This window comes from Micromonospora sp. NPDC048839, assembly GCF_040649915.1.
Classification (GTDB): Bacteria; Actinomycetota; Actinomycetes; order Mycobacteriales; family Micromonosporaceae; genus Micromonospora.
In genome coordinates, this window is the sequence record NZ_JBEZGL010000017.1 from 1 (window position 1) to 56,648 (window position 56,648).

Annotated in this window: 50 protein-coding genes, 1 tRNA gene and 1 pseudogene (1 of these 52 running past the window's edge); 25 read left to right on the forward strand and 27 right to left on the reverse strand. The window is 71.8% G+C overall.

Translation table 11 applies throughout. The features are described from left to right. Nucleotides 1-66: 66 nt before the first annotated feature. Nucleotides 67-150, reverse strand: a tRNA-Leu gene (locus AB0C25_RS26950). A gap of 232 nt (nt 151-382) precedes the next feature. Here AB0C25_RS26950 and AB0C25_RS26955 point away from each other — a divergent pair. The 6 genes from AB0C25_RS26955 to AB0C25_RS26980 all read left to right on the forward strand — a co-directional run bounded on the left by AB0C25_RS26955 (nt 383) and on the right by AB0C25_RS26980 (nt 10,880). Continuing rightward, nucleotides 383-2,677, forward strand: a complete 2,295-nt coding sequence (locus AB0C25_RS26955) for a hypothetical protein (RefSeq protein WP_357376983.1) — start codon at nt 383-385, stop codon at nt 2,675-2,677. Between the two features lie 176 nt (nt 2,678-2,853). Next, nucleotides 2,854-5,484, forward strand: coding sequence for a fibronectin type III domain-containing protein (locus AB0C25_RS26960; RefSeq protein ID WP_357376984.1), 2,631 nt, complete (start codon nt 2,854-2,856; stop codon nt 5,482-5,484). A 27-nt stretch (nt 5,485-5,511) separates the two neighbouring features. After that, on the forward strand, nt 5,512-6,507 hold the full coding sequence (locus tag AB0C25_RS26965) for a MoxR family ATPase (protein WP_357376985.1): 996 nt from the start codon (nt 5,512-5,514) through the stop codon (nt 6,505-6,507). 14 nt (nt 6,508-6,521) lie between these two features. Beyond that, entirely contained in the window at nt 6,522-7,691 is a 1,170-nt protein-coding gene (locus AB0C25_RS26970) for a DUF58 domain-containing protein (protein WP_357376986.1), read from the forward strand. After that, nucleotides 7,685-10,021 carry a transglutaminaseTgpA domain-containing protein gene (locus AB0C25_RS26975; RefSeq protein WP_357376987.1) on the forward strand — a complete coding sequence of 779 codons (2,337 nt, stop codon included), beginning with the start codon at nt 7,685-7,687 and terminating at the stop codon, nt 10,019-10,021. Before AB0C25_RS26970 ends, AB0C25_RS26975 begins: the two co-directional genes overlap by 7 nt. Before the next feature lie 55 nt (nt 10,022-10,076). Then, nucleotides 10,077-10,880 (forward strand): class I SAM-dependent methyltransferase, encoded by an 804-nt coding sequence (locus AB0C25_RS26980; protein ID WP_357376988.1) that lies wholly within the window; start codon nt 10,077-10,079, stop codon nt 10,878-10,880. On the opposite strand, the gene AB0C25_RS26985 is transcribed toward AB0C25_RS26980, so the two are convergent. Beyond that, on the reverse strand, nt 10,877-11,668 hold the full coding sequence (locus AB0C25_RS26985) for an SDR family oxidoreductase (RefSeq protein ID WP_357376989.1): 792 nt from the start codon (nt 11,666-11,668) through the stop codon (nt 10,877-10,879). The two genes, AB0C25_RS26980 and AB0C25_RS26985, sit on opposite strands and share 4 nt — an antisense overlap. After that, nucleotides 11,665-12,648 carry an LLM class F420-dependent oxidoreductase gene (locus tag AB0C25_RS26990; protein WP_357377087.1) on the reverse strand — a complete coding sequence of 328 codons (984 nt, stop codon included), beginning with the start codon at nt 12,646-12,648 and terminating at the stop codon, nt 11,665-11,667. The genes AB0C25_RS26985 and AB0C25_RS26990 overlap by 4 nt, the downstream gene beginning before the upstream one ends. Before the next feature lie 153 nt (nt 12,649-12,801). Here AB0C25_RS26990 and AB0C25_RS26995 point away from each other — a divergent pair, with 153 nt between their 5' ends. Together AB0C25_RS26995 and AB0C25_RS27000 are read left to right on the forward strand one after the other, a co-directional pair. Further along, nucleotides 12,802-14,016 (forward strand): low temperature requirement protein A, encoded by a 1,215-nt coding sequence (locus tag AB0C25_RS26995; protein WP_357376990.1) that lies wholly within the window; start codon nt 12,802-12,804, stop codon nt 14,014-14,016. Nucleotides 14,017-14,281: 265 nt separating this feature from the next. Further along, nucleotides 14,282-15,145, forward strand: coding sequence for a DUF1028 domain-containing protein (locus tag AB0C25_RS27000; protein WP_357376991.1), 864 nt, complete (start codon nt 14,282-14,284; stop codon nt 15,143-15,145). Between the two features lie 96 nt (nt 15,146-15,241). On the opposite strand, the pseudogene AB0C25_RS27005 reads toward AB0C25_RS27000, so the two are convergent. Together AB0C25_RS27005 and AB0C25_RS27010 are read right to left on the reverse strand one after the other, a co-directional pair. Further along, nucleotides 15,242-15,454, reverse strand: a pseudogene (locus AB0C25_RS27005) (maleylpyruvate isomerase N-terminal domain-containing protein); the annotation flags it as partial. An 8-nt stretch (nt 15,455-15,462) separates the two neighbouring features. Continuing rightward, complete coding sequence (locus AB0C25_RS27010) at nt 15,463-16,350, reverse strand: phosphatase PAP2 family protein (RefSeq protein WP_357376992.1); 888 nt, start codon at nt 16,348-16,350, stop codon at nt 15,463-15,465. A gap of 82 nt (nt 16,351-16,432) precedes the next feature. On the opposite strand from AB0C25_RS27010, the gene AB0C25_RS27015 reads away from it, so the two are divergent. After that, nucleotides 16,433-17,170, forward strand: coding sequence for a DUF3159 domain-containing protein (locus AB0C25_RS27015; RefSeq protein ID WP_357376993.1), 738 nt, complete (start codon nt 16,433-16,435; stop codon nt 17,168-17,170). 292 nt (nt 17,171-17,462) lie between these two features. Here AB0C25_RS27015 and AB0C25_RS27020 read toward each other — a convergent pair whose 3' ends face one another. Further along, nucleotides 17,463-20,369 (reverse strand): glycoside hydrolase family 48 protein, encoded by a 2,907-nt coding sequence (locus tag AB0C25_RS27020; protein ID WP_357376994.1) that lies wholly within the window; start codon nt 20,367-20,369, stop codon nt 17,463-17,465. A gap of 843 nt (nt 20,370-21,212) precedes the next feature. On the opposite strand from AB0C25_RS27020, the gene AB0C25_RS27025 reads away from it, so the two are divergent. Next, complete coding sequence (locus tag AB0C25_RS27025) at nt 21,213-22,556, forward strand: GH1 family beta-glucosidase (RefSeq protein WP_357376995.1); 1,344 nt, start codon at nt 21,213-21,215, stop codon at nt 22,554-22,556. Nucleotides 22,557-22,636: 80 nt separating this feature from the next. Here AB0C25_RS27025 and AB0C25_RS27030 read toward each other — a convergent pair whose 3' ends face one another. The 3 genes from AB0C25_RS27030 to AB0C25_RS27040 all read right to left on the reverse strand — a co-directional run bounded on the left by AB0C25_RS27030 (nt 22,637) and on the right by AB0C25_RS27040 (nt 27,105). Then, entirely contained in the window at nt 22,637-23,050 is a 414-nt protein-coding gene (locus AB0C25_RS27030) for a roadblock/LC7 domain-containing protein (RefSeq protein ID WP_357248782.1), read from the reverse strand. A gap of 5 nt (nt 23,051-23,055) precedes the next feature. Further along, nucleotides 23,056-25,476, reverse strand: a complete 2,421-nt coding sequence (locus AB0C25_RS27035) for a nitrate- and nitrite sensing domain-containing protein (protein WP_357376996.1) — start codon at nt 25,474-25,476, stop codon at nt 23,056-23,058. 216 nt (nt 25,477-25,692) lie between these two features. Continuing rightward, nucleotides 25,693-27,105 carry an FGGY family carbohydrate kinase gene (locus AB0C25_RS27040; RefSeq protein WP_357376997.1) on the reverse strand — a complete coding sequence of 471 codons (1,413 nt, stop codon included), beginning with the start codon at nt 27,103-27,105 and terminating at the stop codon, nt 25,693-25,695. Between the two features lie 209 nt (nt 27,106-27,314). On the opposite strand from AB0C25_RS27040, the gene AB0C25_RS27045 reads away from it, so the two are divergent. After that, nucleotides 27,315-29,234: an anthranilate synthase family protein gene (locus tag AB0C25_RS27045; RefSeq protein WP_357376998.1), complete on the forward strand. Its 1,920-nt coding sequence runs from the start codon at nt 27,315-27,317 to the stop codon at nt 29,232-29,234. Nucleotides 29,235-29,321: 87 nt separating this feature from the next. Here AB0C25_RS27045 and wrbA read toward each other — a convergent pair whose 3' ends face one another. The 5 genes from wrbA to AB0C25_RS27070 form a co-directional block, all read right to left on the reverse strand. Next, a complete protein-coding gene (wrbA, locus tag AB0C25_RS27050; protein WP_357248453.1) occupies nt 29,322-29,939 on the reverse strand; it encodes an NAD(P)H:quinone oxidoreductase in 618 nt (205 codons plus the stop codon). Nucleotides 29,940-30,222: 283 nt separating this feature from the next. Then, nucleotides 30,223-30,591: a DUF3037 domain-containing protein gene (locus tag AB0C25_RS27055; RefSeq protein WP_357376999.1), complete on the reverse strand. Its 369-nt coding sequence runs from the start codon at nt 30,589-30,591 to the stop codon at nt 30,223-30,225. Then, entirely contained in the window at nt 30,588-31,346 is a 759-nt protein-coding gene (locus AB0C25_RS27060) for a HipA family kinase (protein WP_357377000.1), read from the reverse strand. Before AB0C25_RS27060 ends, AB0C25_RS27055 begins: the two co-directional genes overlap by 4 nt. Nucleotides 31,347-31,410: 64 nt before the next feature. Next, the gene (locus tag AB0C25_RS27065; protein WP_357377001.1) at nt 31,411-31,803 is read right to left on the reverse strand and encodes a hypothetical protein; all 393 of its coding nucleotides are present in this window, start codon (nt 31,801-31,803) and stop codon (nt 31,411-31,413) included. A gap of 93 nt (nt 31,804-31,896) precedes the next feature. Further along, the gene (locus AB0C25_RS27070) at nt 31,897-32,475 is read right to left on the reverse strand and encodes a hypothetical protein (RefSeq protein WP_357377002.1); all 579 of its coding nucleotides are present in this window, start codon (nt 32,473-32,475) and stop codon (nt 31,897-31,899) included. Nucleotides 32,476-32,632: 157 nt separating this feature from the next. On the opposite strand from AB0C25_RS27070, the gene AB0C25_RS27075 reads away from it, so the two are divergent. Then, the gene (locus AB0C25_RS27075; protein WP_357377003.1) at nt 32,633-33,742 is read left to right on the forward strand and encodes a winged helix DNA-binding domain-containing protein; all 1,110 of its coding nucleotides are present in this window, start codon (nt 32,633-32,635) and stop codon (nt 33,740-33,742) included. A 116-nt stretch (nt 33,743-33,858) separates the two neighbouring features. Here AB0C25_RS27075 and malQ read toward each other — a convergent pair whose 3' ends face one another. The 5 genes from malQ to AB0C25_RS27100 all read right to left on the reverse strand — a co-directional run bounded on the left by malQ (nt 33,859) and on the right by AB0C25_RS27100 (nt 40,370). Next, entirely contained in the window at nt 33,859-35,940 is a 2,082-nt protein-coding gene (gene malQ / locus AB0C25_RS27080; protein WP_357377004.1) for a 4-alpha-glucanotransferase, read from the reverse strand. 106 nt (nt 35,941-36,046) lie between these two features. Next, on the reverse strand, nt 36,047-37,255 hold the full coding sequence (gene ugpC / locus AB0C25_RS27085; RefSeq protein ID WP_357248469.1) for a sn-glycerol-3-phosphate ABC transporter ATP-binding protein UgpC: 1,209 nt from the start codon (nt 37,253-37,255) through the stop codon (nt 36,047-36,049). A gap of 10 nt (nt 37,256-37,265) precedes the next feature. After that, nucleotides 37,266-38,102, reverse strand: a complete 837-nt coding sequence (locus AB0C25_RS27090; protein WP_357248472.1) for a carbohydrate ABC transporter permease — start codon at nt 38,100-38,102, stop codon at nt 37,266-37,268. A 1-nt stretch (nt 38,103) separates the two neighbouring features. Continuing rightward, a complete protein-coding gene (locus AB0C25_RS27095) occupies nt 38,104-39,087 on the reverse strand; it encodes a sugar ABC transporter permease (protein ID WP_357377005.1) in 984 nt (327 codons plus the stop codon). Further along, nucleotides 39,084-40,370: an ABC transporter substrate-binding protein gene (locus AB0C25_RS27100; RefSeq protein WP_357377006.1), complete on the reverse strand. Its 1,287-nt coding sequence runs from the start codon at nt 40,368-40,370 to the stop codon at nt 39,084-39,086. Before AB0C25_RS27100 ends, AB0C25_RS27095 begins: the two co-directional genes overlap by 4 nt. A gap of 215 nt (nt 40,371-40,585) precedes the next feature. Between AB0C25_RS27100 and AB0C25_RS27105 the strand changes: the two genes are divergently transcribed. Both AB0C25_RS27105 and AB0C25_RS27110 read left to right on the forward strand, forming a co-directional pair. Further along, nucleotides 40,586-40,963 carry a PadR family transcriptional regulator gene (locus AB0C25_RS27105; protein ID WP_357377007.1) on the forward strand — a complete coding sequence of 126 codons (378 nt, stop codon included), beginning with the start codon at nt 40,586-40,588 and terminating at the stop codon, nt 40,961-40,963. 3 nt (nt 40,964-40,966) lie between these two features. After that, on the forward strand, nt 40,967-41,662 hold the full coding sequence (locus AB0C25_RS27110; protein ID WP_357377008.1) for a hypothetical protein: 696 nt from the start codon (nt 40,967-40,969) through the stop codon (nt 41,660-41,662). Between the two features lie 65 nt (nt 41,663-41,727). Here the strand turns inward: AB0C25_RS27110 and AB0C25_RS27115 are convergent, their stop codons facing one another. Next, on the reverse strand, nt 41,728-41,949 hold the full coding sequence (locus AB0C25_RS27115; protein WP_357377009.1) for a flavin reductase: 222 nt from the start codon (nt 41,947-41,949) through the stop codon (nt 41,728-41,730). A 311-nt stretch (nt 41,950-42,260) separates the two neighbouring features. On the opposite strand from AB0C25_RS27115, the gene AB0C25_RS27120 reads away from it, so the two are divergent. The 6 genes from AB0C25_RS27120 (at nt 42,261) to AB0C25_RS27145 (ending at nt 45,370) form a co-directional block, all read left to right on the forward strand. Next, nucleotides 42,261-43,061: a helix-turn-helix transcriptional regulator gene (locus AB0C25_RS27120; RefSeq protein ID WP_357377010.1), complete on the forward strand. Its 801-nt coding sequence runs from the start codon at nt 42,261-42,263 to the stop codon at nt 43,059-43,061. Beyond that, complete coding sequence (locus AB0C25_RS27125; RefSeq protein ID WP_357377088.1) at nt 43,055-43,237, forward strand: DUF397 domain-containing protein; 183 nt, start codon at nt 43,055-43,057, stop codon at nt 43,235-43,237. Before AB0C25_RS27120 ends, AB0C25_RS27125 begins: the two co-directional genes overlap by 7 nt. 183 nt (nt 43,238-43,420) lie before the next feature. Next, on the forward strand, nt 43,421-43,603 hold the full coding sequence (locus tag AB0C25_RS27130; protein ID WP_357377089.1) for a DUF397 domain-containing protein: 183 nt from the start codon (nt 43,421-43,423) through the stop codon (nt 43,601-43,603). A gap of 130 nt (nt 43,604-43,733) precedes the next feature. Continuing rightward, on the forward strand, nt 43,734-44,438 hold the full coding sequence (locus tag AB0C25_RS27135) for a VOC family protein (RefSeq protein WP_357377011.1): 705 nt from the start codon (nt 43,734-43,736) through the stop codon (nt 44,436-44,438). Nucleotides 44,439-44,615: 177 nt separating this feature from the next. After that, complete coding sequence (locus AB0C25_RS27140) at nt 44,616-45,047, forward strand: hypothetical protein (protein WP_357377012.1); 432 nt, start codon at nt 44,616-44,618, stop codon at nt 45,045-45,047. A 47-nt stretch (nt 45,048-45,094) separates the two neighbouring features. Then, a complete protein-coding gene (locus AB0C25_RS27145) occupies nt 45,095-45,370 on the forward strand; it encodes a hypothetical protein (RefSeq protein WP_357248494.1) in 276 nt (91 codons plus the stop codon). Between the two features lie 25 nt (nt 45,371-45,395). Here AB0C25_RS27145 and AB0C25_RS27150 read toward each other — a convergent pair whose 3' ends face one another. Continuing rightward, nucleotides 45,396-46,061, reverse strand: coding sequence for a L,D-transpeptidase family protein (locus AB0C25_RS27150; RefSeq protein WP_357377013.1), 666 nt, complete (start codon nt 46,059-46,061; stop codon nt 45,396-45,398). Between the two features lie 341 nt (nt 46,062-46,402). Further along, on the reverse strand, nt 46,403-47,113 hold the full coding sequence (locus tag AB0C25_RS27155; protein ID WP_357377014.1) for an HAD family hydrolase: 711 nt from the start codon (nt 47,111-47,113) through the stop codon (nt 46,403-46,405). 168 nt (nt 47,114-47,281) lie between these two features. On the opposite strand from AB0C25_RS27155, the gene AB0C25_RS27160 reads away from it, so the two are divergent. Next, the gene (locus tag AB0C25_RS27160; protein WP_357377015.1) at nt 47,282-47,908 is read left to right on the forward strand and encodes a hypothetical protein; all 627 of its coding nucleotides are present in this window, start codon (nt 47,282-47,284) and stop codon (nt 47,906-47,908) included. A 12-nt stretch (nt 47,909-47,920) separates the two neighbouring features. Here the strand turns inward: AB0C25_RS27160 and AB0C25_RS27165 are convergent, their stop codons facing one another. Next, nucleotides 47,921-48,499, reverse strand: coding sequence for a TetR/AcrR family transcriptional regulator (locus AB0C25_RS27165; RefSeq protein ID WP_357377016.1), 579 nt, complete (start codon nt 48,497-48,499; stop codon nt 47,921-47,923). A 68-nt stretch (nt 48,500-48,567) separates the two neighbouring features. Continuing rightward, nucleotides 48,568-49,185 (reverse strand): WHG domain-containing protein, encoded by a 618-nt coding sequence (locus AB0C25_RS27170; RefSeq protein ID WP_357377017.1) that lies wholly within the window; start codon nt 49,183-49,185, stop codon nt 48,568-48,570. Nucleotides 49,186-49,317: 132 nt separating this feature from the next. Here AB0C25_RS27170 and AB0C25_RS27175 point away from each other — a divergent pair, with 132 nt between their 5' ends. Continuing rightward, nucleotides 49,318-50,520, forward strand: coding sequence for a low temperature requirement protein A (locus AB0C25_RS27175; protein WP_357377018.1), 1,203 nt, complete (start codon nt 49,318-49,320; stop codon nt 50,518-50,520). 400 nt (nt 50,521-50,920) lie between these two features. After that, a complete protein-coding gene (locus AB0C25_RS27180) occupies nt 50,921-51,364 on the forward strand; it encodes a GNAT family N-acetyltransferase (protein ID WP_357377019.1) in 444 nt (147 codons plus the stop codon). Here AB0C25_RS27180 and AB0C25_RS27185 read toward each other — a convergent pair. Both AB0C25_RS27185 and AB0C25_RS27190 read right to left on the reverse strand, forming a co-directional pair. Beyond that, nucleotides 51,350-51,811 carry a hypothetical protein gene (locus AB0C25_RS27185; protein WP_357377020.1) on the reverse strand — a complete coding sequence of 154 codons (462 nt, stop codon included), beginning with the start codon at nt 51,809-51,811 and terminating at the stop codon, nt 51,350-51,352. The genes AB0C25_RS27180 and AB0C25_RS27185 overlap by 15 nt on opposite strands. Nucleotides 51,812-51,886: 75 nt before the next feature. Further along, the gene (locus tag AB0C25_RS27190) at nt 51,887-52,687 is read right to left on the reverse strand and encodes a hypothetical protein (protein WP_357377021.1); all 801 of its coding nucleotides are present in this window, start codon (nt 52,685-52,687) and stop codon (nt 51,887-51,889) included. 86 nt (nt 52,688-52,773) lie between these two features. Between AB0C25_RS27190 and AB0C25_RS27195 the strand changes: the two genes are divergently transcribed. Both AB0C25_RS27195 and AB0C25_RS27200 read left to right on the forward strand, forming a co-directional pair. Further along, nucleotides 52,774-53,430, forward strand: a complete 657-nt coding sequence (locus AB0C25_RS27195) for an HAD family hydrolase (RefSeq protein ID WP_357377022.1) — start codon at nt 52,774-52,776, stop codon at nt 53,428-53,430. Between the two features lie 191 nt (nt 53,431-53,621). Next, on the forward strand, nt 53,622-54,596 hold the full coding sequence (locus tag AB0C25_RS27200) for an NAD-dependent epimerase/dehydratase family protein (protein ID WP_357377023.1): 975 nt from the start codon (nt 53,622-53,624) through the stop codon (nt 54,594-54,596). A 212-nt stretch (nt 54,597-54,808) separates the two neighbouring features. On the opposite strand, the gene AB0C25_RS27205 is transcribed toward AB0C25_RS27200, so the two are convergent. After that, a protein-coding gene (locus AB0C25_RS27205; RefSeq protein ID WP_357377024.1) for a glucosidase crosses the window boundary here: on the reverse strand, nt 54,809-56,648 show its 3' portion. Its footprint extends 827 nt past the window's final position; the window shows 1,840 of its 2,667 coding nt (coding positions 828-2,667); its start codon lies off the right edge, out of view — the gene reads right to left on this strand; its stop codon occupies nt 54,809-54,811.

A 56,648-nucleotide genomic window follows, 5' to 3' on the forward strand; every position in this document is an offset into this window, starting at 1 on the left:
AACAACTAAGGCCGCTAACCTGGATAAAGCCAGGTCAACGGCCTTTTGCGTTCGTTCTCAAGATCGTGTCCGGAGGGGGACTTGAACCCCCACGCCCTATACGGGCACTAGCACCTCAAGCTAGCGCGTCTGCCATTCCGCCACCCGGACCTACACGTTCAGCCTACCTTGCCGACCAGATGATCTTGCCACCCGATGGTCGGTACGGCGGGCCGCACGGGGAGTTACTGTACACGCCGCCCGTGGATCATGCACATCGCCTTCCGACGCCTTTCTCCCGGCACCTCCGCCGCTGCTCACAGGGCCGCGTACCCGCCGTCGACTCGCCGCCCGGGGCGTGTCCGGGTGGCGTCCGGTGGCCCTCTGCCGGCAGCATTGCCACGTGTCCCATCCCTCCCCCCTGGCAGCCGCCCAGCACCGGGCCCTCGCCGTGCGCGCCACAGGTGACCTCAAGGCCGCCCGGCAGCTGCTCGCGGAGGCCGTCGGATCCGCTCCCCCGCCGTACGGTGTGGATCATCCTGAGATGCTGCACACCGCCCACCTGCTGGCGCGACTGCACCGCGAGGCGGACGATCTGCTCGCCTCCCGCCGCGTGCTGGAGGAGGCGTTCGCGGCGGGCGAGCGGCGTTGGGAGCATTCCAACCCGGTGATGCTCGCGCTCGCCTTCGAACTGGCCGAGGTCGCGGAGGAACTGGGCAACCGGCACGAGGCTCGCCGCAACTACACCCGCGTCGCCGCCGCCGGGCCGGCCACCCTCGGGGAGCACCACCCGTCGGTACGCGCCGCCCGCGCCTACCTCAGCCCGTCCGCGCCGACGCCGACCGAGCAGCATGAGCCGGTCTCCGATCCGGCCCCGGTCGACGCGGCGGCGGAGTCCGGCCTCCGGTCGGCACTGTCCGGCCCGACCCTGTCCATGGCGACCCTGGCCGCGATGCGGCCCTCCGCCGATGGCCTGGCGCCCGCCAACTCGCCCTGGCCACCGCCGGCCGCACCCCAGACAACCCCTCCTGGGGTACGCGGCACCGCCGCACCCCAGTCACCCGGCGACGCCGCCGCACCGGGGGTGGCGCCCCGCCAACGCGCCGACGAGCAACCACCCGGGTCCGCCCGGCCGGCGGTCAGCCAGCCATCCCAGCCAGTGTCGGAGAGCCAGCCGCTCCGACCGGGGGCGGAGGGCCAGCCGATCCAGCCGAGCGCCCAGGGCCAACCACCCCGGCAAAGGACTGAGAGCCAGCCACCACCGTCTGGTCAGCGGCTCCCACCGCGACCGACGGCCGGGCCGACCGCTCCTCCTCGTCAGCGGACGGGCGACCAGGCGACCCACCCAGCGGTCGACGTGCCGCACCCGTCGTCGACCCCACCCGCCCCGGCGCCGGCCGGCCCCGCGCCGACGTCGGGGCCGCCGGCACCTCGGTGGGACAACCCCACGATCCAGGTACGACAGATCGAACCGCTCCTCGCAGAAGAGGCTGCCCGAGCCGCGGCCGGACCCGCCGGGGCGACCGGACCGGTCGTCGCGTCCGCCGTCGACGCGACATTGTCGGGCCGACCGTCCGCCGCAGCTGGGCAGCCAGGGCCGGCGCATCCGGTCAGCGGACCACCAGCCGCTGCACCACCGGTCACGACGCCGCCCGGCCACCCCCACCCGGTCTCCGGGCCACCGGCACACCCGTCCCCGACGTCCGCACCACCAGCCCACCCCTACCCGGTCTCCGCACCACCCGGACACGCCTACCGGGTCTCCGCACCACCCGGACACGCCGAGCCCGTCTCCGCGAGGTTCGATCAGACCGAGGTGATCCCGGCCGTCCAGCCGGACACCGACCCGACCAGGGGTGACACCATGTCGGCCCCGTCCCCCACCGTCCAGCCAGCGCCGACCGCCGCATGGTCGAGTGTCGTCGTGCCGTCGGCCGAACCGTCTCCGGCGGCGTGGTCGACGGACACAGGCGCCGAGGCGGCGGGGTCGCGGCCGACCGCACCGCGAGCGGCACCGCCGCACCACCACGACCAGTACCCGACGCACGACCAGTACCCGACGCACGACCAGTACCCGACGCACGACCAGTACCCGATTCACGATCGGTACCCGACGCACGACCAGTACGCACCCCGGGAGTACCAGCCGGCGCAGGTGCCGTACCCGGGTCAGCAGTACCACCCGGTGCACGAAGGGCACCGGCCCTCGTACGTCGACAAAGGCGGGTCGGCGGGGCGCAACCGGGCGACGCTGATCGGCGCGGCGGTGGCGGCCGGGGTGGCCGTCGTGGCGGTGGCCGGCCTGGGTGTGGTGGTGTTGACCCGCGACGATCCGCCGCCCCCGGGGACCTCGCCGACCGCTGCGGGACAGGCGTCCGTCGGGCCACCTCCCGGCAATCTGCAGCTCCGCGACGACGCGACCACCATCACGCTGACCTGGACGGACCCGTCCGGTGGTGCGGTGCCGTTCATGGTCGCCGCCGGTCGGGCCGGGCAGCCGCTGGGGGTGATGGCCACCGTGGACCCGGGTGGGACGAGCTACACGGTCAACGGGTTGAACTCGCGGCTGGATCACTGCTTCACGGTGTTGGCGGTCTATTCCACCGACAGCTTCGCGACCTCCGGACAGGTCTGTACGACGCGGGAGCGCACCACCCCGTCGAGCGGCAGGCCGTCGGCCCGACCGTCGCCGAGCTGAGGTGTGCCGAGCTGAACCGAGCTGAGCTGGGCGTCCACTGCGCACACGCTCGGTATCCACAGGGGTGACGGTGCGGGTTCCCCCGTCACCAGCAGCGCCATATGATGGCACCCGGCTCAGGGGAGGGGTGGCCGCGATGCGCGTCACCTGCCATGACTTACGGGAGGCAGCCGGCTGTGGCCAGCATCGAGGACGCCGTTCAGACCAACACCCCCCGCTCCCGGTCCCGGCTGCGCGGCGGGCTGGTAACCGTCGGCACGGTGGCCGCGCTGCTGGCGGCCATGGGTCTGACCGTTCTCGGGCTCGGCGCTGCCGACAACGCGGTGGCCAACTACGACGCGAGTTCGTGGTTGTGGAGCGCGGCGCGCAGCGAGTTGGCCCGGGTCAACGGGGTCACCGCCAAGGTGGACACCCGCACCGAGATCCCCAACGCCGTTCGGCACCCGATGCAGATCACCCAGACCGACCGGCTGCTGGTCCTGCGTGACCTGCACACCGGGCAGGTCAGCTCACTGGACCTGGCCACCCTGCAGCTCACCGCGACCACCCGGACCACCCCCGGCCTGGGTGTGAGTGTCGCTCTGCACGAAGATTCGGCGTTCGTCGTCGACGCCGTGCAGGGCATCGTGCGGCAGCTCGACCCGCGGTCGCTGGTCCCGGTCGGCGAGCCGGTGCACTATCCCCCGGGCATCACCGGCGGGACGTTCGACGGCGAGGGCCGGCTCTGGATCGCGGTGCCGAGCCAGGGCACCGTCTCAGCCATCACCGCCGCCACGTTGCCGTCCGCGCCGGCCTCGGCCGCGCCCGCCGGCGCCGGGCTCAGCCCCAAGCAGGTCGAGTCGTACGACGTCGCCGAGGCAAGCCACGAGCTGGTGGTGTCCACCCTGGACGAGGGGGTGGCGGTGCTCGACCGCACGGCCGGGAAGCTGGTGCGGGTGCAGCAGGGCAAGGTTCACCCGACGCCGTTGACGCTGTCCGGTGCGGCGGCGATGCCCACGCGCACCAGCGGGCAGCGGATTCCGGTCACCGTGCCCGCCGAGCGGCGGGTGCTGGTGGTGGGGGACGGTGGGGAGGAGCAGGCGTTCACGGTGCCGGGCGAGGGCGACCGGCTCAGCCCGGCGGTGGCCTGGGCGGACCGGTTCTACTGCGCTGACGAGGCCACGGGCACGATCTACGCCTTCGACGCGGGTGGTCAGCTGGTCGAGACCATCAAGGGGCGGGCGAACGGGCCGCTGGAGCTTGAGGTGCGGGAGAACCGCCTGTTCATCAACTCTCCCGACGCGGCGACCGCCCGGGTGGTGGACGACAAGCACCAGGTGCGCGAGGTCGACAAGTACGCCAACGACGTCCTCGGCGGTGACCCGCCACCGGTCGCCCCGCCGCCACCACCGCCGCCGCCGAAGAAGCCCCGGGTGAACAAGCCGAGCGCCCCGCGCAGTGTCACCGCCGCCGCCGGCAACGCGCAGGCGCGGGTGACCTGGCGGCCGGCCGCCGCGAACGGCGCCGAGATCATCAAGTACGTGGTGGAGGGTGGCGGCCAGCGCCTGGAGGTGGGTGCCAACCAACGCGCGGTGGAGGTCACGGGTCTGACCAACGGCGAGACGTACCGGTTCGCGGTGTACGCCGTCAACGCCAAGGGCGACGGTCCGCCGCGCACCAGCAACCCGGTGATCCCGACGGCCGCGGTGCCCGACCCGCCGGCGAGCGCGACCGCCCAGGAGCGGCCGGACGGCACGGTGCTGGTGACGTGGCCGGCGGCGAACGGCCAGGGCAACACCATCGCGCGGTACGCGGTGACGGCCAGTTCGGCGGGGACGAACGCGCCGGTCGGTGAGTCGACGAAGACCGAGCTGGTGGTGCCCGCCGGTGAGTTGGAGTTCGGCACCCAGTACGCGTTCACGGTTGTGGCGGTCAACGACAAGGGCGCCGGTTCGGCGGCGTCACCGGTCAGCAACACGGTGGTGCCCTTCACGACGCCCGGCGCGCCGCTCGACCTGCGGGCCGGCACGGTCGCCGACCAGCCGGGCGCGGTCACCGTGCAGTGGGCGCCCGCCGAGGCCAACGGCCGACCGGTGTCGAAATACCTGGTGGACGTGGGTGGGCGGGCCAGCGAGGTGACCGACACCCGCACGACAGTCACCGGGCTGGGCAACGGCCAGAACGTGGTGGTGAAGGTGAAGGCGGTCAACGAGGCGGGTCCCGGCCCGGAGGCCACCGCCACCGCGCGTACGGTCGCCGAGCCACGGGTCACGGTGACCGGCTCGTCGTCGACGGCCACCGCGGCGACCGTGACGTTCACGGTGGACGCGGGCGGCGGTCAGGCCACCTGCGCGCTGAGCACGCCGGGTGAGCCGACGAAGGCCGGGGCGTGTTCCAGCATCACGATGACCGGACTGACGCCGGGCACGGCGTACGCGTTCACGGTGACGGCCACCAACGCCGCCGGTAAGGGCACGGCCACGAAGGACCAGGCCACCCAACCGCAGTACGGGATCGCTACCTGCCGCAACGGCGCTTCCGGGCCGGAGTCGACCTACTGCAACGAGGACCGGACTGGCCGCAACGGCAACGAGGTCTTCAAGGTCGCCGAGCAGGACAACGACAAGCAGGTCGGCTGGGCGGAGCCCGGCACCCGGCTGAAGGCGTACTGCAAGAAGTCGGGTGAAGAGGTCTACGCGTACATCTACAACAACGACAAGCGCAGCACCTGGTGGGTGCAGGTCGAGTACGAGGGGAAGAACTACATTCCCTGGGCCTGGCTCAACCTGGAGGGCGGCGACAACATCAACGTCCTGCCCACCTGCTGAAGCACCAGGCAAGGAGCACCGCCGACCGTGAACACCCACGAGCCGCTCACCCAGCCGGAGGTGCAGGGCTTCGCCGCCCTGGCCGCCCGGCTGGCCGAGAACGTCAACGCGGTGGTGCTCGGCAAACCGCAGGTGGTTCGGTTGGCGCTGACCGCGCTCTTCGCGCAGGGTCACGTGCTCCTGGAGGACGTACCGGGGGTCGGTAAGACGACGCTGGCGCGGGCCATCGCCGCCACGGTGAAGGGTCAGTGGCGGCGCATCCAGTTCACGCCCGACCTGCTCCCGTCGGACGTGTCCGGGGTGACCATCTTCAACCAGGCGAGCCGGGACTTCGAGTTCCATCCGGGGCCGGTCTTCGCCAACATCGTCATCGCCGACGAGATCAACCGGGCGTCGCCGAAGACCCAGTCGGCGCTGCTGGAGGTGATGGAGGAACGCACCGTCACCGTGGACGGGGTCCGGCACCCGGTGCCGTCGCCGTTCCTGGTGGTGGCCACGCAGAACCCGGTGGAGATGGACGGCACCTACCGGCTGCCCGAGGCGCAGCTGGACCGTTTCCTGGTGAAGCTGTCCGTCGGCTACCCGGACGAGGCGGTCGAGGTGGAGGTGCTGCGCGGCGCGACGGTGCGCTCCCCCGAGGCGCTCGCCCCGGTCACCGACACCGCCACCGTCGGGGAGATGGTCCGGATGGCCCGTCGGGTGCACATCGCCGAGCCGCTCTACGCGTACGCGGTCCGGTTGGCCGCCGCGACCCGCACCCACCCACAGGTGCGGGTCGGGGTCAGTCCCCGGGGCGTGATCGCGTTGACCCGCGCGGCGTGCTCGTACGCGCTCATCGACGGGCGAGGTTGGATCATGCCGGAGGATCTGAAGGCGCTCGTCGAGTCGGTGTTCGCACATCGGTTGCTGCTGACGCCGGACGCCCAGGTGCGCGGGATGACCGCCGCCGAGGTGCTGCGTCAGGCCGTCGCCTCGGTGCCGGTGCCGCTGCCGTCGGGGCAGCCCGCTCCGGTGCAGGGCTGACCGGCACCAGCGCGATGGGGATCACCGCCCGTGGGATCGGGCTGCTCGTCGCCGCCGTGGTGCTGCTGGGAGTGGGTTTCCGGTTCGCGTACCCCGAGTTGACGTTGCTGGGCGCGGCGGCCGGCGCGGCCGTCGGCTACGCCGCGCTGGTCGCGGCCTGGCGGCCCCGGCTGACGGTGACCCGCCACGCCGATCCGGACCGGGTGGCCCGCGGCGAGCCGGCGAGCATGACGTTGACGGTGCGCAACGCGGGCCGGTTGCGGTCGGCGAACCTGCTGGCCGAGGACCGGTGCGGGGAGCGCAGCGTGCCGGTGCCGGTGTTGCGCCTGCGGCCCGGTCGGGACACCGAGGTCCGCTACGACGTGCCGACCCATCGGCGTGGGGTGGTGCCGGTGGGTCCGCTGCGGGTGACCCGGCGCGATCCGCTGGGGTTGGTGGCGTTGGCCCGCCCGTACGGCGCGGCGGTGCCGGTCTGGGTCTACCCCCGGGTGCACCCCCTGACGGCGGTGCCGCGCGGTGCGGGCCGCAGCCTCGACGGCCGGGTGGACGGGGTGCCGCACGGCTCGATCACGTTCGACTCGCTGCGGGAGTACGTGGTCGGCGACGAGCTGCGCCGGGTGCACTGGCGGACCAGCGCCCGGGTGGGTGAGCTGATGGTGCGGGAGAACGTGGACACCAGCCTGCCGCACCTGATCGTGCTGCTGGACAATCGCGCCGTCGCGCACCCCCAGCGGGTGGGTGGGGTGGCGGAGTCGTTCGAGTCGGCGTGCGAGGCGGCGGCGTCGATCGTCACCGCCGCACACCGTGCCGACCTGCCGGTGGTGTTGTTGTTCGCCGACGCGGAGCCGGCCGCGCCGGGTGGGACGCCGGACGTCGGGTCGGCGCTCGGTCCGCTGGACCGGCTCGCCGCCGCCGCGCTCTCGGATGCCGACGAGGCGGTCCGCGCGGCCGCCACCCGGCTGCGCCAGGACCGGCTCGGTGACACGTTGATCTTCCTGACCGGGCCGGGTGGGCGGGACGACCTGGGGCACGTCGGGGCGCTGCGTGGCGCGTACCCGTCGGTGGTGGTCGGGGTGTTCGGCGCCGCCGAGCCGACGCCGCCGGGCGCGGCCGGCCTGGTGGTGGTCGACGCGGCGGACGGCGCGCAGTTCGCCGCCGAGTGGGACGGGGTACGCCGGTGGTGACGCGTGCCGGGCGGGTGCTGCGGGCGGCGGTCGTACCGCTGGCGCTGATCGGGTTGATCGCGCTGGCCGGGGTGGTGTTGGGCCGGGTGTACGCGGGAAACCTGCTGATCGGGCTGGTCGTCGGTGCGGCGGCCGGTTCGGTGCTGGTCAGCGTGGCCGCCCGGCGGCTGCCGTCCTGGTTGGTGGCGCCGGTGTCGGTGGCCGCGATGGCCGGCTGGACACTGTGGTCGCTGCGGCTGGCCGCCAGCCGGGCAGAGCTTCCGGGTGGCCTGCTGGAGATCACCGGCGACGCCGCGCGCAACGGTATTCCGCGGCTGCTGACCGCGATGATCCCGGTGGAGCCCACCCCGGACACGGTGCTGGTGCCCGTGGTGGCGGCCTGGCTGGCCGGGCTGGCCGGTGCGGAGGTCGCGTTGCGCACCGGCCGGGTGCTGCTGGGCTACCTGCCGGCGGCGGGGCTCTACGCCGCCGCCCTCTACGTGGTGGGTCCGAATGCCGCCCCGGCGGTCGGGGTGACGGTGGCGTTCGTTGCGGTCGCGGCGGCTGGTCTGGCGGCCCCCACCGGTGCCGCATCGGCCGCCGCCGACCCGACCGCCGAGCTGCCTCCCCGGGTCCGCGCGGCGATGCGGCTGCGGCTGGCCACCAGCGCGGCACTCGGGGTGGCGCTGGTGGTCGGGCTGGTCGCGCTACTCGGACCGGTCGTCGCCGACCAGGTCGAGGGGCGGCCGGTGGACCCGCGCCGATACGTGGAGCCGCCGCAGGTGCAGACGCTCGACGAGAACCCGTTGATTCGGATCTCCGGCTGGGCGCTGCGCCCGGAGCAGAAGCTCCTCGACGTGAGCACGGAGCGGACCGGTGTCGCACCTCCCGCGTCCGGTGACACCCCACCGGGGGACGAGCCGGCCGGTCGCGGTGTGCGGATGCGGTTGGCGGTGCTCAGCGACTACGACGGGGTGACCTGGCGGGTCGGTGCGACGTACCGCAACGCCGGGCGGATCCTGCCGGCCCCCGCCCCGTCCCGCGACAGCACGGTGGAGACGGTCCGCCAGCAGGTCACCGTCGCGGAGCTGAGCGGTCGGCTGCTGCCCGCCGTGGCGACACCCCGGGAGGTCAGCGGCGCACGGGTGGCGTACGACCCGGCAAGCGGGACGCTGATCCGCCCGGAGGGGTTGACGCCGGGGCTGCGGTACGCGGTGACCTCCGCCGAGGAACAGCCGGACTCGAACCTGTTGGCCACTGCGAACGTGCCCGCCGGCGAGGAGGTGGCCCGGGTGCTGCGGGTGGCCGACGGGGTGCCCGACCCGATGCGCCGGCTGGCCACGCAGCTCGCCGAGGACAACGGCGCCCCGTTCGCGCGGGCTCTGGCGATCGAGCAGTTCCTGGCCGAGCACTACCGGGTGGTGGCGGACGCGCCGAGCGGGCACGCGTACCCGAATCTGGGTTTCTTTCTCTTCGGGCCCCGCGCCGGCGGCGGGCAGGAGGGCACCTCGGAGCAGTTCGCGGCGGCGTTCGCGGTGCTCGGCCGGCTGTCCGGGCTGCCGACCCGGGTGGTGGTGGGTTTCCGGGCCGGCGGGCAGGGGCCGGTGCTCGCCGGTGACGCGTTCGCCTGGCCGGAGGTGCTGTTCGACGGGCTGGGTTGGGTCCCGTTCGATCCGCTGCCCCGCCCGAACGAGGAGCCGAGGCCGGTGGAGGAGGACTTCCGCCCGACGCCGGAGGATCCGCCACCGTCGGAGGCGCCGGCGCCCACCGTCGAGCCGACCGCGTCACCGGAGCCGGTCACCGCTGGTGACGGGCCGCCCGGCCGGGACGGCGTGTCCACTCCACTGCTGGTCGCCGGCGGCAGCGGCGGTCTGCTGCTGCTGGTCGGGACGCTGCTGCTCACCCTGCTGGCGATGCGCCGTTCACTCACCCGCGCCCGGCTGGTCCGGGGTGACCCCGGTCAGCGCATCGCCGGTGCCTGGCGGGAGGTCACCGACGCGCTCCGGCTGGCCGGCCGCCCGGTCGGTGACGACCTGGCCGCCACCGAGGTGGCCGGTCACGCCCGGCTGGCCCTCGCCGCCGCCCGAGCGGAGACGACCGCCGGCAGCACGACCGCCGGCAGCACGACCGCCGACGGTACGACCGACGGACCGGCCGTCGACGATCTGGCGGCCCTGCTCAACCAGGTGGGCTTCGCCCCGGGTGCCGCGACACCCGACCAGGCCGCCCGCGCGGCCGAGGTGGCGATGGCCTACGTGCACACCCTGCGCTCCGCGCGCCCCTGGTGGCGTCGCCTCCTCTGGTCGGTGCACCCCACTCCCCTGCGCCGCGCCCGCCGGTCCCCGCGGTGATCACGGGGGGCGAAACACGGTGGCGATCTGGTCCCACAGCGATGACCATCAGAGGGTGGATCAGCACACGAGCGACATCGTCGACTACTACACGGTGCGCTACCGCGAGGACCAGCGCTTGTCCGCCCGGCCGCAGGCTCGACTGGAGTGGATCCGCACGAATGAGCTGCTGCGCGATCTCCTGCCCGGTCCGGGCGCCCGGGTGCTGGACATCGGTGGGGGCACCGGCGAGTACGCGCGAACGCTTGTGGACGCCGGCTACGAGGTCCGCCTGGTCGACCTGGTGCCGAGTCACGTGGCGCAGGCCCGCGCCGGACAGCCTCCGGTCGAGGCGGAGGTCGGCGACGCTCGTGCGCTACCCGATGCCGACGGGATGTACGACGCCGCGCTGCTCCTGGGTCCCCTCTACCACCTGGTGCGCCGCGCTGATCGACTACAGGCGCTGCGGGAGGCCGTCCGGGTCACGCGTCCCGGCGGTCACGTCGTGGCCGCTGTCATCTCACGCTTCGCCGGCCCGCTGGACTTCGCGGCCACCGGGCGACTGGACGGGAGCGTGCTCGACGAGGCCAGGGTGCTGCTCACCGACGGCGTCAACGACGCACGGGTCGGTTTCACCCATGCCTACTTCCATCGGTTCGAGGAACTGACCGACGAGTGTTCGGCAGCCGGGCTGACCGATGTCGTCGTACACGGGGTGGAAGGGCCGGCCTGGACCGCGGCGGAGGCGGCGGCGAACGGGCCGACGCAGGGCGCGGTCTTCGCCGCGGCGTTGGACCTCGCCCGGCTCTACAGCAGCGAACCGGCGCTGATCAGTTCGAGTGCCCATCTCCTGGCCGCCGGACGCGTCCCGCTGCCCTAACGGGTCAGGCGGCGGACGAGTTTGCGCATGCCGGCCTGCCAACCGTCCGGGTCCTCGGCGCGGCGACGGGCGTAGTCGGCGACCTCCGGGTGCGGCAGGATCAGGAACCGTTCCTCGGCCAGCCCGGCGACGGCCGCGTCCGCGACCTGGTCCGGGGTGAGCACCGCACCGGACGCGGCGACCACCCGGGCGCCGAGGTGCCCCTCGGCGAGCCCTTCGGTGAGCATCGGGGTGTCGACTCCCTGCGGGCAGAGCGCGCTGACCCGGATGCCCTGGTCCCGGTAGGTGATGGCGAGCCACTCCGCGAAGCCCACCGAGGCGTGCTTCGTCGCGGTGTACGCGGCGTCGCCCACCGCGGTCAGCACGCCCGCCGCCGAGCAGGTGTGCAGCAGGTGCCCGCCACCTCGGGCGAGCATGCCGGGCAGCACCGCGCGGGACGAGTAGACGTGGGCGAGCACGTTGACCCGCCACGCCCGGTCCCAGTCGGCGTCGTCGACCTCCACTCCCCCGCCGGTGGTCACTCCCGCGTTGGCGCAGAACAGGTCGATCCGGCCGTAGCGCTCCTCGGTGTCGGCGACCAGGTCGCGTACCTGCTCCTCGTCGGTGACGTCGAGGGCGATGGCGTGCGCGACCGGGCCGATCCCCTCGGCCACCGCGTCCGCCGCTTCGGGGTCCAGGTCGGCGACCACCACGGCGGCGGCCCCCTCCGCGGCGAAGCGGCGGGACAGTGCCGCCCCGATGCCGCCGGCCCCGCCGGTGACCACCACGATCCGGTCGGTGAGGTTCACGCGGACGCTCCTAGGGGGTCGGCGCCCAACTGGGCGATGAGGCTGAGCCACGCGGCCGCGCCGCCGGCGGCGAGCTCCGGGGTGGGCAGCAGCGCCATGATCGGTACGTCGACACCGGCGTCGGCGTAGCGGCGCACCTCGGCGCGGCACCGCTGCGGTGCGCCGTGCAGCACCAACGAGTCGACCACGTCGTCGGGCACCGCCGCGCTGGCGCCGCGTCGGTCACCGGCGGCCCAGGCCGCCCACATGGGCGCGAGCGCCTCGTCCCGGCCGAGCCAGCGGTGGAACTCCGCGTACGCGGGAACGGTGAGGTAGCTGGTGATGAGCCGGCGGCCCAACGCTCGGGCGTACGCGGCGTCCTCGGTGGGGCAGACGAAGATCCGGGCGGCGACCTCGAAGCCGGTACGCCGTTCGCCCAGCTCGGCGAGGGCACGTGGCACGTCGTCGGCGCTGAGCCAGTTGAGGATGACACCGTCGGCCTCGGCACCGGCCAGCCGGAGCATCCCCGGGCGCAGCGCGGCCAGCAGGATCGGTGGCGGCACGGCCGGCGGTTGTTCCAGCGTGAACCGGCGGATGGTGAACGTGTCGTAGGCCTGGTCGACGGTCTGGCCGCCGAGCGCGGCGCGTAGGAAGCGCAGCATGTCGCGGGTGCGGCGGAACGGCTCGTCGAACGGCACGGCGTTCCAGTCCCGCACGAGCACGGGTGAGGACGCGCCGATGCCGAGGGTGAACCGGCCCGGCGCGGCCTCGGCCAACGCCGCCGCGCTCATCGCCAACAGGCCGGGACCCCGGGTGAAGACCGGCGCGATCGCGGTGCCCAGCCGCAGCCCCGGCTGCCAGGCCGCGGCGAGCGCCAACGGGGTGAACGCGTCGGTCCCGGCGACCTCGGACGACCAGACGTCGGTGAACCCGGCCTGCTCGAGGGCCGCGTAGGCCGCGTCGTGGTGCGCCAGGGCGATCCCGCCCAACGGCACAGTCATGCCCCATCGATTCGTCACCGATCGATCGTGCCCGTTGACGGGGGTACGGGCAAGATCCCCGGGTTGGGCAGAATCGCCGGTTTCCGGCCGAGCATGCCGGCGCGGATGCTACGACTTCGAGGTGAACCGGACCAACGGCGCAGGCCGCTGACCATGGGTTCCAGGGCAGCGGGGCACCTGGAGCCGGCCCAGCGCGACCCGGGCCGGGCGACCTTCCTGGAGCTTTTCTTCGACCTGGTGTTCGTCTTCGCGCTCACCCGGATCTCCGCGCGCGCTTTCGAGGACCTGACCGACGGGCCGGCGCGGGAGCACGCCGCGGCGGCGATCACCGGGAGCGGCAAGACGTTGCTGCTGCTGCTCGCACTCTGGTCGGTCTGGCAGGGCACCGCGTGGACGACCAGCCGCTACGACCCTTACCGGGTGCCGCTGCAGACCGTGGTGATCACCGCGTTGGTGTGCAGCATGCTGCTCGGGGTGGCGATCCCCCGGGCCTTCAGCGACACCGCGCTGATGTTCGCGGTGGCGTACGTGGTCGCGCAGGTGACCCGACCGGTGATCCTGTCGCTCGCGCTGGGCGCCCACCCGTACCGCCGGCTGAAGGTACGCATGGCCGTGGTGTTCTCGGTCAGCGGGGTGTTCTGGATAACCGGGGCGCTGCTGAGCACCAACGCGCAGGTCACGCTCTGGACGGCGGCGCTGGCCATCGAGTATGTGGCCGCCCGGTGTGGCTGGCCGGTGCCGTGGTTGGGCCGCTCGACGATCTCCAAGTGGGAGATCGCCGGGGAACACCTGGCGGAGCGGTACCAGCAGTTCTTCCTCGTCGCGCTGGGCGAGACGATTCTGGTGGCGGGCTTCGCGTACAGCGAGGGACCGTACGAGTCGGGGCACGTGTGGGCGTTCGCGCTCGCGTTGGCCACGTCGATCATGCTGTGGCGGATCTACGTCCAGCGGGCCGGGCGGATCCTGGGCGAGGCGGTGGTGAAGGCTCGGCACCCCGCCACCATCGGCCGCTCGGCGGCCGACACCCACCTGGTGATGGTGGTCGGTCTCGCGGCCACCGCGATCGGCTACGAGCTGATCATCCAGCATCCGCTGGAGCAGATCCCGGGGGCGTGGCTGGCCATGGTGCTCGGTGGTCCGGCCCTGTTCCTGGCCGGGCGGGCCCGCCTGGAGTACGAGGTGTTCGCGCGGGTGTCCCCGTCCCGGTGGATCGCCCTGCTGGTGTTGGCGGTGTCGGCGGTGCCTCTGCTGTTCCTGCCCGGTGTTGCCGCGAGCGCGGTCGGGGTGCTGGTGTTGGCCGCCGTCGCGGTCGTCGACGCCCGTCGGGCGCACGGCGCCCCACCGGAGGCCGCCGCGCCGCCCTTCTGAGCCGGCACGGTACGACGACGTCCGGTCGAGCGGGGTCCAAGGGCCGGCGGCCGGCGGCCGGCGGCCGGCGGCCGGCGGTGACCGTGGGTCACCTCCGTGGGGGCGGATGCGCTAGTGAGCGGTATACCTCAGCGTCATATTCATACCTCTGAGGTATACCGCTCGACAGCACACCGGCCTGGCGGGCAGTCGAAGCGATGGCCAGCGCCCTTCGCCGCGACCCAGCCCCGTCTTGAGTTACGACCTGCTCGTCTAGTCTCGGCGGGTGACCTTCTCGCTCGTCGCCCGCTCCGCCGACGGTCGCCGGCACGGCGTCGTCGTCGCCAGCAAGTTCCTCGCCGCCGGGGCGCTGGTGCCGGCCGCCGCCGCCGAGGTCGGCGCTCTGGCCACCCAGGCGCACGTCAACCTCGCCTACCGTCCGCAGGGCCTCACCCTGCTGCGCACGGGGGTCGCCCCCGCCGACGTGGTGGCCGGGCTGATCGCCGCGGACCCCGAGCGGGAGCACCGCCAGCTCGGCGTGGTGGGCGTCGACGGAACGGGTGCCACCTGGACCGGGCCGGCCTGCCACCCGTGGGCGGGCGGACGGACCGGCGATGGCTGGGCCGCGCAGGGCAACGTACTGAGCGGCCCGGAGGTCGTCGACGCGCTGGCCGACGCCTGGCTGGCCGGGTCGGCGCTGCCGTTCGCCGAGCGGCTGGTCGCCGCGTTGCGGGCCGGCGACGAGGCCGGCGGGGACCGGCGAGGTCGGCAGAGCGCCGGCCTGCTGGTGGTCGAGCGCGGCGGCGGGTACGGCGGCACCAGCGACGTGCTTGTCGACCTCCGGGTGGACGATCACCCGGACCCGGTCGCCGAGCTGGGTCGGCTGCTCGCCGTGCACACCATGCTGTTCAGCCGGCCCGACCCGGCCACCCTGCTGGACCTGAGCGGCGCGGTCGCCGACGAGGTGGCGGCGTTGCTCGCGGCGCTGGGGCATCCGGAGACCGACGGTGGCACGGAAGCGGCGTTGGTCTCCTGGGCGGGGCTGGAGAACCTGGAGGAGCGGCTGGTGCCGGGCCGGATCGACCCGGTGGTGCTGACGCACCTGCGCGGCGTTGCCCCGCACGTCCCCGCACCCCGCGCCGCGAGCTGACCTCAACCGTCCAGCACCGCCCGAAGCCGGCACGCGAAGCAGCCAGCACCGCCCGACGCCAGCGTGCGCAGCAGCCAGCAGCCAGCGGGGTCAGCGGAAGCCGGCGGCGTCGACCTCGGCGCGGGGCGGGGCGGGCGCGGCGAGCATCTCGGTCAGCCGGCCGACTCCGGTCCACACGTGCGCGATCAACTCCCGGACCGTCCACGGTGCGCAGTTGGTGGGCCGGTCCAGGTCGGCGTCGACCAGCTCGGCGAGGATCTCGGTGAGCTGCGCGCACTCCGCGGAGAACGCCGCGCGGACCGGGTCCATCGGTCCGCTCAGCCCTTGACCCTGGGCACCAGCCGGTGCACGACGGTGAGCACCAGCGCCATCACCACCGCCATCGTGCCGGCGATCCCGGCGGCGCTGCCCGCGTACCCGACGAACAGGGGCTGGCGGCTCAGCTCGTCCGGGCCGGTGTCGCGCAGGCCGACCAGCCAGGTGAGGGACAGCCCGCAGGCGACCAGGGCGAGCACCCCGGCCGCCCCGAGCACCAGCGCGGCCATGCGGTGCGCGTCGCCGGGAGCGACCTCGGCCTGCTCCCGCTGGGTGATCAGCAGGACCAGCCCGGCCAGCGCCGCCCAGACACCCACCACCAGGTACGCGGCGATCGCGTCGCTGGGCCGGTGCCAGCCGGCGGAGAGGGTGGCGACGCCCGCGATGGCGGCATAGGCCGCGGCGAGGAAGGCACCGACCGCCCGCACCTTGGCCGGCAACACGAGCACGAGCGCGACCGCGACCGCCGCGGCGACCGTGGTGTGCCCGCTGGGCAGGCTGTTGCCCACCGCGGAGCGCTCCGGGTCGACGCCGTACTCGGGCCGGTTCAGCCCGTACTTCAGCAGCTGGGTCGAGACGTTCGCCCCGGCGATCAGGAGGGTCGCGGTGATCGCCAGGGCGATCCGTCCCCGGATCAGCGCGATGAACCCGATCATCGCGGTGGCGGCCAACAGGGAGACCACCGACATCGCGTTGAGGATCCGGTCGACGGGACCCTCGATGGTGTCCTGCCCGATCCGGTTGCCGGTGAGGGCGACCGTGTCCACCCACTGGCCGATCTCGGTGTGCACGGCGACCCGCCACACGGCGAGGAAGGCGGCCGTCTGGACGAGGGCCAGTACGACCAACCAGACCGCGGTCCAACCCCGTGCCGTCGCGCGCATCCGCACACCGTAGCGGCAGGTGTCGGCCAGCCGACCGGTGGCCCGCCGCCCGACGGCGGTTAGGTTGTGCCAGAGCGAGGAGGCGGCGATGGGCGGACCAGCGGAGCACGGCAGTGGCCAGGCCGCACCCGACCCGGACCAGCGGTTGGGCGCCGGCGGGCGGGCGCGGGCCGAGTCGCTCGCGGACCTGTTGGGCGGGCGGGGCGGCGCCGTCGACGCCACCCTGCCACCGCTCGCGTTCGCGGCGGGTTGGTTGCTGGGCGGCGAGTCGCTGTGGGGTGGGATCGGCGCGGCGCTGGCGGTGGGCGCGGTGGTGGCCGGCGTACGGCTGCGCCGGGGTGACCGGCCGCGCTCGGTGCTGATCGGACTGCTGGCCGTCTGCGTCGCGGCGTTGATCGCGGTGCGCACCGGCCGGGCCGAGGACTTCTTTCTCATTCAGGTGCTGTCCAACGCCGCCAGTGCTCTCGCCTGGGCGGTCAGCATCGTGGTGCGCTGGCCGCTGCTCGGTGTGTTGGTCGGCGGTGTGCTGGGCCAGCGCACCCGGTGGCGGCGCGACCGGGCGCTGCTGCGCGGCTACGGCCGGGCGAGTTGGGTGTGGACGGCGACCTACCTGCTGCGGCTGGCGGTGTTCGTGCCGCTGTATCTGGGTGGGCAGGTGCTCGCGCTGGTGGTGGCCCGGGTGGCTCTGACCTGGCCGCTGGTCGCCGCGGCGCTGGCATTGAGCTGGGTGGTGCTGCGGCGGTCGTTGCCGGCCGGGCACCCCGGTCTGCGTCACCCGGTGGGCGGAGAGCCAGGGGCGAACCGGGGCCGATCCGGGCGGGCGTAGGGCAAAAAAGTGGAGAGGCCGCCACGGGGGGAGCGGCCTCTCCGGTGACGTACGTTACTCCGTTGCGGACCTCGGCGTGATCCCGTGACGGCCCGAATTTCTGGGCTTTTTCGCGGTTGGCTCCAGTCCGGGCGGTGGGGTGGGCCAGCCGATCCGCTGCGTCGGCCAGATGGCTGGCCCACCCCGGCCTGACCGTGGGTGTCAGGCCGTCCGCCGGCCGGGGTCCGTCGTTCCTCGGACCCCGGGCCGGATCCCGGGGTGGGCGGTCCACGCCACCCACCCCGGGTCGTCGTCAGCCGTTCGGGAACAGGCTGCCGTAGTCGGCGTATGCCATGGCGACGTCCGCCTGTGCCCAGAACCGGTGGTAGTTGAAGCTGGGCTCCGCGCCACCGTCCAGGTACGCCTGCACCTTCGGCCAGTCCGGGTCGTTCTTGTAGAAGGACCGGAGGTCCAGGAAGCTCTTGCCGGCGGCGATGGTGTCGCCGTTCGGCATCTCCCCGGTCCAGCCCGGCGGGACGTAGACGCCCTGCCCGGTGGAGGCGTTGTAGGTGTCGTCGAAGCGCCGGTAGTCGCCACGCTTCTCCGTGGTGGAGACACCCTTGGCGTCGGCGGCGGCGGACAGCCCGTCGAGCAGCCCCTTGGCGGTCGTCTTGGCCGCCGCGTCACCCGACTTGGCCGCGTACGCGATCAGGATCCGGGCGTAGGCGGCGGCGACGCCGACGTCCTGGCCCTTGCTGATCACCTCGACGTGCAGGTTGGTGTTGGGCTGCGGGCTGGACGGGTTCCAGGTGGTCGGCTGACCGGTCCACGCCATGTCCGACGGGATCGACCAGTTGGTGCCGAGGGTGGTGTTGGCGATCGCCCACGGCACCCACTTGTCCAGCAGTGCCTTGGCCTTCGCGTTGCCGGTCTGCAGGTACAGCTCGGCGATGCGCTGCATCGACCAGGCCTGCATGCCGAACCACTGGTTGGACGGCGGGTCGTTGTAGACCGGGTCGACGTCGTAGAACATGCCGTAGAAGGTGCTGGTGCCGGCCGGCGGCTGGGCGTAACTGCCGTCCCAGCTGTTGGTGGCGCCACCGGCGATGCCGCCCTCGGCGGACTGGAGCCAGGTGTAGAACTCCAGCTGCCGTTCGAAGCTCTTGGTCCAGTCGGCGACCGCGGTCGACGACTGCGGCTTGAGCTCCGGGGTGTTGGTCAGCGCCCAGGCCGCGAACGGGTTCTGGTAGCCGAAGTGGTTGTGGCTGGAGCCGATCCGCCAGGACCAGTTCTGGCTGGCGTCGTACGCGCCGCCCCAGGCGTAGTACCAGGACAGCAGGTAGTGCGCCGATTCCCTGCCGGTGCCGGCGGCGCAGGTGCTGGCCCCGACGCAGTTGCCGATCTTCTTGAAGTACTTGTCGAACATCGCGTACCGCAGGTAGTCGCCCATCTTGGCGGCCTTGGTGATGGTGGCGGCGACGTCAGCCTGCTTGTTCTGCGCCTTGGCCCAGGTCAGCGCCCAGTACGCGGCCTGCACGGCGCGGGCGTCGGCGTCCGGGGCGTTCGTGTACTTCCACTGCTTGGCGGGGGCGCCGGTGTCCTTGACGAACAGGTCGAGGTAGCCGTACTGACCGCCGTGCGCGAAGGTGTCGCAGGACGGCTGCGGGATGGTCTCCCACACCGACTCCTGGGTGCCCCGCTGGAAGGTGTTGATGTACGCCGGCTTGGTGGTGCCGTCACCGCAGCGACCGAAGCCGTAGGTGTTGTCGACGTCCATCAGCCAGTGCATGCCGTAGATGTCGCCGGTGCCGTAGGTGGACTGCAACTCCGAACGCAGCGGGTCCTGCCCGACCGGGATGTTCGCGTTCAACGCCGACGGGTACTGGCTGGGCAGGTTGTACTCCGCGGCGTACTGCGGGGTGCCGGCGGAGCCTGCGGTGGGCTGATCGGCGTGCGTCGGGATGATGTACTTTTCCATCACCGTCCAGGCGTTGTTGAACGGCGCCCAGTTCTGGGTGACGCGTCCGTAGTTCGCCTCCAGCCAGAGCCAGAAGCTGAACGCCTCCGAGGTCGTCTCGTGCCCGTGGTCGGGCGCCTCGACGATCAGCGTCTCCACCGAGTGGTACGGCACGCCCTCGGGGCTGAAGTAGCCCGAGTTCTTGATCTTGCCGTACTGCTCGAGGAACTTCGCGATGTAGGTGTTGTCGCCACCGGGGGTGTCGTTGTCGATCTCGGTGGCGCTGACCGCCAGCGAGGCGAGACCGGTGGCGGAGGCGGTGATGGTGGCGGCGCCACCGAGGGTGTCGGTGTCCTCCGCCGCGGCGACCGTGACGGTGACCCCGGTGTTCCAGTTGCTCGGGGTCAGCGTGGCGGTGCTCGGCGAGACCGTGACGTCGGTGTCGCCGGTGCGGGTGAGGGTGACCGGCACGTTGGCCGTCGGCGCGGCGCTGAGCTTCAGGTTGAAGGTGGAGGTGCCACCCTCGCTGACGCTCACCGCGGACGGCGTGGCGACGAGTGTCGGGCCGTTGGCGGCGCCGACGGTGAACGCCTTCTCGTCGACCCCGATGCCGTTGGCGTTGTCGTACGCCTTTGCCTGGACGGTGTAGCTGCCGGCCGGCAGGTCCTCCTGCGTGTAGGCGTACGGCGCGGAGGTGTCGGTGTTGATCAGCAGGCCGTTGCGGTAGAACTCGACCTTGCTGATCGTCCCGTCCGGGTCACTGGCGGTGGCGGTCAGCGGCACGTCGGCCGGCGCGGTGAACGGCCCGGTCGGCAGGCCGAGGGAGACCGTCGGCGGCAGGTTGGCCGGGGTGCCGTTGCACGGGGTGCCGTTGAGCGTGAACGAGGTGGGCTTCGGGTTGCTGCCCGAGTGGGAGCCGTTGAAGCCGATGGTGGTGGAGGCACCGGTGCCGAGGTTGCCGTTGTACGACTCGTTGGTCGCGGTGACCTCGCTGCCGGACTGGCTGAACCTGGCCGACCAGCCCTGGGTGACCCGCTGGCTGCTGTTCGGGAAGGTCCACTTGAGCGTCCAGTTGCTGACCGCGTCGCCCAGGTTCTTGATCGTCACGTTGGCGGTGAAGCCGGTGTTCCAGTCATTGGTCGCGTAGACCACGTCGCAGGCGGGCGCGGCCTGCGCGGCGCCGGCGGGCAGGGTCACCCCGCCGGCGGCGAGCGCGGCGGCAGCAATGATCGCCACTCGACGGCGTCTTGCCAGTTGTCTCATGTGCGCGGTGTCTCCTCGGACCAGGCCGGGACGGTCCCCGGCGAAGGCGCCTGCCCGCGAGGGTGGTGGTCCGCGGGAGATTCGAGGCGCCGGGAAGGTGGTCTCCCCCGGGCCCGGCCGGGGTAGGGCGGTGCGGCCCGCACGGGAGGGGGTCCCGCCGGCTGCGATCGGGTGACCGTGACCGGGATCGTGCTGCCGGCTGCCCTCGGTAGAACCCGCGCTCACGCGATGTGGCTCCTGTCGCGTTGAATCGACAGTCTGCCATGGAAGCGCTCCCACAACAAGCGCACACGCCACTCGTTCAGCCCGTTGTTTCGATCTCGTTTTGGGTCTTTCACAAAGCGGTGACGGGCGTTACAGTCGCAACATCGGTCGATGGGAGCGCTTCCATCGACAAGGTTCCAACAAGAAGATCGCTGGGGTCGTTTCTGACGGGCTCGGCGAACCAACCCGAGGGCCGACGACGGGCCAGCCCGGACGCCGTCGTCAGCCATCGTCCCGCCTTACGGAGGGAGGTGGAACCAGAGCCACTCGCGTGGCCCGGCTCCCGCGCGACACGCACGGCAGGACCCAAATTCCGCCCGTGTGTGTGCAGTTACGGTGGGGACGGGGGTTGCCCTCCCCCGTCCCCACACTAAACCCCCGTACACGATGGGAAAAGAGGCCGACGGGACAGGCGCGCCGCGCCGCCCGGCGGCCTCGTTCGCTGTCTGGGGCCCCCAACCGCCTCGACCCGCCATCGCCGGCCGCCATGACGGCCCGCTGACCGGGCCGGCCGCCCCTGGCCTATTCTGGGAGCGCTCCCGAATCTCGGCGGTGGCCCCGTATCCATGAGGAGAATCCATGTCGATACCTACCGGGCCCGCCGGCCCACTGCGCTTCCCCGACAACTTCGGCTGGGGCGCGGCCACCTCGGCGTACCAGATCGAGGGCGCCGCGAAGGAGGACGGGCGCGGAGAGTCCGTCTGGGACACCTTCAGCCGCGTCCCGGGCAGCACCCGTAACGGCGACACCGGCGACGTGGCCGCCGACCACTACCACCGGTACGCCGAGGACCTCGACCTCATGCGCGACCTCGGGCTGCGCAGCTACCGCTTCTCCATCTCCTGGCCACGGATCCAGCCCGACGGCAGCGGCCTGCCCAACCAGCGCGGGCTCGACTTCTACCGCCGGCTCATCGACGGCCTGCACGAGCGGGGCATCGCCCCGATGGCCACCCTGTTCCACTGGGACCTCCCGCAGGCACTGCAGGACGCCGGCGGCTGGGAGTCGCGCGACACCGCCCACCGCTTCGCCGACTACGCCGACGTGCTCTTCCGCGCCCTGGGCGACCGGGTGCCGTCGTGGCTCACCATCAACGAGCCCAAGACCGTGGTGCAGAACGGCTACCTCACCGGTCACCACGCCCCGGGCCGACAAGACCCGGACGCCGCCTACCTGGTCGCACACCACCTGCAACTCGCGCACGGTCTCGCCGTCGGCACGCTGCGGGCCAGCGGCAGCGACAGCCGGATCGGCCCCGCGCTCAACCTGCACCCCTGCTACCCCGCCGACGACTCCGCGCAGGCGGCCGCCGCCGCCCACCTCTACGACGGCTACGAGAACCGCCTCTACCTCGACTCCCTGCTCAAGGGCAGCTACCCGGAGGACCTGCTGGCCGACCTGGGTCCGCAGAGCCGGATGGTCCAGGGCATCCGCGACGGCGACCTGAAGATCATCTCGGCGCCGATCGACCTGCTGGCCGTGCAGTACTACACACCGATCTACGTCACCGGCGACGGCGGCACCGTACGACGCTGGGCGACCACCGAGGCCGAGTGGCAGCAGATCTACCCCGACGGGATGTACGACCTGCTGACCCGGGTCACCCGCGACTACGGCCCGATTCCCCTCACCATCACCGAGAACGGCCTGCCCACAGCGGACACGCTGGGGGCGGACGACACCGTCCAGGACACCGGCCGGATCAGCTTCCTGCGCGACCACCTCACCGCCGTGCACCGGGCCATCTCCGCCGGGGTGCCACTGGAGAGCTTCCACGTCTGGTCGCTGCTCGACAACTTCGAGTGGGACGCGGGATACGACCAGCGCTGGGGGCTCGTCTACGTGGACTACCCGACCCAGCGGCGGGTGCTCAAGAGCAGCGCCACCTGGTACCGCTCCGTCATCACCGACGGCGGCTTCTGAGCGGGCCGCCACCCGGAGTGCCGGGCCCGGACGGCTCGGCTCGGGTGAGCCGGTGACCGTCCGGGTCCCGGACCGGCCGCTCAGCGGGGCAGCGCCTGCTGCAACTCCGCTCGCAGCGCCGGGGTGAGCATCTCCCCCGCCTGCTTGGCCAGCCGGGCCATCTCGTAACCCACCACACCGATGTCCGCGTCCCCGGCGGCCAGCGTCGCCAGGATCGAACCGTCGCGGATCTGCATCACCAGGAAGTAGCCGCGGCCCATCTCGACCACCGTCTGCTTCACGATATCGCCGTCGAACATCTGCGCCGCGCCAGCCGTGATGCTCATCAACCCGGAGGTCACCGCCGCGAGCTTGTCCGCGTTGTCGCGCGGCAGATGATCGGAGATCGCCACCAGCAACCCGTCCGAGGAGACCACCACCGCGTGCGCCACACCCGGCACCCGGTCCGCGAACGCGCTCACCAGCCAGCTCAGGTCACGCGCCTCCTGGCTCAACGTCGTCACTGTCGTCGTCCCCCTTCGTCGTGCACCCCGGGCGGTGGCCCGGAAATCTCGGTGGTGTCCTCGGCCTCGGCGCGCCGCACCCCGCTGTAGAGCCGGGAGAGCATGCCACCGACCGCTTCCGGGTCCAGGTCGACGCGGTTCGGCGCCGAGGTCGGTTGTGCCGTACGGGTGACCGCGCTCAACTGCGCCATCGGCACCCGCACCGGAAGTCCGCGCTCGTTCGTGCCGGCGGTCACCGGGATGGCCGGCGGCACCGCCGCGGCGGGCACCGCCGGAGCGGACGGCCCCTGTCGCGACCACCAGCCCGCCCCTGCGCCGGGATCGCCGGCCGGGGTCAGCACGTCCTCGGAGCGCACCGGCACCGGACGGGCCTGACGGGGCACGGCCGCCCCCGGCCGCCGGCCGGCCACCGGTAGGTCCCGGGCACCGAAGCCCGCTGCCGGCGCGTCTGCCTCCCGGGAGCCCCCGGGCGGTGCCGCCATCTCCCGCGCGGCGCTCGTCGCCAGCATCCGGGCCGGCGCGGGTGGATCCAGCTCCACCGGACCCTCCGGCGCCAACAGCACCGCGGGCAGCACGAGTCGGGCGACCAGGCCGTCCTGTCCCCCGTCGAGGCGCACGCTGACGCCCAGCCGGGCGGCCAGGTGGCTGACCACGAACAGACCCATCCGCTCCACCGCCGCGACATCCGCGGCCGGAGGGCTGGTCAGTACCGCGTTCGCCTCGGCCAGCGCGGCCGGGCTCATGCCGAGACCACTGTCGACTATCTCGATCAGCGCGGTCGCGGCCTCGACCCTGGCGGTCACCACGACGAGGGTGTCCGGGCGGGAGAAGGCAGTGGCGTTCTCCAGCAACTCGGCCAACAGGTGCACCAGTTCGCCGACGGCGTGCCCGACCACATGCCCGTCGGACACCGACTCGATGCGGACCCGCTGGTACTGCTCGATCTCCGCGGCGGCGGCCAGCAACATCGAACCGATGCCGACCGGCCGGTTCCACCGCCGGGTCGAGTCGGTGCCGGCGAGCACCAGCAGACTCTCGTCGTTGCGGCGCATGCGGGCGGCCAGGTGATCGAGCTTGAACAGGTTCTCCAACTGGTCCGGGTCGCTCTCCTCACGCTCCAGGTCGTCCAGCAGCTCCAGTTGGCGTTCCACGAGCACCTGGCTACGGCGGGCCAGGTTGACGAACATCGCGTTGACGTTGCGCCGCATGAGCGCCTGCTCGACGGCGACGGTGACGGCGCTGCGGTGCACCGCCACGAACGCCTCCGCCAGCTCGCCGATCTCGTCGAGCGAGCGGACCACCGCGGGCGCGACGTCGATGGCGGGCACCCCACCGGTGACGGTCTTGAGGCGGTCCAGCGCGTCCGGCAGCTCGACCTGCGCGATCCGGAGCGCCTGACTCCGCAGCAACCGCATCGAACGGGCCACCGACCGTCCGATGAGCAACGAGATCAGCAGGGCGACCAGCAGGACCACGACGATGCCGCCGACGACCAGCAGGGTGGCCCGAAGCTGACCGCTGCTGGCGTCGTCGGCCTGCCGCACCGCGTCGTCCAGCACCCCCGCCTCGAGCTGGCGCAACAGGTCCTGGCGCTGCTGGCTGGCCGCCCACCACTGCTCCGACGGCAGCACCTTCGGCACCGCGTCGCTGGCCGGCAGGCTGCGTTCCTCCAGCCGCGTCGCGACCTGGAACTCCGGAGTCACCGTGGTCTCGTCGTAGCGGCGGATCTGGTCGTCGGTCGCGGCCACCCGGAACGCGCCGAGCGCGGTCAGCTGTTGGCCGCGCAGGTCCGCGAGGAGCACCCGGTCCTCGGTGCCGTACCCGCCGGCGCGGGAGGCGGCGTAGAGCTGGGCGCGCAGCCGGGAGGAGAGTTCCTTGACCCGGGCCAGCTGCACGTAGCGCAGGACCGCGTTGTTCAACGCGGGCTGGTCCTGACCAGGGGTCGGCTCGGCCAGCAGGTCGAGCATCGCGCTGACCGCCCGGTGGTAGTTGCTCAGGATCGTGTCGCTGCTGAGCACCGCCGGCGGGATCGCCGGCCGGATGTCGACAACCTGGTCGTACGCCTCCATCGCCTCGGAGTAGGCGACCCGCCAGGACGCGTCGGCGTCCGCGAGCGGCTCGGCGGCCCGACGCAGGTCCACGATCGCCCGGTCGGTCACCGTCTGCAACGGCTTCAGGTTGGACGCGGCGTTGTCCCGGTCGCCGCCCCCGCGCCGCTCACCCAGCTCCCCCGCCGAGCGGTCTCGTTCCTGCTGGAGCTGGTGCACCACGGTGGTGATCTGCCGGCCGATGCCGACCTGGCGGGAGAAGTCGTTCAACGCCGTCGTCCGCCCGACCAGTGCGCTGGTCTGCACCCCGGCGAGCACCAGGAACGCCATCGACGGCACCATCAGCACGGTCGCCAGCTTCGTGCTCATCCGCCAGTCCCGCAGCCGGAACGGTGACCGACGCCGATGTGGCACGACTCGGACGTCGAAGCGGCGTCGGCGGTGGCTCGACACCGTGCCGCTCGCCGGGTCGGAACCCACCGCCACCCTGCCTCCTCGGTCCTACCGCGTCCACCGCGGTCCGGGGAGCGCAGTCCATCCAACCAGGCTCGGGAGCGCTGTCAACGGCCCGGGCGACGCGGAGGTTCAGGAAGGATACTGCGGGTGGGAACGTCCTGCCGTGGTCGGCAAGACCAGCTCGTCCGTCCGGCCGATGTCGGCGAGCCCGATCGCGTCTCCGAACCGGCCCAGCGCCACAAGCGCCGCCCCGGTGGCACCGATCTCCGGGTTTCGCTGGTGCGACACCGGTCGCGGTGCCAGCGCGGCGGCGAAGGCCTGCCGCCACCACACCGAGGCGGCCACCGCACCGCCGCCCAGCACCACGCCCACCGGTTTGTCGATGGTGGATTCCAGCACCGCGAGATCCTCGGCGACCAGGTCACACAGGCCCTGCATCAGCCCGGCCAGGATGTCCACCGAGGTGGTGCTGAAGCTGAGGTCGCGGAGCTGCCCGCTGCCCGCCGGCAGCAGACCGGGCGGCCGGTCGCCACCGAAGCGCGGATCGGCCGGTCGGCCACCGCCCACCGGCACCAGCGCCAGCGCCGCGTCCAGCTCAGCGCCCTGGGGCAACCGCAGCTCCCGGTTCGCCCAGGCGAACAGGTTGCCGCCGCAGGCGTACGCCGCGCCGGTGACCACGTGGTCGTGGTCGACCCGGTAACGCCACAGACGCTCGGGGAGCCGGGGCATCGGCTCGCCGGCCGGGATGCGCTGCATCAGCCGTACGGCCGCCGAGGTGCCCACGGTGACCGCGGCCCGGCTCGGGTCGACGCAGCCCGAGCCGACGTTCGATGCCCCACCGTCGCCCACCGGCGGTGACCACCGGGCCTGCGCCAGCTGCGGCCACCGGCGGGCCCTCTCGGCCCGGAGCCGGCCGTGCCAGTCCAACCCGCCGAGAGCCGGCAGGTCCCCCGGCCGCGCCCCGGCCAGCGTCAGCGCCTCCTCGTCCCAGCGCAGGGTGCGCAGGTCGAGCAGACCGGTCCCGGAGGCCTGGGACACCGACATGGGCGCGTCGTCGAGCAGCTCGCCCAGCACGTACTCCGGCAGGCCGACGAACCGGGCGATCGGGCTGCCGGACTGCTCGCGCAGCCAGGGCAACCGCATCGACCAGTACGAGCGGTGCCACCAGCAGCCGGTGCGCTGGTGGAAGCCGTCCGGGTCGGAAGGCCCCGCCGTACCGCCGACCGGCGCGGGCCGGGTGTCCAGCCAGGTGACCACCGGACCCATCGGGGTGCCGTCGCGGTCGAGCGGCAGCACCGAGTGCCACTGGGCGGAGACCGCCACCAGGTCCACGTCGTGCAGGTGGCCCGCGTCGGCCAACTCGTCGAGGCACTCGATCAGGCAGGCGAGGTAGCCGGGGCCGGACAGCGTGCCGGTGCCGTCGTCGCCGATGGCGAGGTCGACCTTGCGCCGGGCCAGGGCACCGGGCAGCGGACGGCTGTCGGGGTCCAGCACGAGCCCGCGTACCGAGGAGGTACCCAGGTCGAGCGCGAGAATGTTCATCGCCGGTCAAGTTACCCGGTGCCAGGCGGGCGCCGGGCGCGTAGGGTGGATCACATGCTCGCGCATCCGACCTGCTGGTGGCCCGCCGACCCGGCGGGCACCCTTCGCGCGTAGCTTCATCCACGCGGCCGCCATCGAGGCGGCCGCCGGATCTCCCCGGCCCGGATGGCCGCCTCGACCGGCGGCGCCCGGCCCCACGGAGACACTCGATGACCCACCTGACCGACCTGCTCACCGCCGTGACCAGCGGCGCCGATCCGGGACCCTTCGCGTTGCTGCGCCGCGAGGGCGCGGACGAGCTGGAGTTGTTCACCGGCCCGGTCGACACCGTCGAGCGCCTGGCCGACATTCCGCTGCCATCGGGCACGCCCGGAGCACGGACGCTGGCCCTGGTGCCGTACCGCCAGATCACCGAACGCGGCTTCGCCTGCGTCGACGACGGCGCTCCGCTGGAGTGCCTCCAGGTCCGCGAGCATCGGCGGATCCCGCTGGCCGACGCCCTGGCCACGCTGCCCGACGAACCGGTCCGCACCAGCGACGCCGCCTTCGACGTCACCGACGAGGAGTACGCCCGGACCGTGCAGCGGGTGCTCGCCGAGGAGATCGGCCGCGGCGAGGGCGCGAACTTCGTCATCCACCGCACCCTGCACGCCACCGTGCAGGGCCGACCGCTGGTGGCCGCGCTGGCCGCGCTACGCCGGTTGCTGGTGGCCGAACGCGGCGCGTACTGGACGTTCGTCGTGCACACCGGCACCCGGACGCTTGTCGGTGCCAGCCCGGAGCGGCACGTGAGCGTCGACGACGGGCTGGTCATGATGAACCCGATCAGCGGCACCTTCCGCTCCGGCGGCGGCACCGCGGACCGGGCGGCGCTGCTGCGCTTCCTCGCCGACCCGAAGGAGGTCGAGGAGCTGTACATGGTGCTCGACGAGGAACTGAAGATGATGGCCACCGTCGCCGAGGACGGCGGCCAGGTGATCGGCCCGTACCTGAAGGAGATGTCGCACCTGGCGCACACCGAGTACCTGCTGGCCGGGCGGGGCACCCGCGACGTTCGGGAGGTGCTTCGCGAGACGATGTTCGCCCCGACCGTGACCGGCAGCCCGATGGAGAACGCCTGTCGGGTGATCGCCCGACACGAGGGCCGCGGCCGGAGCTACTACGCCGGGGTGCTGGCGCTGCTCGGTCACGACGAGGCCGGTCGGCAGACGCTGGACGCGCCGATCCTGATCCGTACCGCCGAGATCTCCCCCACCGGCCACCTGCGGGTGCCGGTGGGCGCCACCCTGGTCCGACACTCGACGGCGGCGGGTGAGGTGGCGGAGACGCACGCCAAGGCCGCCGGTGTGCTGGCCGCGCTCGGCCTCGGGCCGGCGGCGTCCGCCGGCGGCGGCCCGGTCGCCCGGCTGGCCGACGACCCGGAGGTACGCGACGCGCTGGCCGCGCGCAACGCGCCGCTGGCGCGGTTCTGGCTGGACCAGCGGGCGCCGGGGGCGTCCGGGTTGCCCGGACTGGTCGGCCGCCGAGTGTTGATCGTGGACGCCGAGGACACCTTCACCGGGATGCTGGCCCACCAACTGGGCGCGCTGGGCCTCGCGGTGAGCCTGCGGCCGTGGCACGCGGGTGGTCCCGTCGACGGCTACGACCTGGTGGTGGTCGGCCCCGGGCCGGGTGACCCGGGCAGCCTGGACGAGCCGAAGATGGTGGCGCTGCGGGAGTTGCTGGCCGAGTTGCTGGCGACCGGGCGGCCCACCCTCGCGGTCTGCCTCGGCCACCAGGTGCTGGCCGGGCTGCTGGGGCTGGCCCTGCACCGCCGCGAGGCGCCCTACCAGGGGACGCAGCGGGAGGTGTCGCTGTTCGGGCGGGAGCGCCGGGTGGGGTTCTACTCCACGTTCACGGCGCGCGCGGACGAGGACCGGGTGGCCAGCGCGTACGGGCCGGTGGAGCTGGCCCGGGACGCGGGCGACGGCGCGGTGCACGCCCTCCGGGGGCGCGGCTTCGCCGGTGTGCAGTTCCACCCGGAGTCGGTGCTCAGCCCGGACGGGCTCGCGGTGCTCAGCGAGCTGCTGACTGATCTGCTGCCGGCACCGAGCGCCGACGAGCTGTCCGCCACGGGCGGGCGCGCATAGCCGTCCCGTCGCCGGGTAGAGCGGGATGCGACCGGTGGCGTGGACGGGCCGAGAGCCCCCGCCCGCGCCACCGGTCGCCTCCCGTCGTCAGCCGGCCATGCCCGCCTTCAGCGCGGTGCCGAGCAGCACCGCACGTCGGGCGGTCAGCGCGCAGGCCCCGAGTGCCACGGCGTCCGGGGCGATCTCCCCGTTGTTGCTCGTGTGCGAGGCACCGTACGGGTTGCCGGCGATGAACTGGCTGGTGTCGGTGTAACCGGGGGCGACCACGACGCCACCCCAGTGGTAGAAGACGTTGAAGAGCGAGGTCAGCGTGGTCTCCTGCCCGCCGTGCGAGGTCGCCGTCGAGGTGAAGGCGGCGTAGACCTTGTTGGCAAGCGCACCCTGTGCCCACAGCGGACCGGTGGTGTCGATGAACTGCTTCAGCTGGGCCGCGATCATGCCGTAGCGGGTCGGAGCACCCATGATCACCACATCGGCCCAGGCCAGGTCGTCGACCATCGCCTCGGGAACGTCCTGGGTCTCCAGGTGATGCGCCTGCCAGCCGGAGTTGGAGCGGATCGCCTCGTCCGGCGCCAGCTCGCGGACCTTACGCAGGCGTACGTCGGCGCCGGCATCTCCGGCAGCCTCGCAGACAGCCTGCGCCATCTGGTACGTGATGCTGGTGGCGCTGTAGTAGATCACCGCTACCTTGGTCTGGGCAGCCATCAGATGTCCCCTTCTCGTCTCGGGTCAGCTCCCGCGACTACCCGCTGGGCGCGACCTCTAACGGCAGGGCAAGCGGACCCCTGTTCCGGTCCGCCGGCTCAAGTTTTCCGCAACTTCCCGACTGTTTCGACCCCGCGCCCCGTACGGACGGCGATCCTGATGTCACCGGTGCCGGCGGGAACCAATCGTCGCCCCGCACCGGGCACCTGAACGGGGGATCGCGCTTCGCCAGCAACGGAGCTGGCGCAGCGCGATCAGGGGGCCGAGCCCGGGCCGCCGCCGCTCAGCGGACCAGGGCCACCATCAACCGTTCCACCTCGGCCGCCGGATCGGCGGTGAGCCCGGTGTGCACCGGCCCGGTCTGGATCATCGTGCTGCGCGGAGCGGCCAGCCAGTGGAACCGCTCACCGAGCCGCATCCGGGTCGCCGGCCCGTCGCCGGAGCAGGTCCGGTCGAGGGACGAGAGCACGGCGGCCACCGCCGGCAGGTCGACGTCCGGCGCCAGCGCGCGGACCCGGTCGGCGTCCAGGTGCGTACGCGCGGCCAGGAAGTCGCGCTGTTGGCAGTAGAGCAGCACCCCGACGTTGATCTGTTCGCCGCGCTCGATGCGGGGCACCAGCCGGATCAGCGCGTACTCGAAGGGGTGCCTCATGCCGCGCTCCCCTGCGGCAGCCAGTCGGCGGTGCGGACGACCCGGCGGGACAGATGTTCCAGGTACGCGGCGCGAGCGGCGTCGGCCGTCTCGAAGTCGGCGGCGGTCAGCCACTCCCCCGGCACCAGCGCCAGCACCTCGGTGAGCAACTCCGGGGTGACCCGGGGCGCCAACTCGGCGTCGGCGTCGGCCAGCCGGGAGGCGTACGGCGCGAGCACGTGGTCGTCAGCCCGGTAGGCACGGTGCACGGCCGCCTCGGCTCGCGGCCAGTTGTGGTGGAAGTACAGCGAGGCCCCGTGGTCGATCAGCCACAACTCCCGGTGCCAGACCAGCAGGTTGGGGTTGCGCCAACTCCGGTCGACGTTCTCCACGTACGCGTCGAACCAGAGCACCCGGGAGGCCAGCACCGGGTCGACGGGGTGCGCCAGCGGGTCGAAGCCCAGTGCCCCGGGCAGGAAGTCCATCCCCAGGTTGGCCCCGCCGCTGTTGCGCAGCAACTCCTGCACCTCCTGGTCGGGCTCGGCTCGCCCGATGACCGGGTCGATGTCGAGCACGACCAGCGGGGGCACCCGCAGCTCCAGACGGCGGGCCAACTCGCCGCAGATCACCTCGGCGATCAGCGCCTTGGGTCCCTGGCCGGCGCCGCGGAACTTCGCCACGTACGTGCCCAGGTCGTCGGCCTCCACCACGCCCGGCAGCGACCCACCCTCGCGCAGCGGGGTGACGTAGCGGATGGCGGTGACCTGGCGGAGCACGCCGCCCACCCTACTGGGGCCGGCCGGGACGGGTGGCGGGCCGCCCCAGACCGGGACGCGCGGGTCAGTCGATCTTGTCGCGCAGCTTGTCGACCTGGGTCTGCAGGCGGTCCACCGCGTTCTCGTTGTTGACGAAGGTGGTGATGCCCGCGGCGAGGCCCAGGCCGATCAGCACCGCCAGGATGCTGAGCACCAGACCGCCGATCGACACGCCACGCCCGGTGACCCCGGGTCGGCGTGCCATCTTGAGGCCGACGATGCCGAGGATGATCCCGATGATCCCGAGCACCAGCCCCAGCCAGGCGAGGATCGCGGTCAACACACTGAACAGGCCGGCCACCCCGAAGACCAGTGCGAAGGTGGCGGCCGCGCTGGTCTTGGCATCGGTGGACGCCCGGTGTGCCCGGGACCCGGCCGATACGCCGGCACCCCGTGCCGGTTCGCTTGCGGCAGTCATGAGACTCCCCTTTCGTACGCGCGGCTCGCGTACTTCCGGTCGGCCGCCTACCCTCCGGACCTGCGGTTATGCCACCCGAGGTGGTGCTGCCGGTCAGGGGGCGTCGACACGGGGATACCGCCGGAGCAGCCGGGTCTTGGCCAGGACGGCGTCGACGGCGGCGTCGAGGGACTCCTGCGCCGCGGGCACGCGCAGCCGCTCGAACAGCTCGGCGGGCGGGTTCAACCGCTCGTCGGACAGGTAGCCGTACTCGTCGACGACCTCCCCGTCACCACACTCGGCCAGGGCGACCGTCGCGGTGATGGCCAGCGCGTGGGACACCGTCGTTCGATCGGACGTCACCCACGCGAACATGCCGGTCTCCGGGTCCTCCGTTCGCGGCTCGTACTGCGAGACGCCCACGAGAGCAGCCGCATCCCAGTCGGGGATCTCGAGGTACACGTCGACGCCGGCGAACCGGTCATGGAACGGATCGACCCGCTGCCCGAGCACCGACGGAGCAACCGGACCGCTTGTCCCACCCCTGAGCCTGGCCATGCTCGCCTCGCGTACCTCGACACGCCGTCGCGCGTCCGGCCAGCCGAGCAACTCGGCCAGCCGGACGCCCGTCAGATCGACCGCGTCGCGAAGGACGAACGCTCGGTTCACCCGGCTGTTCCACTCGATCGCCATCGCCCGACCGTAGCCGCACGTGCCGGATCCAGCCTGCCGCTTTTGCGGTGGATCCCCGTGCGGACAGCGGGGCTCGCGCCACCGCCTCGTCCCGCCGGGGGTCCGCTGTCGGTCGGGTGGCCTACCCTGACGCAGCAACCTCCGGGGAAGGAGCCCGATGACCGGGGAGCTCACCGCATCCGAGGCGCTCGGTCTGCGGATGACAAGCCTGCTGCTGCGCCCGCATCCGAGCACCCGACCCGCTGGTGTCGCCGACGTCGTCGAGTGGTTCGGCGCGATGCAGGCACAGGACCTGGCCAGTGGGCTGTGGTCACTGGGCGCGCGGCTGGCTGGCCGGACCGTCACGGACGTGCAGGCGGCCCTGGAGCGACGCGAGGCGCTGCGCACCTGGCCGATGCGGGGCACCGTGCACCTGGTCCCACCCGCCGACGCCCGCTGGATGCTGGAGCTGACCGGGGTTCGCTCACTGGCCGGCGCGGCGACCCGCCGGGCACAGCTCGGGCTCACCGAGGCCGACGCGGATCGGGCGGTCGACGTCCTCGGCACCGCGTTGACCGGCGGCGGCCGGCTCACCCGCGCACAGTGCCTGGCGACCCTGCGCGAAGCCGGCCTGGGCACCGACGGGCAACGCGGCTACCACCTGCTCTGGTACGCGAGTGTGCGCGGAGTGACCTGTGTGGCACCGAACGTCGGCACCGACCAGACCTTCGCCCTGCTCGACGAGTGGGCGCCGGAGCAACGTCGGCTGGAGCGGGACGAGGCGTTGGCCCTGCTCGCCCACCGCTACGTCCGGGGGCACGGGCCGGTCACCGACCGCGAGTTCGCCGGCTGGACCGGCCTCACCCTGACCGACGCCCGGCGCGGCCTGGCCGCGGCCGGCGACCTGCTGGGCACGGTACGGGTCGACGGCGCACCGATGCACGTCGACGCGGCGCTGGCCGGTGCGCCGCGCACTCCGCCCGATGACGTGCTGGCGCTGCCCGGCTTCGACGAGTACCTGCTCGGCTACCGGGATCGCACGCTGATGCTCGACCCGGCGCACCAGGCGGCCGTGGTGCCGGGCAACAACGGCATCTTCCAGGCGACCGTGGTCCGCTCCGGCCGCGTGGTGGGCGTGTGGAAGCGCAAGGTGGGCCGGGCCGCGGTCACCATCACGGTCCAGCCACTGACCCCGATGGCGGCCGACGAGCGGGCCCGCGTCGAGCAGGCACTACGTCGGTACGCCGACTACCTGGGGCTGCCGCCCCGCTTCGACTGGCCGACCTGAGCGCTGCTCACCCCGGCCCGGTCCGGCCTGGTCCGGTCCGGCCCGGCCTGGCCTGGCCTGGTCCGGCCTGGCCTGGTCCGGGCCGGTCAGCCTGGTCCGGCCTGGTCGGGCGGGCGTCAGTCCTCGGCCGGGCGCGCCGACCGCGCGTCACCCGATGGTGGGCGTGCCGACCGCGCGTCACCCGATCGTGGACGCGCCGCGTTGAGCAGGTCGACGACCCGGGCCACCCGGGGGTCCGCGCGGATCTGCGCCACGCCGGCGGGCAGCGGCAACCGCCAGTTCGGATATTCGTCGACCGTGCCCGGCAGGTTGGGCTGGCGTACCTCGCCCAGCACGTCGTAGAGGGAGACGCCGAGCAGGCGAGCCGGGCTTGCCGCGAGCGCGGCGTGCATCGCCACCACCACCTCGCCGTCGTGGGACGCCCCGGCCGGCCGGTCCAGCGCCGGATCGGAGGTCGCGGCCGAATCGGGTGCCGCGGCCGGATCGGGTGCCGCATCCGGGTCGGGCAGGAGGCGCTCGGTCCGCAGCATCGTGAGCAGGCGCTCCCGGTCGGCGACGGCGCGAGCCCGCTCCACCGCCACGTCGGTGTCGAGCAGCTTCAAGTCGTCGCGTACCCGCACGTGCTCGCCGGTGAGGAAGCCCGGCGCGGTCGGCAGGTCGTGGGTGGAGATCGTGGCGAGAGCGTTGCGCGGCCACCGGGCCGGCGGGACGAAGTCACCCTGGTCGTCGCGGGCGAACCACAGCACCGTCGAGCCGAGCATGTTGCGCCCGCGCAGACCACGGGTCACCGCCGGTTGGACCGTACCCAGATCCTCGCCGACCACCACGGCCTCGGCACGGTGCGCCTCCAGCGCGAGGATGCCGAGCATCGCCTCGGCGTCGTAGCGCACGTAGGTGCCCTCGGCGGCCCCGCCGCCCGGCGGCACCCACCACAGCCGCCACAGGCCGGCGACGTGGTCGACCCGCAGGCCGCCCCCGTGCCGCAGGGTCCGGCGCAACATGTCCCGGTACGCGGCGTACCCGGTCGCCGCGAGCCGGTCCGGGCGCCACGCCGCGAGCCCCCAGTCCTGGCCGAGCTGGTTGAAGTCGTCCGGCGGCGCGCCGACCCGGACGCCCTGGGCCAGCACGTCGGCGAGCTGCCAGCCGTCCGCGCCACCCGGGTCGATGCCGACCGCCAGGTCGTGCACCACGCCGACCGGCATCCCGGCGGTACGAGCCGCCGCCGTGACGGCGTCGAGCTGCTCGTCGCACAGGTGTTGCAGCCAGGCGTGGAAGGCCACCCGATCGGCGAGCTGGCGGCGCTGCTCGGCGACCGCCGGGGCGTCCGGGTGGTGCAGCTCCGCCGGCCAGGCCCGCCAGTCGTTGCCGTGCCGCTCGGCCAGGGCGCACCAGGTGGCGAAGCTCGCCAGCGCCGGGTCCGCGGCGAGGTCGACCGGCTGGGCGTACGGGTGCAGCAGCTCCAGGGCGTGCCGCTTGGCCGTCCACACCTGGTCGTAGTCGATCAGGTCCCCACGGTCGGGCCGCAGGGCGTCGACCACGGCCCGGGTCGCCGGGTCCGCCGCGGTGTACGCGGCGGTGTCGCTGACCCGCAGGTAGAGCGGATTGACGAAGCGGCGGCTGGCCGGCGAGTAGGGGGATGCGGCGACCGGGTGCGCCGACCCGACCGCGTGCAGCGGGTTGAGCAGCACCAGCCCGGCACCGGTGGCCCCGGCCCAGCCGGTGAAGTCGGCGAGGTCGCCGAGGTCGCCCATGCCCCAGGAGCGTTCCGAGCTGAGCGCGTAGAGCTGGAGCATCCAACCCCAGGTGCGCGGCGGCACCGGCAACCGACGGGGCACCACGACAAGCGTCACCTCCCGGCCGGCGCAGCTCAACCGGTGCCAGCCCAGCGGCAGGTCCCCCGGCAGCTCGCTGTCGACGGCACGCCGGCCGCCGTCCTCCAGGGTCACCACCCCCGGGCCGGGCAGCGCCCGCGTCGCGCCGTGGGTGAGCACCACGGTCGCCGGCAGCGCGCTCCGGTCGACCGCGCGGGCGGCGGCGAGCGCGTCGGCCACGGCGGTCGGGCTGGTGGCGTCCACGCCGAGCAGTCCGAGCACGCCCACCACGGTCTCCGGTGCGACCTCGACGCGACGGTGCCGCCAGTCCTCGTACCAGGTGGACACGCCGTGCGCCTTGGCCAGCGCGGTCAATCGTCGGTCCATCCCGCCCCCCGCCTCACAAAGCGACCCAAACACCTTCCCACGACCGGCGGCGCGGCGCAGGACACGCCCCGCGCCCCGCACGCCGCGCCCCGTCGATGTGGCACCGTCAGTCGGCGAGCGCGCCGGCCGCGCGGCCCTCGTGGAGGGTCAGGTTGCGGCCGGTGGCCGGGTCGAACAGGTGGATCTTCTCCAGGTTGAACCAGACCCGGCGGGACTGTCCCTCGGCCACCGGTGACTCCGCGGACAGCCGGGTCACCAGGTTGCCACCGGCACCGGCGAAGTCGGCGGCACCGGCGTCGGCGGCCAACTCCTCCAGTTCGGCGGCGCTGGCCTTCTCGCCCTCCACGGTGAAGTAGACGTACTTGTCCGAGCCCATCGACTCGACGATGTCGACAGGCGCCTCGAACTCCATGCCCCGGCGGCGGGTGTCGTCGTCGACAAGTTCGGCGTCCTCGAAGTGCTCGGGGCGGATGCCGAGGATCAGCTCCCGGGGTGCGTCGGCCGCCTCCAGCTCGCGGCGGACCCGGTCGCCGAGCGGCACGTCACCCAGGGCCGTGTGCAGGCTGCCGTCCTGTACGGCGGCGTGCAGAAAGTTCATCGACGGGGAGCCGATGAAGCCGGCCACAAAGAGGTTGCGCGGGTGGTCGTACAGCTCCTGGGGAGGGCCGACCTGCTGCACCGCGCCGCCGCGCATGATCACCACGCGGTCGCCGAGGGTCATCGCCTCGGTCTGGTCGTGGGTGACGTAGACGGTGGTCGTGCCGAGTTGCTTCTGCAACCGGGACACCACCGTGCGCATCTGCACCCGCAGCTTGGCGTCGAGGTTGGACAGCGGCTCGTCCATCAGGAACGCCTTCGGCTGGCGGACGATCGCCCGGCCCATCGCCACCCGCTGCCGCTGCCCGCCGGAGAGGTTGGCCGGCTTGCGGTCCAGCAGGGTGGTCAGCTCCAGCACCTTGGCCGCCTCGTCGACCTTCTGGTTGATGGTCTCCTTGTCCAGCTTCGCCAGCCGCAGCGGGAACGCCATGTTCTCCCGCACGGTCATGTTCGGGTACAGGGCGTACGACTGGAAGACCATGGCGATGTCCCGGTCCCGGGGAGCCTTGTCGTTGACCCGCTGGCCGCCGATGCGCAGCTCGCCGGAGCTGATGTCCTCCAGGCCGGCGATCATGTTGAGGGTGGTGGACTTGCCGCAGCCCGAGGGGCCGACCAGGATCACGAACTCGCCGTCGGCGATCTCCAGGTCGACGTCCTGCACGGCGACGGTCCCGTCCGGGAAACTCTTGCTCACCTTGTCGAGCACGATGTCAGCCATGACTACTCACCTATCCCTTGACTGCGCCGGAGGTCAGGCCGGACACGATGCGGCGCTGGAAGAAGAGGACGAACAGGATGATCGGAACGGTGATCACGACGGCGGCGGCGCAGATCGCCCCGGTGGGGTCCTCGAACTGCGACGCGCCGGTGAAGAACGACAGCGCGGCCGGCACCGTGCGGGACCGCTCGGTGGAGGTCAGCGAGATGGCGAACAGGAAGTCGTTCCAGCAGAAGATGAACACCAGGATCGCCGTGGTGAACAACCCGGGCGCGGCCAGCGGGGCGATCACCCGGCGGAATGCCTGGGCCTGCGTGGCGCCGTCCATCTTCGCCGCCTTCTCCAGGTCCCACGGGATCTGCTTGAAGAACGCCGACAGCGTGTAGATCGCCAGCGGCAGCGCGAAGGTGATGTACGGCGTGATCAGCCCGAGCCAGGTGTCGAAGATGCCGATCGTCCGCTCGATCTCGAACAGCGGTGACACCAGCGACACCTGCGGGAACATCGCGATCAGCAGGGAGACGCCGACCAGCACCTTCTTGCCGGGGAAGTCCAGCCGACTGATCGCGTACGCGGCCATCGCGCCGAGCACCACCGCGATCAGCGTGGCGATCAGGGCGATGCCGATCGAGTTGACGAGCGCCCGGACGAACTGGTCGGTGTCGAAGATCGTCTTGTAGTTGTCGAGCGTCCACTCTCGAGGAATGAAGTTCCCGTCGGTGAGGGTGGCCGGCGTCTTGAACGACAGCGACGCGATCCACAGCACCGGGACGAGCGCGAAGACGACCACGACGACGTCCAGCAGACCCCAGCGCAGCTTCGCTCGGGTGGTGGTTTCGACGGCCATGTCAGCGCCTCTCCCCGTCGTCGCTGCCGGGGGCAGCGGTGCCGAACAGCTTCACGAAGACGAACGCGATGATCGCCACGGCGATGAAGATCAGCACCGACATCGTCGAGCCGATGCCGAGGTTCAGGCCCCGGATCAGGTTGTTGTAGGCGAGCATCGACACCGACGAGGTCTCGTTGCCCCCGGAGGTCAGCACGAAGATGTTGTCGAAGACGCGGAACGCGTCCAGGGTGCGGAACAGCAGCGCGACCAGGATCGCCGGCTTCATCACCGGCAGCATCACCTTCGTGAACTTCTGCCAGGCGGTGGCACCGTCGGTGGAGGCCGCCTTGAGCAGGTCCTCCGGCACCAGCGCCAGCCCGGCCATCAGCAGCAGCGCCATGAACGGGGTGGTCTTCCAGATCTCCGCGAGCATGATGATCGCCAGCGAGCTGGCCCGCTCGGTGAGGGGTGCGCCGTCACTGAACACGTCGGCCAGGTAGCCGGTGCCGGGCGTCCAGGCGTACCGCCAGGAGAACGCCGCGACCACCGTGACGATCCCGTACGGGATGAGCGCGGAGGTGCGGACGATGCCCCGCCCGACCAGCGTGCGGTGCATGATGATCGCCAGACCCATGCCGAGCACCAGCTCGACGGCCACGGTGACCACCGTGATCAGCGCGGTCACCCCGAACGCGGTCCACCAGAAGTCGTTGGTGAGCACCGTGACGTAGTTTTCCAGGCCGATGAACTCACGCTGGTCGGGAAAGCGCAGGTCGTAGCGCTGCAACGACAGCCAGACCGAGTAGAGGATCGGGTACGCGGTCACCAGGATCATGACCAGGGCGGCGGGGGCGCAGAGCAGCCAGCCCAGCCTGCGCTCGGATTTCTTGTTCGCGCTCAACGGCGGCTTACGGCCACCGCCGCGTTGGGTGGGCACGGCGGCGGGCGCACGGGTCTCTTCCGCGGCGACGTCCGCGCCGGTCGGCGTGGCGTTGGTGCTCACGGCAGGACCCCCTTGGATTGGAGGGCGTCGGCGATGGCGCCGCGCAGCTCGTCGGCGGTCTGCTGTGGACGGATCGCCGACGGCGGCGACAGGATCGCCGACATCACGGTGGAGATGCTCTGGTAGGCCGGTGTCAGGGGACGGGTCGCCGGTTCCTTCAGCTCTTCCAGGATGGTGTCCTTCATCGGGTACGCCTCGGTCATCTCCGGGTCGTCGAAGACCGCCTCGATGGTGGGTGGCACGCCGTCGTTGATGGCGGAGAACTTCTGGTGCTCGGCGCTGCGGATGCACCGGGCCGCCTCGAAGGACAGCTCCGGGTGCTTGGAGTAGGAGCTGACGGCGAGGTTGACCCCGCCGATGGTGACCTTGCTGGGGGTGCCCTCGTCGACGCCGGGGATCCGGGCCCAGCCGACCTGCTTGGCCAGGTCCGGGTTGGCCTCCTGGAGGGCCGGGTAGACGAACGGCCAGTTCACCTGGAACGCGCCCGAGCCGGACTGGAACTCCAGCCGGACCGGGTCCTCGGTGGCGTTGCTGAACGACGGCGAGGTCACGCCCGACGTGGCGAACTTCTTCAGCTGCTCCAACGCCCGGACCGTGCCGTCGTCCATCACGGCCTGGGTGCCGTCGTCGTTGAGGATCTTTCCTCCGGCGCTCTCGGCCAGGGTGTTGTAGAGGACGACCAGCCCCTCGTACTGGGCGCCCATGGTGAGCACCTGGTACGGCTTGCCCTGATCCTTGAGCTGCTGGGCCGCGCTGATCATCTGGTCCCAGGTGGTCGGCGGCTGCGGCACCAGATCCTTGCGGTACCAGAGCAACTGCACGTTCGTGTTCTTCGGCGCCGCGTACAGCTTGTCCTCGTAGCGGGCGGTGGACAGCGGCCCGGCGAGGGTGCCCTGCTCGACCTCGGCCTTGTCCTGGCCGGTCCACTCGCGGATCCAGTCGGCGCTGGCGAATTCCTGGGTCCAGGTCACGTCCAGCCCGAGCAGGTCCATTCCGCTGTCCTGGGCGGCCAGCCGGCGCACCATCTGCACCCGCTGGTCGTCGGCCTGCCGGGGCAGCACCTGGTAGGCGATCTCGTATCGTCCCTGCGCCTGCGCGTTGCAGTCGTCGACGACCTTCTGCAGGTTCTGCTCGGGCGGGTAGTACAGGTTGATCGTCGGTGGGCCACCATCGTCGTCCGCGCCGCACGCGGCGAGCGGTGCGACAAGCGCCAACGCGGCCGCCGCCGCGCCCAGCCGAACAATCGGCCGGCGTCGGTGTCGAGCCGTTTCGGGGTCCGTCATCGCCCTCCCCCTCTCCTCGGCGAAAGACCGGGGAGGGCGTCCGTGCCCCGGCGCACGGCGAGTCGTGTCCAGGTCTGACGAGCTGCGAAAACGCCCGGCCCGGATGCTCTGTGCGGCTACTCTGCCCCACCCGCGAAGTCGCGAAACCTGGCTGTCGCAGCGGAAGTTTCGATTCGGTATATCGCGAGACCAACTAGCGGGGTAGTATGTGTCGCATGGTAGCGGCGGAGAGCCAGTCCATCGACGACAACGACCGGCAGACCCAACTCCTGCGGGGCGCGCTGGACATGTGCCTGCTGGCGCTGCTGGCACGCGAGCCGGCGCACGGCTACGAGCTGGTGCGGCGGATGGAGACGGCCGGCTTCGGCGCCATCAGTTACGGCACCATCTATCCCCTGCTGACTCGGATGCGCCGACTCGGCCTCGTCGCCGACGAACAGCAGGTCAGTCCAAGCGGGCCACCCCGAAAGGTCTACGCGCTGACCGGGTCCGGCCGGACCCACCTGGACGCCTGGCAGAAACAGTGGGACCGCTTCACCGACACCGTCGACGCCGTTCTCAGCCCGCTCGACCACCACCCCACGAGGAGTTGACCCATGGACACCATCGACCGCCTTCTGGGCGAAGCCGACCAGGCGTGGCGCGGTTACGGGGTCGGCACCGCCGATCGGGCGACACTCGCCGCTGACCTGCGCCTTGACCTGCGGGCCGCGGCCTCCGACGGGGGCGATCCCGCGCAGTTGATCGGCGGCGACGTGGCCGGCTTCGCGCGGCGGCTCGCCGACGAGGCCGGCGTCCGACGGGTGCGCGAAGACTACGGCCGGGTTGTCAACACCGCACTTGTCGGCGCGGTGCTCGGTGCCGTGGTCGGCTACGCCATCCTGATGGCGGTCTACCCGGTATTCGTCTACCTGATCGACATCCCCCGCTCCATCGACGTACCGATCCAGCTCGCCGTCGCCGTCGCCTACGGCGTACCGGCCGCGGTGGTCGCCGCGGGAGCGGTCATCGCGGTACGGACCCGGCTCCGCGACCTGCCCGAGATCCGGCGGACGGCTCGGCTGATGAGCGTCCTCGTGCCGGTGGCCGGCATCGTCATCACGCCGATCACCGTCGGCTTCGCCTGGGCCACCGACTACAGCACGGCACCGACGGTAGTGATCATGGAGATCGCCATGGTGCTGGCCGCGATCGCGGGTGCCACGATGCTGGCTCGTCGCTTGTCACTGCGCGAGAGCCGCCCCGCCTCCGACACCTCGCGCCCGGACGCCACCACGGTCAAACCCGCCTGACGGTACGAGCACACCCGCCCAAACACTCGCCCACTCGGGGGAGGCCGCCTCGCGGTATTAAGCGGTCAGCCCCGGGCTCTCGCCCAGGAGAGGAAGCGCTCGGTCATCCGAGCCGGCGGGTGGTCTGGGTGGAGCTGGGTGAGCTGGGCCGTCGCCTCGTTCATGAGGGTGCCGAGGTAAATGAGCAGCGCGATCCTGTTGGTCCGGTACTCCGACAGCAGGGCGAGCTTGGCCGGCTGGCAGGGCCATTCCCGGCCACAGTTGCGGCACCGCCACAAGGGACGCATGGCAACGTGCGGGACGGGCGGCCGGACCACCATCACCGCCACCGCGTCTCGTCGTGGTGGTCTGTCGGGCTCAGCACAGTGACCTCCTCGGAGACGGGGAAGGGGCCGCTCCCGCAAGGGGGGAGGCGGGAACGACCCCGGGGCAGAGCCTGCCGCCGCCGTCCCGGCCACCAGCGAGCCCGCCACTGGTGACAGTTTGCGAGGACCCGACTACGGTCGATACGTGCTCGCGCCATCCGTGCAGCTCAGCGGCCTGGTCGAGCAGCCGCGAAGGACACGCCGGTTCAGGTTGGGCAGGGATTGGGGATTCGATGGGCAACGTCACCGACTACGTGTTGGACGAGCTGCGCCTGTTCCGCACGGGACTCGGGCTCAGTCAGGACGACTTCGGCCGGGGCATCGGCTACTCCGGCTCACACGTCAGCTCGGTGGAGACCGGCGGACGGGCACCCACCAAGGAGTACATGCGGGCCATCGACACCCATCACCCGACCGCTGGACGCTTCCAGCGGATGTTGGAGAGGCTGGCCCGGCTCGACGCCGAGCCAGCCTGGCTGCGCGAATGGATCGAGTTCGAGCGGGAGGCGACCACGCTGCGCTGGTTCGAGTTGGCGTACGTGCCGGGTCTGCTCCAGACCGAGCGGTACGCGCGGGCCACACTGGCCGGTGGTCGGTTCGACGCCGAGGACGTGGACCGGATCGTCGCCTCCCGGCTGGAGCGGCAGACGATCCTGCAACGCCCGCGCCCGCCGCAGCTCATCGCCGTGCTGGACGAGGCGGTGCTGCGCCGGCCGGTGCTCGACCAGCCGGGGCTGATGGTCGAGCAGTGCGAGCACCTGGTGCAGTTGGCGACGGCGGAGCACATCCAGGTCCACATCGTGCCGGTGGATGCGGGGATGTATCTGGGGATGGGCGGGCAGTTCATCATCGCCGAGATGCCCGACGGTGAGCGGGTGGCCTATGCGGACAACCAGCTCACCGCGCAGATCGTCGACGCACCGACGCAGGTCGCTAAGCTGGCGAAGACGTGGGAGATCGTGCGGAACGAGGCGCTCCCCCGCCGGCAGTCAATCGAGCTGATCAAGGAAGTGGCGAAGTCATGGACATGCTGACCCCACAGTGGCGCAAGTCGACCAGGTCCGGCGGCAACGGCGGAGCCTGCGTGGAGATCGCCGACAACCTGCCCAGCGTGGTGCTGGTGCGCGACACCAAGGACCGCGACGGCGGAACCCTGCACGTCAATCCCACGGCCTGGAAGGCCTTCGTCGCGTACGCCAAGCAACACTGAACATCAGCTCGGACAGGTTCCCCGACCGGGCAGGTCTCGAACCACGGCCAGGTCACTCCGAGTGTGGAGATCTTGGACAGTTTCCGTTCGGGCAGAACGGAAAGTGTCCAAGATCTACCCGAGAAGGTCCCGCGACCGCCGGCAGTCAATCGAGCTGATCAAGGGAGTGGCGAAGTCATGGACATGCTGACCCCACAGTGGCGCAAGTCGACCAGGTCCGGCGGCAACGGCGGAGCCTGCGTGGAGGTCGCCGACAACCTGCCCAGCGTGGTGCTGGTGCGCGACACCAAGGACCGCGACGGCGGCACCCTGCACGTCAACCCCACGGCCTGGAAGGCCTTCGTCGCGTACGCCAAGCAACACTGAACCAGACCTCCTGGAGATCTTGGACAGTTTCCGTCCGGCCAGAACGAGAAGTATCCAAGATCTACCCGCACCCGCACCAACGCGGCGCTGTGCGCTGACAGGTCCCCCCCGAACAGGGCATGCTGGCACAGTGATCGCGCGCTTCAAGGATCTCTGTCTGGACGCCGCTGACCCGCTCGCCCTCGGTGCCTTCTGGGCCCGGATGCTGGACGGTGACGTGGCCGATGCCGGCGACGACGACACCCGGGTGGACCCCCGCTCCGCGCGCTCGAGCGCCGAGTCGATCTGGGTGAACAAGGTTCCCGAACCGCGGGTGGGCAAGACCCGCGTACACCTGGATCTGCGGTTGGCCGACGCGGACCCGGCGGCGCTGCTCGCGGCCGGCGCACGGCTGGTCCGCGAGCCGGCCGGCGAGGCCACCTGGTGGGTCCTCGTCGACCCGGAGGGCAACGAGTTCTGCGCTTTCCCGGCTCGCGAGGGCACCGGGCCGGGACCGTTCGAGCTGGTCGTCGACTCGACCGGCCCGCTCGCGCAGGCGACCTGGTGGGCCGGTGTGGTCGGCGGCACCGTCGAGGACGAGTCGACCCACGCGGGGGTCACCGGCGCGGCCGGGTTCCCCTGGGATCACTGGGTCTTCGCCGGGGTGCCCGAGCCCAAGACGGTCAAGAACCGGCTGCACTGGGACGTCGACCTGGTCGACCCGGAGCCGATGGCGCTGATCGCGGCGGGCGCGACGCTGCTGCAGGAGCCGCTCGACGCGGCGCACTGGTGGTGGGTGCTGGCCGACCCGGAGGGCAACGAGTTCTGCGCCTTTCCGCCGCGCCCCATCGGGTGACTGGCCGACTACCGGGGGCGGGCGGCGTCGGCTAGCGTTTTCCTAGCTGGCGCGTGCGCCGCCGCCGTCGACACGTCTCCGGCCGACCCCTGCCTGCCCGATCGGTTGGTAATCGCGGGAACGTCCCACCGCCGCTCCCCCGGTTCGGCAGGATCGTCCCAACGAGGAGGTGCCGTCGTGCAGGACACCCGCGCTCTCGCCCTGACGTTCGAGGTGAGCGGCCTGCCACCGGTCAAGACCGAAGCGTTGTCCATCTTCGCGGCCGGGCATCGGCAGGCGACGAGGGTGCGCACCCTGCTCCAGGCCGCCCTCGCGGCTGCTCAGCGCACCGGCTGGACGCCGTTGACCGGCCCCATCGAGGTGGAGCTGGTCCTGCGGTGTCCGCCCGGGCACCGCACGGGCGACGCCAGCACCCTGCTCGGCGGCGTCTGCGCCGTGTTGCAGGACAAGAAGCGGGTGTCATCCATCGGCCTCACCCACCTCGGTGTGCTTGTGGACGTCGCGCTCTACCACGACGACCGGCAGATCCGCCGATTGTCGTACCAGGAGAAGCCGGCCGAGGAATTCTCGTACGAGGTGCGGGTCGCAGCCGTACCGGACGGGGTTTGACGGACGACCGCGGTGGGGTATCGCGGACGCCGACGAAGGGAGCACCGATGTCGGAGCCACATGTCACGCTCGACCCACGCGGGCTCGACCCTGTGCAGCAGAAGCTGCGCGGCCCGCTGGAGGAGCAGCTGACCTCGGCGCTTCAGGCTGCCACCGACCGGGTCCGCTCCCACTACGGTGGCGAGCCGGTCGAGCAGGTCTGCCAGCGACTGTTGGAGGAGACCCGCTCCGGGTTGCATCCCGACATCGCGGCCGGGTTCAACCCGGACATGGACGAGTTCTGCCGGGTGGCGGTGTCGATCGTCCGGGGCGGGGCCTCCTGAGGTCACGACCCGCCCGCGGCGCCGGTCAGTACCTGTCGAGCTGGGCGTACGGGCTGAGCACGATGCGCGGTGAGAGCGCCGGGTCCAGCCAGTTGAGTACGCGGACCAGGTGGTCGTGGGCGAGCGAGACACAGCCGGCCGTGGCGTTGCCGCCACTGACCCTGAACTGGTGCAGGAAGATGCCGCTGCCCGCGTTGGGGATCGGGGTCACCACGTTCGGTGGCATGTTGTAGGTGATCACCGCGAAGTGCGTGTACGAGGGGATCTCCTGCCACAGCGCCTCGCTGGCCCCACCCGGGTTGGTCGCGCTCTGCTGGACGGTGTTGTAGCGCGGGGACGACGGATTCTCGTTCCACCAGTCGCCGCTGACCAACCGGTGGTAGGGGTATCGCACTCCCGGGTTGGCGGCGATGCCGTACATGGTGGGGCCGATCGAGTAGACACCGGTCGGTGTGGCCGGTACGCCCTCCACGTGGTTGTCGCTGAATCCGTTGGAGCCGAGGCGGGCGGGCAACGCCGCCGAGGCTGGCTGCCAGCGGCCCCTGATCCGCACGTACGCCTCAAGCGTGGCGTGGGTGGTGGTGTAGCTGGCGGCGCCGACGACGATCACCTGCCGAGTCTGCGTCGGCAGGGTGGTCAACCGGGCGGCCAGGTTGCGGCGCGTGGTGTTCGGGCCGGGGCGGCGGGTCATCCTGACAGTCCAACCGGCGCGCGGTCTGCCCCGCTCGCCGCTGCGATCGATCGATCCGTGGCCGGGTCAGGGCCGGGTCCGCAACTACCCGGCCCTGACCTTCGGCCGTCCGGATGGGAGCGGACAGCTCCGGCACTCAGCTCCACGGTGCCAGCCGCCGAACGCCGACGCGCTCCCGGCCGACACCCCGAAGGCCGTGAGCGCCGGGCCAGGTTAGGCCGGCCCGGACGGGGCGGACAAGCCGCGTCGGGCGACCGACGGCGGGACTGATCTCAGGGTGAAAATCCGACAATGCGGCGTAACGTGACCATGCTCGTGGACGCTGTTCGCTTTTGGCGCGCTCAGAAGTGCCGCAGCAGGTCGGGGAACGCGGCGAGCCGCAGTACCCCGGAGTCGGTGGGGTCCAGTTCGTCGTGTTCCAGCACCCACGTGTTCTCGTTCGGGATGAAGACCGCGTTCAGTCCGGCCGCGCGGGCCGGCAGGATGTCCGACTTCGGGGAGTTGCCGATCATCCAGGCGCGGGCCGGATCGAAGCGGTGTTCCCGGACCAACCACCGGTACGTCTCGACGTCCTTCTCGGCCACGATGTGCGCGGCCCCGAAGTGGTGCAGCAGCCCGCAGGCGTCCAACTTGCGCTGCTGATCCGCCTGGTCCCCCTTGGTGAGCAACAGCAGCTCGTGCCGGCCGGCCAGCTCGTCGAGCGCGTCGGCCACCCCGGGCATCAGCTCCACCTGGTGCTCGACGAGGGCGACCGCCAGCCGCTCGATCTCCTGGCGCTCGATGTCGGTGGCCGGCCGTTCGCGCAGCCGCTCCAGGCACTCCGCCAGGCTGCGCAGGAAGACCTTGCTGCCGTACCCGTGCGCCACCGTGTTGGCCCGCTCGATGTCGTCGAGGATGATCCGGATCTCGGTGCGATCCATCGTGGGATGGTCGAGCCACTCGAGAAAGTCGTCGATCACCTGCTCGAAGACGACGTTGTTCTCCCACAACGTGTCGTCCGCATCGAAGATCAGCACCTGCGCCTGCCGCCGCGCCGCCGCCCCTTCCGTCATACCGTCTCCTCCCCATGCCTTCGCCGCCGCCGTCGAAGGGACAGGATAGGCGGGAGATCCGCTCTGATTTTCGGACTTTCCCGTGAACCGCCTCGGCCTGGCGTTCGTCTGGGGGGTGGGAGAATTCCTGGCGGCCGAGAGGTCGGGACAGCTCATGAGGAGTACGACGTGATCACGATGAGATGGGTTGCCGGCGCGGCACTGCTGGCGTGCACCGGCACGCTTGTGGCGTGCGGGGGCGACGCCGACAAGGCGCCGGCGGCCAGGGCGGGCACGCCGACGCCGTCGGGTGCCGTGGCGGCCCCGGCGGGAACGCCGTCACCGGGACTCGCGGCCGACCCCCTGCTGTCCGGCAAGCGCGAGGTCACGATTGCGCGGGTGCAGGGACCAGGGGACGCACTGGAACTCAGCGGTCGTCTCGAGGAGGGCGGTGACACCGGCGGACGCGTCCTGTTCGTTCCGACTCCGATCGGCGGCGACCGGTACGTGATCAAGGCATTCGGCACGAAGGACGATCACCCCGCCAACGACGATCCGTCCTGCTGGCAGGTGAACGGTCTGGACATCGAGCCCGAGCTGACCGTCGAGGCCGCCGTCTGCGACCTGGACAACCCGATCCAGCGGTTCACCATCATCGCCAAGGGCGCCGGCACGTACGCCATCGGCAGCGAGACCCGGTTCCTCCAGCACGCCGCCGGCAACGGCCTGATCCTCAAGGAGTTGGGCAACGCACCGCTGGACAGCACGTTCCGGTTCGTCGACAAGGGGCCGTTCGACCGCGAGCCCCTCAACTGACCACGCCGCCTGTCACGGCCACCGGAGCAACCGCTGTGCGATCAACACTTCGCGTTCCTCCTGCCCCTCGGGTCGGAGTCGTCCGCCCCGGGTGAGCATCACGACGCCGTGCAGCAGGCTCCACCCCACCTCGGCGAGGGTGTCCGGGTCGCGCCCCTCGGCCAGCGGGGTCAGGGCCGCGCGCAGTTCGGCGAACACCGCGCGCGGCGCGGCCGGGACACCATCGACGCCGAGGGCCAGGTCGGGGGTCAGCGCGAGCATCGCGTCATAGACCTCCGGATTCGTGTACGCGAAGTCGAGGTACGCGCTGGCGACCGCCGGCCAGGCTCCCTCGGGGCTGCCGGTTGTCTCCGCGTGCGCCTCCGCCAGGTCGGCGGCCAGGTCGGCGAAGGCGCAGACGGCCACGGCGGCGAGGAGTGCGTCCAGGTCCGCGAAGTGCCGGTAGAGGTCACCGACGTCGATCTCGGTCCGCTCGGCGAGCCGTCGGGTGCTCACCCCCGCCCAGCCCTCCGCCTCGGCCAGTTCGCGGGCGACCGTGACGATGAGGTCACGCCGGTCCTGTTCGGTGGCCTTCTCGGCAGGTCCGGGCACGCAGTTGAGCGTACGGGCGGACACCGAACGCAGTCACCCGGTGACGGATTGGCGACTGTCTGGGCCGGTCAGACCAGCAGTGCCAGCCGGCCGATGAGGGCCTCCCGCAGGTTGGGCGGCCAGGGAAAGAGCGGCGTCGCCACCCGGAGCTGAGCCAATCCGTGCAGCCCGACCCAGAGCGCCGTCGCGTCGGCGAAGGGATCCGCGCTGGTCGAGAGTCCCTTCGCGGCACACTCGGCGACGGTGCGGTGGATGACCTCGAAGGCTCCCATGCCGAGCACGGCGAGGTCGTCCGCCAGCGCCGGCGTCCGATCGCGGGCCTGGCTGGCGTCCCAGACCGCCCCGAACATCAGCCGGTACCGGTGGGGCTGACGCTCGGCGAAGGTCAGGTAGGCCGCACTGATCGCCCGCAGCCGCTCGGCCGGGTCCGGGTCGTCCGGCCCAGCCAACTCCTGCTCCAGGGCGGCGAACGCGCGCTGGGCGACCACCAGCAGAATCGAGTCCAGGTCCGGGAAGTGCGCGTAGATCGACGGCGCCGAGATGCCGGCCTCCCGGGCCACCGCCCGCAGCGTCACGCTCTGCGGATCGCCACCGTCCAGCAGCGTGCCGGCGGCACTGACGATCTCCTCGCGCAACTGGGCGCCTTCGCCGCGCTTGTTGCGAGCCCGTGCTCTCGGTGTGGTCACCTCATGACCTTACAGCCGTAAGGCGAACGAGGCCTTTCTGCGTGCCACCGCCGACCGTCGGTCGTTAGGTGAGGGGATCACCACGACGGGAGGGCACGTGGTCGTTCGACGGCACCGGCCCGTGGCGGACGGATGAGCGAGCAGCGGCACGAAGGGCTGGTGCGCGACGCCGACAGTCGGCAACGAGCCACATTTCTGGAGCTCTTCCTCGACCTGGTCTTCGTCTTCGCCCTCACCCGGATCTCGGCACGGGTGATCAGTGACTTCACCGACGGTGGCCGCGGCGTGGTCGCGGGCCTCGGTCAGGCCCTCCTGCTGTTCCTGGCGCTCTGGGCGGTCTGGTCGTTGACCGTCTGGTCGACGAGTTGGCTGGACCCGGAGGCAACGATCGTCCAGGTCGTCATCGTGATGACGGCGGTCGGCGCGATGACCATGGCGGTCGCGGTGCCCGACGGCTTCGGCGCGCGGGCACCCCTGTTCGCCATCACGTACGTGAGCCTGCAGATCGGCCGGGTGGTCTACTTCCACGTCGCCGGGCACGGCCGGCCCGATCCCCGGCAGACCCTCCGGGTCCTGGTCTGGTTCGGTCTGAGCGCACCGCTCTGGGTCATCGGTGGTCTGGCCGACGACGGCACGATCCGCGGACCACTCTGGATCATCGCCGTGCTGATCGACTACGCCGGGCTCTACCTCGGGTGGCCGACCCCCCGCATCGGCGCGCAACGCATCGGCGGCCGGGCAATCGCGGCCGGGCACCTGGCCGAGCGGTACCAACAGTTCCTCCTCATCGCGATCGGTGAGGCGATCTTCGTCATCGGGTTGGCGTTCAGCGGCAGCGACTTCCACGCCGACCAGACGGCCGGCTTCGTCCTGGCACTGGCGACCACGGTCCTGCTCTGGCGGATCTACTTCCACCTGGCGGGCAAGGTGCTGGACGCCGCCGTCAGCCGCTCGCGCCACGCCGATCGGCTCGCGACCGAGATGGCGTTCGCCCACCTGGTCATGATCGCCGGGATCGTACTCACCGGCGTCGGTTTCGAACTGCTCATCACCGACCCGCTCGGGCACCTGCCAGCGGCGTGGCTCATCGCCATCCTCGGCGGCCCCGTCGTCTTCCTCGCCGGACGATCAGCCCTCGAATACCAGGTCTTCGCCCGGGTCTCCCGCTCCCGGCTGGCTGGCCTGCTGGCCCTCGGCCTGCTGGTGCCGGCGACGATGCGGCTCCATCCACTCACCGCCGGTGCCACCGCCGCCGTGGTGCTCCTCGCGGTGGCTGTCGCGGACTCCCGACGCTCACGTCGGCGCGGGCCCGAAAGGCCCACCCCGCCCTACTAGGTGCGGCGCGGCGATCGGCCGGTCCCCGTGGCGGACTGAGCACGAAGATCCACCTCGCGGTCGATGGCGGCACTATCTGGGCTGCGTCGATGACAGACGAGGATCTGACGCTGCCTGCGGTGCTCGTCGAGGCACGCACCGGGGGTAGCCCTGGAGTTTGACCTGTCGATGATGGCGGTCGGCGGTCGGCGGTCGGCGGTCGGCGGTCGGCGGTCGGCGGTCGGCGGTCGGCGGTCGGCGGTGACTGTCGGTCACCTCCGTGGGGGTGGATGCGGTAGCGAACGGTATACCTCAGAGTCATATTCATACCTCTGAGGTATACCGTTCACCAGCACATCTACCTGACGGGCAGCCAAAGCGGATGGCCAGCGTGAGTGACTACTCGGCTACGATCTGGCGAGTGATCACGGCACGCCGCGCGACCATCGACGATGCTCAGGAACTGGTGCGGCTGCGCGGAGTCCTGCTGACCACCCTGAACGGGCATGCACCGGAGCCCGGCCCGTGGCAGGACGAAGCGCTGCGGACGCTGTGCCGGCGCCTGACGGAGGGCGTCATCGAGCATCGACTCGGCGGCCCGATCAACCCCAGCGGAGTGATCGGGTACGTCTTCAACGTCGCCACCGACCCCAGCCATCGCCGGCGCGGCTACGCCCGAGCCTGCCTCGAAGCCCTGCTGGACTGGTACCACCACCGTGGGGTGACGGTGATCGAGTTGAAGGCCAGCGAGGACGGGGAGTCCATCTACCGGGCCGTGGGCTTCGAACCCACGGCCGCTCGGGCGCTGCGGCTGACAGTTGTCGATCGGGCCACGTCGATCACGCGCGAATCAGGGTTCGCCTAGCGTCCTGATGTCGTGCGTCTGGAGCAGCGCCGGCATCGGGTCGGCGAGGTGTGCGTGTCTCGGTCGCCAGATGCGTGCCACGGTGACTGGCGTATTGGGCCCCGGTACGTCGTAGGGGCCGCCGCGCGGATAGACCACCAGGGAACTCCCCCACATCCCGCCATCCTGCCAGCCCATCCGCTCGATCTCCGGCCACGCGTACGAGCGCCGCAAGCCGCCTCGGTCGCGGAGCAGCAGCCCGGTGTCGTCAGCCAACACCGCGTTTCGCCAGTGGACGAACGCGAGGACTATCGACGCGGCGCCGAGCACCATCCCGAACCAGCTGACCCAGTCGAGCAGCACCGCGGTGACGATCAGACCGACCACGATCGCGACCGGCACCGCGACGGCGGGCCAGACCCGCGACTGCCCGAGCACGAGCACCTCACCCACCGGCTCCGCCCCCATGGACGATCAGGATAGTGAAGGAGGGACATGTTCGCCGCCGCCGAGGAGCGCCGGGGACCTGGGGCAGCGCACGCGTCAGTCGGCTACCGGGGGCGAGGGCAGACAGAGGCCCGGTTCGCCCTGCGGGACGTAGGACGGCATCGACGGTTGCAGTGGCCGGCTACAGATCGTGCACCAGTCGTCCCGTTCGCCGATCTCACTGAGCTGGTCGAGCACGCCGGACAACCCGGCTCTGGTTCGGGCGAAGCACCGCAACACCCAGTAGTCGCTCCCGGCGGGCCAGCCATGAAGAGAGAGGTGTGCCGCCACCGCACCGTCGTACCACAGACGATCCGCTGGGCCGGTGGCCTCGCGCACCTCGGGGACACCGCTCAGGGTGATCGCCGGCGGCACCAGGGTCGCGGTCTCGTAGCTGAGTGTGACGTGCGGCCAGAGCTGCACCTCCGCCAGGAGCGCGTGCTTCTCGATCCGCTGCTCGATGCTGCGGTCGATCAACCGGTACGGCCAGTTGCCCGGGGCCATGGCGGTCCTCCCGTCGAGCAGGACATCGACGCCCCACGTCCAGGCCCCGTCGAGGGCTGCCGGGAACATCCACCCGAGGTCGGCGGTCCAGCGGAAGTACGCCGCGCCCTCCAGGCCGTACTCCATGTGGTTGCCGTCCGTCTTGAGCCGGTAGGCGAGCCCGCCATAGCGCTCCTCGAACGCGACGGCGACCGCGACCAACTCGTCGGGCACCACGGCCAGCGGGCCGTCCGGTCCGTCCGCACTCGCCGACCGCCGGAGCCGCTCGATCGGGGTGCTCGGCCACCGCTCCCCCTGCGTGCCGAGGAAACGGGCCACCCGGGCGGACACCGTCGGATCGTCGAGGACATGCACCCGCACACGGTACGTCGTCGCCCGCGTCCACAAGTGACACCAGCATCTATCCTCCACGGACAGCACGACCGTGACCGGGGGGCGCAGTGATCAACGCGGTTTTCTTCGATGTCGGTGGGACGATTCTCGACGAGTCCCGCGAGTTCAACACCTGGGCCGACTGGTTCGGCGTGCCACGGCACACGCTCTCGGCGGTCCTGGGCTCGGTGATCGCCAGAGGTCTGGACTACCAGGAGACGTTCCGGGCCTTCCGGCCCGACTTCGACCTCGACACCGAACTGAAGCGCCGGGCCGCCGCGGGCAAGGCCGAGTCGTTCGGCGAGGAGGATCTCTACCCCGACGCGCGGGCCTGCCTGACCTCCCTCAAGGAGCAGGGCCTGCTCCTGGGCCTGGCCGGCAACCAGCCAGCGCACGCCGAGGCGACCCTGCGCGCACTCGGCCTCCCCGTGGACGTGATCGGCACCTCGCACGGGTGGGGCGTGGCGAAGCCGTCACCGGCCTTCTTCGCGCGGGTCGTCGAGGCGGGTGGCGGCGACGCGTCGTCGATCCTGTACGTCGGCGATCGGCCCGACAACGACGTACGCCCGGCCCAGGAGGTAGGGATGCCGACGTGCCTGATCCGGCGCGGCCCGTGGGGTCACATCCTCGACCTGCCCGACGTGGCCGCGCAGTGCCTGTTCCGCATCGACTCGCTCGCCGAGCTTCCGGGCCTGGTCGCGAAGCACAACGCGACAGGCGGTTAGCTCCCCCGGCCGTTCGGCCCCGAACGCCGAGTACGGCATTCCACCTCGTCACGGACATTTCTGTCGCGTCGGTGACGGCAATCGGTCCTACCCGTGCCGCGGGTCACATCGTTTGACTTGAAGCGCTTGAGGTTGGGGACGCCGCGCTGGCCGATCGGGTCGATGCCCTGGCCTGCCTGCGATCGTCCGGGATGAGCGTCGCCCGGTTGCTGGACGAGGGCTACCGGGTGCGGGTGACCGTCCGCGAGCCGGGCCAGTGCAACGACGTGCTCGACCGCGTCCGGCAGACCGGCACGAACCCGGACGGTCGGGTCGAGTTCCGCACCGCCGCCCTGTCCGCCGACGAGGGCTGGGCCGAGGCCGTCGACGGGGCGCGGTACGTCCTGCACCATGCATCGCCGTTCCCATTCACCCCGCCCGAGAACGACGACGAGGTGATCCGGCCGGCCCGCGACGGAGCGCTGCGCATCCTACGGGCCGCCCGCGGAGCCGGGGTACGCAGGGTAGTGCTGACCTCGTCGTACGCGGCCGTGGGTTACACGGTCAAGCCCGACGGGCGGTACAGCGAGGCGGACTGGACGAACGTCGATGACGACATCCCGGCGTACCACCGCTCGAAGACGCTCGCCGAGCGTGCCGCCTGGAACTACGTCCGGGACAACGGCGGAGTCGAGTTGAGCGTCGTCAACCCGACGGGCATCTTCGGGCCGTTGCTGGGCGCACGGGTGTCCGCGTCGACCGGGCTGGTGCAGGCGTTCCTCCAAGGGGCGATGCCGGTCGTACCCCGGATGTACTTCGGGGTGGTCGACGTCCGGGACGTGGTCGACCTGCACCTACGCGCGATGCTGCACCCGGCCGCCGCCGGTGGGCGGTTCATCGGTGTCGGCGGCCCGTCGATCAGCTTCCTCGACATGGCAACGACGCTGGCTCGGCACCTGCCCAGCCTGGCCGACCGCGTGCCGGCTCGGGAGTTGACCGACGAGGAGGTCCGGGAGGCCGCGAAGACCGAGCCCGCCCTACGCGACGCTGCGGCCCTGCGCGGACAGGTCCCGGTGATCAGCAACGACAAGGCGCGCAGCGTCCTCGGCTGGCAACCCCGCCCGGTGCAGACGACCATCACCGACACCGCCGACAGCCTCATCAAGCTCGGCCTGGTCACCACCTGACCGCCCCGTCACCCCGTCGCCGGTCGCCGGTCGCCGGTCGCCGGTCGCCCCGCATGATCGCGCTCGATCCAGGATCGAGTGGTCTCCTACCCCAGGGACGCCACTACAACATGGATCGAGCGCGATCATGCCGAGGTGGGCGAGCGCGGGCAGGCGCGGCGGCGACGGGCAGGGCGTGGGGCAGCGGCGGTCAGCGGGCGGTCAGCGGGCGGTCAGCGGCGCAGGGTGAGGATCAGGTCGGCCACCAGGGCCGTCCAACCGGTCTGGTGCCAGGCGCCCAGGCCGGCGCCGTTGTCGCCGTGGAAGTACTCGGGGAACGCGATCAGGTCCCGCCAGTCCGGGTGGGTCTGGAACATCTGAGCGGCACCGTAGATCGGCCGCCGACCCCAGTCGTCCTGGGTGAACAGCGAGATCAGCCGAGCCGACAGGTCGTCGGCGATCTCGTCGAGGCTGCGTTTCACCCCGGAGCGGGTCGGATACTCCACCTGGAGGTCGTCGCCGAAGAACGCGGCGTAGTCGCGTAGGGCGCTGACCAGGAGGAAGTTCGTCGGCATCCAGATCGGTCCGCGCCAGTTCGAGTTGCCGCCGAACAGGCCACTCGTCGACTCGGCCGGCTCGTAGCCGACGGAGAACTCCTGCCCGCCGAGGGTGACCGAGAACGGCTTGTCCAGGTGCGCGCGGGACAGCGTCCGCAGGCCGAAGTCGGAGAGGAACTCGTCGGGGTCGAGCATCCGGGCGAGTAGCCGGACCACCTGCTCCGGGCCGACCATGGACAGCAGCCGCTGCTGCCGACCGTCCGGGCCGAGGCGGCGGGTGCCGATCACCTGCGCGTACTCCGGGCGGTTGGTGAGGAACCAGCGCAACCGCGCGCCCAGCTCCGGTAGGTGGTGCAGGGTCTTCGCGGTGAGCCGGGTGGTCGCGGCCAACGGCAGCAGCCCGACCACGGAACGGACCTTCAGCGGCACCTTCGTGCCGTCGGCGAGGCGCAGCACGTCGTAGAAGAACGCGTCCTCTTCGTCCCACAGCCCCTGCTCGTACGCGGCGGCGGCGATGTAGAGGAAGTGTTCGAAGAACTTGGTGGCGGTGTCCACCCAGGTCCGGTCGTGCTCGGCGAGCACGACCGCCATGTCCAGCAGGTTGAGGGCGTACATGGCCATCCAACCGGTGCCGTCGGACTGCTCCAGCACACCGGCCACCGGCAGCGCCGCCGACCTGTCGAACGGCCCGACGTTGTCCAGCCCGAGGAAGCCGCCCTCGAAGACGTTGTTGCCGCCGGTGTCCTTGCGGTTGACCCACCAGGTGAAGTTGAGCAGCAGCTTGTGCATCACCCGGGCCAGGAACTCGTAGTCCCGCCCTCCGTCGATCTCGAACACCTTCAGCGCCGCCCAGGCGTGCACCGGCGGGTTCACGTCACCGAACGCCCACTCGTACGCCGGGATCTGCCCGTTGGGGTGCAGGTACCACTCGCGGAGCAGGAGCAGGATCTGCTCCTTGGCGAAACCCGGGTCGACCCGGGCGATGCTCACGCAGTGGAAGGCCAGGTCCCAGGCCGCGTACCAGGGATATTCCCAGGGGTCGGGCATCGAGATGACGTCGAAGCTGGTCATGTGCCACCAGGCGCTGTTGCGCCCGTGTCGACGCCCGGCCGGCGGCGTCGAGCCCGGGTCGCCTTCGAGCCAGCGTTTGACGTCGAAGTGGTAGAACTGCTTGCCCCACATCAGCCCGGCGATCGCCTGCCGGGCAACCAGCGCCTCGTCGGCGGTGGCGGCCGGTGGGATCACCCCGGCGAAGAACCGGTTCGCCTCGGCCCGCCGCGCCCACACCACGGCCTCGAAACCCTCACTGAGGTCGGCCGGGGGCGGCGGCGCGGCGGCCGGCGGCGACGCGGTACGGGTCAGCCGCAGCCGGATCTGGCGCTGCCCACCGGCCGGCACGTCGAGCACGTAGTGCAGCGCGCCCTTGGTGCCCTCCCGGTCGGGGTTGACGGTGGCCGCGCCGTTGACGACGTGGTCGTTGATGCCGTCCTTGGGGTACGGCGAACGGCCGGGAAGG

What these genes read in the sequence shown, in the direction of transcription:
- AB0C25_RS27090 (WP_357248472.1), bottom strand. Translation starts at nt 38,102, where the DNA reads ATGGCCGTCGAAACCACCACCCGAGCGAAGCTGCGCTGGGGTCTGCTG.
- AB0C25_RS27145 (WP_357248494.1), top strand. Translation starts at nt 45,095, where the DNA reads ATGTCGGAGCCACATGTCACGCTCGACCCACGCGGGCTCGACCCTGTG.
- AB0C25_RS27105 (WP_357377007.1), top strand. Translation starts at nt 40,586, where the DNA reads ATGGTAGCGGCGGAGAGCCAGTCCATCGACGACAACGACCGGCAGACC.
- AB0C25_RS27120 (WP_357377010.1), top strand. Translation starts at nt 42,261, where the DNA reads ATGGGCAACGTCACCGACTACGTGTTGGACGAGCTGCGCCTGTTCCGC.
- malQ (WP_357377004.1), bottom strand. Translation starts at nt 35,940, where the DNA reads ATGGACCGACGATTGACCGCGCTGGCCAAGGCGCACGGCGTGTCCACC.
- AB0C25_RS26995 (WP_357376990.1), top strand. Translation starts at nt 12,802, where the DNA reads ATGGGTTCCAGGGCAGCGGGGCACCTGGAGCCGGCCCAGCGCGACCCG.
- AB0C25_RS26970 (WP_357376986.1), top strand. Translation starts at nt 6,522, where the DNA reads ATGGGGATCACCGCCCGTGGGATCGGGCTGCTCGTCGCCGCCGTGGTG.
- AB0C25_RS27150 (WP_357377013.1), bottom strand. Translation starts at nt 46,061, where the DNA reads ATGACCCGCCGCCCCGGCCCGAACACCACGCGCCGCAACCTGGCCGCC.
- AB0C25_RS27200 (WP_357377023.1), top strand. Translation starts at nt 53,622, where the DNA reads ATGAGCGTCGCCCGGTTGCTGGACGAGGGCTACCGGGTGCGGGTGACC.
- AB0C25_RS27155 (WP_357377014.1), bottom strand. Translation starts at nt 47,113, where the DNA reads ATGACGGAAGGGGCGGCGGCGCGGCGGCAGGCGCAGGTGCTGATCTTC.
- AB0C25_RS27185 (WP_357377020.1), bottom strand. Translation starts at nt 51,811, where the DNA reads ATGGGGGCGGAGCCGGTGGGTGAGGTGCTCGTGCTCGGGCAGTCGCGG.
- AB0C25_RS26990 (WP_357377087.1), bottom strand. Translation starts at nt 12,648, where the DNA reads ATGACTGTGCCGTTGGGCGGGATCGCCCTGGCGCACCACGACGCGGCC.
- AB0C25_RS27065 (WP_357377001.1), bottom strand. Translation starts at nt 31,803, where the DNA reads ATGACTGCCGCAAGCGAACCGGCACGGGGTGCCGGCGTATCGGCCGGG.
- AB0C25_RS27130 (WP_357377089.1), top strand. Translation starts at nt 43,421, where the DNA reads ATGCTGACCCCACAGTGGCGCAAGTCGACCAGGTCCGGCGGCAACGGC.
- AB0C25_RS27055 (WP_357376999.1), bottom strand. Translation starts at nt 30,591, where the DNA reads ATGAGGCACCCCTTCGAGTACGCGCTGATCCGGCTGGTGCCCCGCATC.
- AB0C25_RS27175 (WP_357377018.1), top strand. Translation starts at nt 49,318, where the DNA reads ATGAGCGAGCAGCGGCACGAAGGGCTGGTGCGCGACGCCGACAGTCGG.
- AB0C25_RS27020 (WP_357376994.1), bottom strand. Translation starts at nt 20,369, where the DNA reads ATGAGACAACTGGCAAGACGCCGTCGAGTGGCGATCATTGCTGCCGCC.
- AB0C25_RS27115 (WP_357377009.1), bottom strand. Translation starts at nt 41,949, where the DNA reads ATGCGTCCCTTGTGGCGGTGCCGCAACTGTGGCCGGGAATGGCCCTGC.
- wrbA (WP_357248453.1), bottom strand. Translation starts at nt 29,939, where the DNA reads ATGGCTGCCCAGACCAAGGTAGCGGTGATCTACTACAGCGCCACCAGC.
- AB0C25_RS27110 (WP_357377008.1), top strand. Translation starts at nt 40,967, where the DNA reads ATGGACACCATCGACCGCCTTCTGGGCGAAGCCGACCAGGCGTGGCGC.
- AB0C25_RS27040 (WP_357376997.1), bottom strand. Translation starts at nt 27,105, where the DNA reads ATGAACATTCTCGCGCTCGACCTGGGTACCTCCTCGGTACGCGGGCTC.
- AB0C25_RS27025 (WP_357376995.1), top strand. Translation starts at nt 21,213, where the DNA reads ATGTCGATACCTACCGGGCCCGCCGGCCCACTGCGCTTCCCCGACAAC.
- AB0C25_RS27035 (WP_357376996.1), bottom strand. Translation starts at nt 25,476, where the DNA reads ATGAGCACGAAGCTGGCGACCGTGCTGATGGTGCCGTCGATGGCGTTC.
- ugpC (WP_357248469.1), bottom strand. Translation starts at nt 37,255, where the DNA reads ATGGCTGACATCGTGCTCGACAAGGTGAGCAAGAGTTTCCCGGACGGG.
- AB0C25_RS27075 (WP_357377003.1), top strand. Translation starts at nt 32,633, where the DNA reads ATGACCGGGGAGCTCACCGCATCCGAGGCGCTCGGTCTGCGGATGACA.
- AB0C25_RS27125 (WP_357377088.1), top strand. Translation starts at nt 43,055, where the DNA reads ATGCTGACCCCACAGTGGCGCAAGTCGACCAGGTCCGGCGGCAACGGC.
- AB0C25_RS27015 (WP_357376993.1), top strand. Translation starts at nt 16,433, where the DNA reads ATGGGCGGACCAGCGGAGCACGGCAGTGGCCAGGCCGCACCCGACCCG.
- AB0C25_RS27070 (WP_357377002.1), bottom strand. Translation starts at nt 32,475, where the DNA reads ATGGCGATCGAGTGGAACAGCCGGGTGAACCGAGCGTTCGTCCTTCGC.
- AB0C25_RS27100 (WP_357377006.1), bottom strand. Translation starts at nt 40,370, where the DNA reads ATGACGGACCCCGAAACGGCTCGACACCGACGCCGGCCGATTGTTCGG.
- AB0C25_RS27045 (WP_357376998.1), top strand. Translation starts at nt 27,315, where the DNA reads ATGACCCACCTGACCGACCTGCTCACCGCCGTGACCAGCGGCGCCGAT.